Annotated in this window: 47 protein-coding genes and 1 pseudogene; 28 read left to right on the top strand and 20 right to left on the bottom strand. The window is 71.4% G+C overall.

Annotated features, from left to right (window positions below):
- From TSO221_RS24940 to TSO221_RS24980, 9 genes and pseudogenes are all read left to right on the top strand, one after another.
- Positions 1-215, top strand: a pseudogene (locus tag TSO221_RS24940) (type II and III secretion system protein family protein); the annotation flags it as partial.
- A gap of 8 nt (positions 216-223) precedes the next feature.
- Positions 224-619, top strand: a complete 396-nt coding sequence (locus TSO221_RS24945; RefSeq protein ID WP_109121224.1) for a CpaD family pilus assembly lipoprotein — start codon at positions 224-226, stop codon at positions 617-619.
- A gap of 1 nt (position 620) precedes the next feature.
- Complete coding sequence (locus TSO221_RS24950; protein ID WP_109121225.1) at positions 621-1,847, top strand: pilus assembly protein CpaE; 1,227 nt, start codon at positions 621-623, stop codon at positions 1,845-1,847.
- Positions 1,847-3,712, top strand: coding sequence for a CpaF family protein (locus TSO221_RS24955; protein ID WP_109121226.1), 1,866 nt, complete (start codon positions 1,847-1,849; stop codon positions 3,710-3,712). Before TSO221_RS24950 ends, TSO221_RS24955 begins: the two co-directional genes overlap by 1 nt.
- The gene (locus tag TSO221_RS24960) at positions 3,712-4,704 is read left to right on the top strand and encodes a type II secretion system F family protein (RefSeq protein WP_109121227.1); all 993 of its coding nucleotides are present in this window, start codon (positions 3,712-3,714) and stop codon (positions 4,702-4,704) included. Before TSO221_RS24955 ends, TSO221_RS24960 begins: the two co-directional genes overlap by 1 nt.
- Positions 4,701-5,672: a type II secretion system F family protein gene (locus tag TSO221_RS24965; protein ID WP_109121228.1), complete on the top strand. Its 972-nt coding sequence runs from the start codon at positions 4,701-4,703 to the stop codon at positions 5,670-5,672. The genes TSO221_RS24960 and TSO221_RS24965 overlap by 4 nt, the downstream gene beginning before the upstream one ends.
- A gap of 94 nt (positions 5,673-5,766) precedes the next feature.
- Complete coding sequence (locus TSO221_RS24970) at positions 5,767-7,011, top strand: PAS domain-containing protein (protein WP_109121229.1); 1,245 nt, start codon at positions 5,767-5,769, stop codon at positions 7,009-7,011.
- A gap of 69 nt (positions 7,012-7,080) precedes the next feature.
- A complete protein-coding gene (locus TSO221_RS24975) occupies positions 7,081-7,341 on the top strand; it encodes a type II toxin-antitoxin system ParD family antitoxin (RefSeq protein ID WP_109121264.1) in 261 nt (86 codons plus the stop codon).
- On the top strand, positions 7,338-7,649 hold the full coding sequence (locus TSO221_RS24980) for a type II toxin-antitoxin system RelE/ParE family toxin (protein ID WP_109121230.1): 312 nt from the start codon (positions 7,338-7,340) through the stop codon (positions 7,647-7,649). Before TSO221_RS24975 ends, TSO221_RS24980 begins: the two co-directional genes overlap by 4 nt.
- A 4-nt stretch (positions 7,650-7,653) precedes the next feature.
- On the opposite strand, the gene TSO221_RS24985 is transcribed toward TSO221_RS24980, so the two are convergent.
- Positions 7,654-8,118: a YaiI/YqxD family protein gene (locus tag TSO221_RS24985; protein ID WP_109121265.1), complete on the bottom strand. Its 465-nt coding sequence runs from the start codon at positions 8,116-8,118 to the stop codon at positions 7,654-7,656.
- 135 nt (positions 8,119-8,253) lie between these two features.
- Here TSO221_RS24985 and ettA point away from each other — a divergent pair, with 135 nt between their 5' ends.
- Together ettA and arfB are read left to right on the top strand one after the other, a co-directional pair.
- Entirely contained in the window at positions 8,254-9,930 is a 1,677-nt protein-coding gene (ettA, locus tag TSO221_RS24990) for an energy-dependent translational throttle protein EttA (protein WP_109121231.1), read from the top strand.
- Positions 9,931-9,994: 64 nt separating this feature from the next.
- Positions 9,995-10,411, top strand: coding sequence for an alternative ribosome rescue aminoacyl-tRNA hydrolase ArfB (gene arfB, locus TSO221_RS24995; RefSeq protein ID WP_109121232.1), 417 nt, complete (start codon positions 9,995-9,997; stop codon positions 10,409-10,411).
- A 417-nt stretch (positions 10,412-10,828) separates the two neighbouring features.
- Here the strand turns inward: arfB and TSO221_RS25000 are convergent, their stop codons facing one another.
- Positions 10,829-11,131: a hypothetical protein gene (locus TSO221_RS25000; RefSeq protein ID WP_109121233.1), complete on the bottom strand. Its 303-nt coding sequence runs from the start codon at positions 11,129-11,131 to the stop codon at positions 10,829-10,831.
- A gap of 546 nt (positions 11,132-11,677) precedes the next feature.
- Here TSO221_RS25000 and TSO221_RS36085 point away from each other — a divergent pair.
- Positions 11,678-12,274: a helix-turn-helix transcriptional regulator gene (locus TSO221_RS36085; RefSeq protein ID WP_199229616.1), complete on the top strand. Its 597-nt coding sequence runs from the start codon at positions 11,678-11,680 to the stop codon at positions 12,272-12,274.
- Positions 12,275-12,345: 71 nt separating this feature from the next.
- Here the strand turns inward: TSO221_RS36085 and TSO221_RS25010 are convergent, their stop codons facing one another.
- Entirely contained in the window at positions 12,346-12,933 is a 588-nt protein-coding gene (locus TSO221_RS25010) for a DUF882 domain-containing protein (protein ID WP_247878258.1), read from the bottom strand.
- A gap of 319 nt (positions 12,934-13,252) precedes the next feature.
- Here TSO221_RS25010 and TSO221_RS25015 point away from each other — a divergent pair, with 319 nt between their 5' ends.
- From TSO221_RS25015 to accC, 5 genes are all read left to right on the top strand, one after another.
- Positions 13,253-14,437 (top strand): L,D-transpeptidase family protein, encoded by a 1,185-nt coding sequence (locus tag TSO221_RS25015; protein ID WP_247878260.1) that lies wholly within the window; start codon positions 13,253-13,255, stop codon positions 14,435-14,437.
- 54 nt (positions 14,438-14,491) lie between these two features.
- Positions 14,492-15,571, top strand: coding sequence for a hypothetical protein (locus tag TSO221_RS25020; RefSeq protein ID WP_109121236.1), 1,080 nt, complete (start codon positions 14,492-14,494; stop codon positions 15,569-15,571).
- 96 nt (positions 15,572-15,667) lie between these two features.
- Positions 15,668-16,117: a type II 3-dehydroquinate dehydratase gene (gene aroQ, locus TSO221_RS25025; protein WP_109121237.1), complete on the top strand. Its 450-nt coding sequence runs from the start codon at positions 15,668-15,670 to the stop codon at positions 16,115-16,117.
- A 23-nt stretch (positions 16,118-16,140) separates the two neighbouring features.
- Positions 16,141-16,590, top strand: a complete 450-nt coding sequence (accB, locus tag TSO221_RS25030; protein WP_109121238.1) for an acetyl-CoA carboxylase biotin carboxyl carrier protein — start codon at positions 16,141-16,143, stop codon at positions 16,588-16,590.
- A 22-nt stretch (positions 16,591-16,612) separates the two neighbouring features.
- A complete protein-coding gene (accC, locus tag TSO221_RS25035) occupies positions 16,613-17,956 on the top strand; it encodes an acetyl-CoA carboxylase biotin carboxylase subunit (RefSeq protein ID WP_109121239.1) in 1,344 nt (447 codons plus the stop codon).
- Positions 17,957-18,030: 74 nt separating this feature from the next.
- Here the strand turns inward: accC and TSO221_RS25040 are convergent, their stop codons facing one another.
- Together TSO221_RS25040 and TSO221_RS25045 are read right to left on the bottom strand one after the other, a co-directional pair.
- Positions 18,031-18,381: a DUF559 domain-containing protein gene (locus tag TSO221_RS25040; protein ID WP_109121240.1), complete on the bottom strand. Its 351-nt coding sequence runs from the start codon at positions 18,379-18,381 to the stop codon at positions 18,031-18,033.
- Positions 18,382-18,456: 75 nt separating this feature from the next.
- Positions 18,457-19,101 carry a ribonuclease T gene (locus TSO221_RS25045; protein ID WP_109121241.1) on the bottom strand — a complete coding sequence of 215 codons (645 nt, stop codon included), beginning with the start codon at positions 19,099-19,101 and terminating at the stop codon, positions 18,457-18,459.
- Between the two features lie 137 nt (positions 19,102-19,238).
- Here TSO221_RS25045 and aat point away from each other — a divergent pair, with 137 nt between their 5' ends.
- Entirely contained in the window at positions 19,239-19,880 is a 642-nt protein-coding gene (gene aat / locus TSO221_RS25050; RefSeq protein WP_109121242.1) for a leucyl/phenylalanyl-tRNA--protein transferase, read from the top strand.
- On the opposite strand, the gene TSO221_RS25055 is transcribed toward aat, so the two are convergent.
- From TSO221_RS25055 to TSO221_RS25105, 11 genes are all read right to left on the bottom strand, one after another.
- On the bottom strand, positions 19,860-20,249 hold the full coding sequence (locus tag TSO221_RS25055; RefSeq protein ID WP_199229617.1) for a DUF2155 domain-containing protein: 390 nt from the start codon (positions 20,247-20,249) through the stop codon (positions 19,860-19,862). The two genes, aat and TSO221_RS25055, sit on opposite strands and share 21 nt — an antisense overlap.
- A gap of 133 nt (positions 20,250-20,382) precedes the next feature.
- Positions 20,383-20,613, bottom strand: coding sequence for a hypothetical protein (locus tag TSO221_RS35630; RefSeq protein ID WP_158284203.1), 231 nt, complete (start codon positions 20,611-20,613; stop codon positions 20,383-20,385).
- Positions 20,614-20,691: 78 nt separating this feature from the next.
- The gene (locus TSO221_RS25065) at positions 20,692-21,450 is read right to left on the bottom strand and encodes a methyltransferase domain-containing protein (protein ID WP_247878262.1); all 759 of its coding nucleotides are present in this window, start codon (positions 21,448-21,450) and stop codon (positions 20,692-20,694) included.
- Between the two features lie 20 nt (positions 21,451-21,470).
- Positions 21,471-21,737, bottom strand: coding sequence for a type II toxin-antitoxin system RelE/ParE family toxin (locus TSO221_RS25070; protein ID WP_247878267.1), 267 nt, complete (start codon positions 21,735-21,737; stop codon positions 21,471-21,473).
- The gene (locus tag TSO221_RS25075) at positions 21,734-21,904 is read right to left on the bottom strand and encodes an antitoxin (protein WP_109121245.1); all 171 of its coding nucleotides are present in this window, start codon (positions 21,902-21,904) and stop codon (positions 21,734-21,736) included. Before TSO221_RS25075 ends, TSO221_RS25070 begins: the two co-directional genes overlap by 4 nt.
- An 88-nt stretch (positions 21,905-21,992) precedes the next feature.
- Complete coding sequence (gene mlaD, locus TSO221_RS25080) at positions 21,993-22,484, bottom strand: outer membrane lipid asymmetry maintenance protein MlaD (RefSeq protein ID WP_109121246.1); 492 nt, start codon at positions 22,482-22,484, stop codon at positions 21,993-21,995.
- Positions 22,485-22,509: 25 nt separating this feature from the next.
- Positions 22,510-22,902, bottom strand: a complete 393-nt coding sequence (locus tag TSO221_RS25085; RefSeq protein ID WP_109121247.1) for an NADH:ubiquinone oxidoreductase subunit NDUFA12 — start codon at positions 22,900-22,902, stop codon at positions 22,510-22,512.
- 123 nt (positions 22,903-23,025) lie between these two features.
- Complete coding sequence (locus TSO221_RS25090) at positions 23,026-23,679, bottom strand: LysE family translocator (protein ID WP_109121267.1); 654 nt, start codon at positions 23,677-23,679, stop codon at positions 23,026-23,028.
- Positions 23,680-23,765: 86 nt separating this feature from the next.
- Entirely contained in the window at positions 23,766-24,662 is an 897-nt protein-coding gene (locus tag TSO221_RS25095; RefSeq protein WP_109121248.1) for a lauroyl acyltransferase, read from the bottom strand.
- A complete protein-coding gene (gene lpxK / locus TSO221_RS25100) occupies positions 24,646-25,635 on the bottom strand; it encodes a tetraacyldisaccharide 4'-kinase (protein WP_109121249.1) in 990 nt (329 codons plus the stop codon). Before lpxK ends, TSO221_RS25095 begins: the two co-directional genes overlap by 17 nt.
- The gene (locus tag TSO221_RS25105; protein ID WP_109121250.1) at positions 25,632-26,915 is read right to left on the bottom strand and encodes a 3-deoxy-D-manno-octulosonic acid transferase; all 1,284 of its coding nucleotides are present in this window, start codon (positions 26,913-26,915) and stop codon (positions 25,632-25,634) included. Before TSO221_RS25105 ends, lpxK begins: the two co-directional genes overlap by 4 nt.
- Before the next feature lie 168 nt (positions 26,916-27,083).
- Between TSO221_RS25105 and TSO221_RS25110 the strand changes: the two genes are divergently transcribed.
- Complete coding sequence (locus TSO221_RS25110) at positions 27,084-29,147, top strand: ATP-binding protein (protein ID WP_158284204.1); 2,064 nt, start codon at positions 27,084-27,086, stop codon at positions 29,145-29,147.
- 148 nt (positions 29,148-29,295) lie between these two features.
- Positions 29,296-29,469 (top strand): hypothetical protein, encoded by a 174-nt coding sequence (locus tag TSO221_RS35635; RefSeq protein ID WP_158284205.1) that lies wholly within the window; start codon positions 29,296-29,298, stop codon positions 29,467-29,469.
- Between the two features lie 191 nt (positions 29,470-29,660).
- Here the strand turns inward: TSO221_RS35635 and TSO221_RS25120 are convergent, their stop codons facing one another.
- Positions 29,661-30,356, bottom strand: a complete 696-nt coding sequence (locus TSO221_RS25120; RefSeq protein WP_247878264.1) for a CHAP domain-containing protein — start codon at positions 30,354-30,356, stop codon at positions 29,661-29,663.
- Between the two features lie 199 nt (positions 30,357-30,555).
- Here TSO221_RS25120 and TSO221_RS25125 point away from each other — a divergent pair, with 199 nt between their 5' ends.
- The 3 genes from TSO221_RS25125 to TSO221_RS25135 all read left to right on the top strand — a co-directional run bounded on the left by TSO221_RS25125 (position 30,556) and on the right by TSO221_RS25135 (position 33,327).
- Positions 30,556-31,212 (top strand): methyltransferase, encoded by a 657-nt coding sequence (locus TSO221_RS25125; protein ID WP_109121254.1) that lies wholly within the window; start codon positions 30,556-30,558, stop codon positions 31,210-31,212.
- A 46-nt stretch (positions 31,213-31,258) separates the two neighbouring features.
- On the top strand, positions 31,259-31,738 hold the full coding sequence (locus TSO221_RS25130) for a TerB family tellurite resistance protein (RefSeq protein WP_109121255.1): 480 nt from the start codon (positions 31,259-31,261) through the stop codon (positions 31,736-31,738).
- 77 nt (positions 31,739-31,815) lie between these two features.
- Complete coding sequence (locus TSO221_RS25135) at positions 31,816-33,327, top strand: UbiD family decarboxylase (RefSeq protein WP_109121256.1); 1,512 nt, start codon at positions 31,816-31,818, stop codon at positions 33,325-33,327.
- Positions 33,328-33,439: 112 nt separating this feature from the next.
- On the opposite strand, the gene TSO221_RS25140 is transcribed toward TSO221_RS25135, so the two are convergent.
- Positions 33,440-34,279: a hemerythrin domain-containing protein gene (locus TSO221_RS25140; RefSeq protein WP_199229618.1), complete on the bottom strand. Its 840-nt coding sequence runs from the start codon at positions 34,277-34,279 to the stop codon at positions 33,440-33,442.
- Positions 34,280-34,499: 220 nt separating this feature from the next.
- Between TSO221_RS25140 and TSO221_RS25145 the strand changes: the two genes are divergently transcribed.
- From TSO221_RS25145 to TSO221_RS25155, 3 genes are all read left to right on the top strand, one after another.
- Positions 34,500-34,925: a DoxX family protein gene (locus TSO221_RS25145; RefSeq protein ID WP_109121257.1), complete on the top strand. Its 426-nt coding sequence runs from the start codon at positions 34,500-34,502 to the stop codon at positions 34,923-34,925.
- 105 nt (positions 34,926-35,030) lie between these two features.
- Positions 35,031-36,257, top strand: coding sequence for a multidrug effflux MFS transporter (locus TSO221_RS25150; protein WP_109121258.1), 1,227 nt, complete (start codon positions 35,031-35,033; stop codon positions 36,255-36,257).
- A gap of 71 nt (positions 36,258-36,328) precedes the next feature.
- The gene (locus TSO221_RS25155) at positions 36,329-37,663 is read left to right on the top strand and encodes a metallopeptidase TldD-related protein (RefSeq protein WP_109121259.1); all 1,335 of its coding nucleotides are present in this window, start codon (positions 36,329-36,331) and stop codon (positions 37,661-37,663) included.
- 7 nt (positions 37,664-37,670) lie between these two features.
- Here TSO221_RS25155 and TSO221_RS25160 read toward each other — a convergent pair whose 3' ends face one another.
- The gene (locus tag TSO221_RS25160; RefSeq protein ID WP_109121260.1) at positions 37,671-38,168 is read right to left on the bottom strand and encodes an anti-virulence regulator CigR family protein; all 498 of its coding nucleotides are present in this window, start codon (positions 38,166-38,168) and stop codon (positions 37,671-37,673) included.
- A gap of 41 nt (positions 38,169-38,209) precedes the next feature.
- Positions 38,210-39,133, bottom strand: coding sequence for a 4-hydroxybenzoate octaprenyltransferase (ubiA, locus tag TSO221_RS25165; RefSeq protein WP_109121261.1), 924 nt, complete (start codon positions 39,131-39,133; stop codon positions 38,210-38,212).
- A gap of 115 nt (positions 39,134-39,248) precedes the next feature.
- Here ubiA and TSO221_RS25170 point away from each other — a divergent pair, with 115 nt between their 5' ends.
- Both TSO221_RS25170 and TSO221_RS25175 read left to right on the top strand, forming a co-directional pair.
- On the top strand, positions 39,249-42,131 hold the full coding sequence (locus TSO221_RS25170; protein WP_109121262.1) for an ATP-binding protein: 2,883 nt from the start codon (positions 39,249-39,251) through the stop codon (positions 42,129-42,131).
- Positions 42,132-42,140: 9 nt separating this feature from the next.
- On the top strand, positions 42,141-43,322 hold the full coding sequence (locus TSO221_RS25175) for an MFS transporter (RefSeq protein WP_247878266.1): 1,182 nt from the start codon (positions 42,141-42,143) through the stop codon (positions 43,320-43,322).
- The last annotated feature ends 55 nt before the right edge of the window (positions 43,323-43,377 follow it).

A 43,377-nucleotide genomic window follows, 5' to 3' on the forward strand; every position in this document is an offset into this window, starting at 1 on the left:
TCCAGCGCAACGAGACCGAGCTGGTCATCATCGTCACCCCCTACATCGTGCGGCCGGTGAACAACCCCGCCCAGCTCGCGGCGCCGACCGACGGCGTCTCGCCCACCCGGTTCATCGACCGCGTGCTGTTCGGCAAGCTGACCCGCCCCGGGCCCGGAACACCGCCGACGGCCCATCCCAGCCTGGCCGGCCCTGCCGGCTTCATCGTCGAGTGAGGCCCGGCATGCGCACGCTCATCGTTCTGTCTTCCGCGCTGGCGCTGGCCGGCTGTTCCGCCAACCCGACCGAGCGGGTCGACTGGCCGGTGACGGTCGCCCCCGCCGCGGGCAACCCGCAACGGCTCGTGGCGGTGCCGCCGGAGTGCGGCCCGGTGCCGGCCACCGTGCCCGACCTGCACGGCACCTCCTGGCACAACCCGCACCTCGGCCTCGGCTGCGCGCAGGCGCGCAACGCCGCGCTGCAGGTGGAGAACCCGCGCGACCTGCTGTCCGGGCGCCCCACCGGCGCGCCCGACGCCGAGCGCGAGGCGGCGGCCGTCGCGCGCTATCACAAGGGCGAAGAGAAGGACCTGATGCGCAGCGGCACCACCACCTCGGGCGCCGGCGCGGGGAGCAAATGAGATGGCCGGCGTGGTGACGCTCTTCAAAGGCTCCCCCGACGCCCCACTGCACGAGGCGTTCATGGCCTTCGTGTCGGACGAGGAATCCTATCAGGTCGTCCGCGCGGTGGCCGGCGAGATGGGCTGGTCGGGCGCGGTGGTGCAGCGCGGCGGGGCCGGCGACGTGCTGGAGATGCTGGGCGGCGGCATCCCGGCGCCGAAGCTGCTGCTGGTCGACCTGGACGGCACCGCCAACCCGTTCGCCACGGTGGCGCGGCTGGCCTCCATGGCCGGGGGCGACACGCGGCTGGTCGGCCTGGGCGCCGCCAACGACATCGACCTCTACCGCGACCTGATCTCGGCCGGGGCGGCCGACTATCTGGTCAAGCCGCTGCTGCCCGAATCGCTGCACCAGGTCATCCGCTCCGCCTCCCAGGCGCCGAAGCGCACCCAGCAGACGCAGGCCGAGCCGGGACGACTCGTCGTGGTGGTCGGCGTGCGCGGCGGGGTAGGGGCCAGCACGGTGGCGGTCAACACGGCGTGGCTGTCGGCGCACGAGTTCAAGCGCAAGACGGCGCTGCTCGACCTCGACCTGCATTTCGGTACCGACACGCTGGCCCTCGATCTCGAACCCGGTCGCGGCCTGCGCGAGGCGCTGGAGACGCCGAACCGCCTGGACAGCCTGCTGGTCGCCAGCTCGATGGTGAGCGAGAGCGAGCGCCTGTCCGTGCTCGGCGCCGAGGAGCCGGTGGAGGACACCGTGTCCTTCGGCCCGACCGCCGTCGGCGCGCTGCTGGAGGAATTGCGCGGCAACTACGAGCTGGTGGTGGTCGACCTGCCGCGCCACCTGCTGCCGGCCAACCGGGCGGTGCTCGGCTCGGCCGAACAGGTGATCCTGGTCTCCGAGCTGTCGCTGGCCGGCATCCGCGACACGGCGCGGCTGGCGGCGGCGATCAAGGTGCTGGGCGGCCCGGCCTGCGCGGTGGTGGCCAGCCGCGCCGGCGGCTCGCGCAAGCCGCAGGTCGACCGCGCCACCTTCGAGCGCGGCATCCAGGGCAAGATCGCCTTCCTGATCCCGGACGACGAGAAGACCGTTGGCGCCGCCGCCAACCAGGGCAAGGCGGTGGCCGCTCTGTCGCCCGGCTCGGCGGTGGTCAAGGCGTTGCGCGAGCTGACCCGGCAGGTCTCCGGCGCCCCGGCGCCGGCGAAGAAGGGCCTGCTGGGCTGGTTCAAGCGGGACGGCGAGTGATGATCGGCTTCCGCGGAGGCAGCGGCGGCCTGCCGCCCGACGACGCGGCCCTGGAGCGCAGCCTGCCGGCGCTGCGCGAACGCTACCTGCCGGAGCTGGCGAAGCGGCTCGACCCGGCGCGGGCGGCGACGCTGCCGCGCGGCGACGTGGCGCGCGAGGTGAAGACCGGGCTGGTCGAGTTGCTCGCCCGCGACCGCATCCAGCTCAATCTGCTCGACCAGCGCGATCTGGTGACGGTGTGCATCAACGGCCTGCTGGCGCTCCGCCCGGTCAACCAGAGTGAGGTGCTGGCCGCCGTCCGCTCCGTGGTGGTGCCGCTGCCGCTGCGCCGGCCGGAGGAGACCGAGCCGCCTCCCGCTGCGCCGGCCCCCGCCGTGGAGCCCGAGCCCGAGCCGTCGCCGGAACCGGCGGCGCCCGCCGTCACCGGCGGTCAGCCGGAGCTGGCGGCGGTGCTGCGCGCGGTGGGGATCACGCCGGGCGGGCCGAATCCGTTCGCCGCCTCGCCGCTGGGCACCACCTCCCTGTTCCCGCCGGACGCCGAGGAACCGCCGGAGCCTGAGCCCGAGAAGCCGGTGGAAACGCCCGCGGTGCGCATGGCCTCGTCCAACCGGGCGACGGTGGATCAGGCGAAGGACCGCATCCAGCCGCTGCTGCTGACCCGCATCGACACCTCCGCCGCCGCGGCGATGAGCCGGTCGGAGCTGGCCCGCGACGTCGGCGACATCGTCCATGACCTGCTGGTCGAACAGCGCCTCCAGCTCAACCTGACCGAACGGCAGGAACTGGTCGAGCGCACGCTCGACGACATGCTGGGCCTCGGGCCGCTGGAGCCGCTGCTGGTCGATGAGGCGGTCACCGACATCATGGTGAACGGCCCCAAGCAGGTCTACGTCGAGCGCAAGGGCAAGCTGACGCTGACCGACGTGCAGTTCCGCGACAACGCGCACGTCATGGCCATCGCCACGCGCATCGTCACCGCCATCGGCCGGCGCATCGACGAAAGCTCGCCGCTGTGCGACGCCCGCCTCGCCGACGGCAGCCGCGTCAACATCATCATCCCGCCGCTCGCCATCGACGGTCCCAGCATCTCGATCCGCAAGTTCTCCAAGAAGAAGATCACGCTCGACACCATGGCGCGGCAGGAGAACATCTCGGCCGCCATGTGCACGGTGATGAAGATCGCCGCGCGCTGCCGGCTCAACATCCTGATCTCCGGCGGCACCGGCTCGGGCAAGACGACGCTGCTCAACGCCATGTCGCAGCTGATCGACCACACCGAGCGCGTCGTCACCATCGAGGACGCGGCGGAGCTTCAGCTCCAGCAGCCGCACGTGGTGCGTCTGGAGACGCGGCCGCCCAACCTGGAAGGGCACGGCGAGATCACCATGCGCGACCTGGTGAAGAACGCGCTGCGCATGCGCCCCGACCGCATCATCCTGGGCGAGGTGCGCGGGTCCGAGGCGGTGGACATGCTGCAGGCCATGAACACCGGCCACGACGGTTCGCTCGGCACCATCCACGCCAACCGCCCGCGCGAGGCGCTGACCCGCCTGGAGAACATGTTCGGCATGGCCGGGCTGAACATGCCGTCCAAGGCGGTGCGCACGCAGGTCGCCTCGGCGCTCGACCTCATCGTGCAGGTCAGCCGCATGCGCGACGGCGTGCGCCGCGTCACCCACATCAGCGAGGTGGTCGGCATGGAGGGCGACGTCATCACCATGCAGGACCTCTTCACCTTCGAGTTCCAGGGCGAGCGCCCCGACGGCCGCCTGACCGGCGAGTTCAAGTCCACCGGCATCCGTCCGCACTTCCTACCCAAGGCGGCCTATTTCGGCCTCGACAAGGCTTTGCTGGAGGCCATCTGATGGCCGACATCCCCCTCCTGGCGTGGCTGGTCGGCGGCGGGGCGTTCCTGACGATCCTGCTGATCGGGCTGGCCTTCTCCGGCGACGGCGACCGCGACCTCAAGCGCCGAGTCGCCCGCGTCGGCGCGGAAGGGCAGGGGGCGCGCCGCGCCGGCACCGCCAAGGCCGCGTCGTCGCTGCGCCTCGACCAGCAGGACAGCGCCTTCCCGCTGCTGAACCGTCTCATCAAGGCCGCGGTCCCCAACCCGGAGCGCATCCGCGACCGCCTCGCCCGCACCGGGCGGCGGATCCCGCTGGGCCAGTACCTCGCTGCCAACGCGGTGGCCGGCGGTGTGGCGTGGCTGGCGCTGGGCGTCGTCGCCGGATTCCCGGCGGCGCTGTCGCTGGCCGGCGCGGTCATCGTCGGTGTCGGTGCGCCGCATCTCGTGGTCAAGCGGCTGGGCGACCGCCGGGTGGCGCTGTTCATCGGCCAGTTCCCGGACGCCATCGACCTGATCGTGCGCGGCCTGCGTTCCGGCCTGCCGGTGACCGAATCGATCAGCGCGGTGGCGCGCGAGGTGCCGGACCCGCTGGGCGCCGAGTTCCGCCGGATCGCCGACGGCGTGCGCGTCGGCCAGTCGCTGGACGCCGCCATGTGGGAGGTGGCGCGCCGCATCGACACGCCGGAGTTCCGCTTTTTGGTCATCGCCATGGCGATCCAGCGCGAGACCGGCGGCAACCTGGCCGAGACGCTGGGCAACCTGTCCGACCTGCTGCGCAAGCGCCGGCAGATGAAGCTGAAGATCAGCGCGCTGTCCGCCGAGGCGCGGGCCAGCGCCTACATCGTCGGCGCGCTGCCGTTCATCGCCTTCTTCGGCATGGCGGCGACGGTGCCCGGCTACACCGACACGTTCTTCCACGACCCGCGCGGCCTCCTGATGGGCGGCGCCGCGCTGGGCATGATCGCGATCGGCGGGCTGGTCATGTACAAGATGGTGAACTTCGACCTGTGAATCTCGACACCCTCATACCCGGCGTGGCGCCGGCCGACCTCGCCGCCTGGATCTCGGGCGTGGCGGCGTTCGTCGTCGTGCTGCTGGTGTGGAACGCCTTCGTCGAGCGCGACCCGCTGAGCGGCCGGCTCAAGGCGCTGGAGGCGCGGCGGGCGGCGCTGAAGGGCGACCTGTCGCGCACCGTGCGCCGCACCGACCGGCCGGCTGCCCGCATCGGCCTGATGCACGGCGTGGTCGAGCGCTTCCGGCTCTACGGCAGCAGCACCGCGGCCAAGGCGGCCGGCAAGCTGGCGCTGGCCGGTTACCGCTCCAGGGATTCGCTGACCGTCTACCTGTTCGCCAAGGCGATCCTGCCCTTCGCCGGCCTGGGCGCGGCGGCGCTGCTGCTCTTCGGCATGAAGGCGCTGCCGCTGCAGGGCATGCAGGCGATGGGGGTGTGCGTCGGCGCCGGCCTGTTCGGCTCGCTGCTGCCCGACCTCTACCTGAACCGGCTGACGGAGGCGCGCCAGCTCGCCATCCGCCGCGCGCTGCCCGACGCCTTCGACCTGCTGGTCATCTGCGCCGAGGCCGGCCTCAGCCTCGACGCCGCGTTCGAGCGGGTGGCGCGCGAACTCGGTGGGGGTTGCCCGGAGCTGGGCGAGGAGATCAGCCTGACCTCGATCGAGCTCGGCTTCCTGCCCGAGCGCGCCAAGGCGCTGCAGGGGCTGGCGGACCGCGTGCCGCTGCCCGGCGTCCGGGCGCTGGTGACCACGCTCGCGCAGACCGAGCGCTACGGCACCCCGCTGGCCCAGGCGCTCCGCGTGCTGGCGGCGGAGATGCGCAACGAGCGCATGCTGAAGGCCGAGGAGAAGGCCGCCCGGCTGCCGGCGATCATGACGGTGCCGCTGATGGTGTTCATCCTGCCGCCGCTGTTCATCGTCCTGGTCGGCCCGGCGATCCTCAAGACCGTCGACCAGTTCTCGAAGTAACCTTTCCAAGTGATCGGGCGGGTTTCTCCGGCCGCTCCCTTCCGGCGGCGGGCCGGGGGCGCTACAGTCGGCGCCTGTCAGGTCGGGGGCTGGAATGGGCGGCACGTGGCGCGCGGTGATGCTGGGGCTGGCGGTGGCGGGCATGGCGCTCGTCTGGCTTGCCAACGAGCTGGTGCGCCGTGCTGGCGACGACCGCGACACCGTCTTCCTCGCCGTGGCGGCGGCCGGGCTCGGCGTGCTGGCGCTGTGGTGGGTGTTCTCGCGCCTCGTGCGGCATTTCCGCGACCTGGAGCGGCTGGCCTCCGATCTGGCGGCGCTGCGCCATCGCAGCGATCTGCCCGCCGACTGGCAGGCACGCCCCGACGAGGTCGGCCGGGTGGCCGCGGCGCTGGCCGAGCTGTTGCATCGCGAGCGGCGCAGCGGCGGTGGCGGCGGGCGCCTCGCCACCGTGGCGGCGGCGCTGGAGGAACCGGTCCTCGTGCTCAGCGACCTCGGCCGGATCACGCTGCTCAACCCGGCGGCGGCGCGGCTGTTCGGCCCCGGCGTGGCGGTGGGCGTGGACGTCTACGACGTGCTCGACCGCCCGGAGCTGTTCCGCGCCATCGAGCGCGCCCGCGCCGCCGGCCAGCCGGTGTCCGCCACGCTGCACGGTCCCGGTGGGGCGGAACTGCCGTCGCAGGTCGTGGACTTCGGGCTGCAGGCCGGCGTGGCGCTGGTCTTCCCCTTCCATCCGGCGGCCCAGCCGCTGCTGCCCGCCCGCCTTTCGGCAGCCGCGCCCGCGGCGGCCCCGGTCATCGGCGCGGACGAGCCGCTCGCCGCCCTGCCCATGGTGGCGCTGTCGGTCGATCTGGCCGAGGGGCGGGTGGTCGGCGTCGGTACCGTGCGCCTGTCGGGCGCGCGGGTGTTCCGCACCGTCTCCCTCGACGTGCCGGTCAACCCCGGCGAGCCGGCGCCGGGCAGCGCGCGCCCCTTTGCCGCCGCGTGGCCGGTGATCGCCGAGGCGCTGCACCACGCCGTCGTGGTCGGGGTGGACGTGGACGCCGCGCTCGCCGCGCTGCGCATGGAGATGGAGCGGGCGGGCCTGCCGCCGATGGAGGAGCCGCCGGCCCTCGACCTGCGCCGCCTCGCCGTGGCCCTCGATGCGGCGAGCGCCGGCAAGGATCTGATGGCGCTGGCGGCGCATTTCGGCGTGGTGCCGCATCCCGACGGCCCGCACGCGCTGCTCACCGCCGAACTGGCCGCCGCGCTGCTGCGCCGACTGGACGAGCGGGGCGTGAGGACGCTGGGCGCGGCGCGGGTGCTGGCTGGTGGCGCGACACCGGCGCTGCCGTCGGGGTAGGGCGCTTGACCACGGACAGGGTGCACTCCACAATATGCCAATGCTTGACATATGGTGGAGTGCCGTGCCGTGGCGACCAACGTGCACCTGACGCCGGAACTGGAGCGCTTTGCCAGGCAATGCGTCGAAACTGGCCGCTACAACAACGTCAGCGAGGTGGTTCGGTCGGCCTTGCGCATGCTTCAGGACGCGGAACTCCAGCGTGAGCGCTTCATGGCGATGCTGGAGGAAGCCGAGACCGAGGGAGAGCGTGACGGCTTCTTCGAGATCGATGAGGTTGCCGAAGAACTCGACCGCATCATTGAGGATGCCGAGCGCTCCCGGAAATGAAGCCCGCGGTTCTGGCGCCGACCGCGCGACGTGATTTGGCGGATGCCATTGACTGGATTGCCAAAGACAACCCTGCCGCCGCACGCGCCCTGCGCGACGCCGTAATCGCCGCAGTGTCGAGAATCGGGGAGCACCCGCGGATCGGGACCGTTCGCCCGGACTTGGCGAAGGAGCGCATCCGGTTCGTCGTGCTGCGAGGCTTTCCCTACATCCTGGTCTATGCGGCAGACAAGATGCCGCCCCGTATTCTGCGTCTGCTGCACGGAGCCCGCGACCTTCAAGCCGTGCTGCGCGACCTCGACGCCTGACCCCTCACCCCCACTTCGGCCGCCGTCCCCGCTTCAGCGCCTGCACCGCCTCGTCCAGCACCTGCAGGAACTGTGACTTGTCGCGCTGGCTCATCGGCGCGTTGCCGCCCTGCACCTCGCCCATCGCCCGCAGGTCCGCCATCAGCGCCCGGCTGGCCAGCGCCGAGCCGATGGACGCGTTGGTGAACGGCCGCCCCGACGGCCCGATGACCACCGCGCCATTCTTCAGCGCCCGGTCGGCCAAGGGGATGTCCGCGGTGACGACGACGTCGTTCGCCCCCGCCTGTTCGGCGATCCAGTTGTCGGCGGCGTCGAACTCCGATCCCACCACCACCAACTCGGAGATGCACTCGGTGGGCAGGCGCAGTGGACCGTTGCTGACCAGCCAGACCTTCGATCCCGTCCGCCCGGCCACCTTGTAGATTTCCGCCTTGACGGGGCAGGCGTCAGCATCGACGTAGATGTTCAGCACCGCAAATCGTCCTTCCCAGTTATTAAGGGTGGGTTCCCAAGGATGGCCATCATGCGCTAAAACCCTGCGCGGATCGATTCGGCGCCGTGCGCGGCGCTTCGTTTTTTCTCGTGCGAGAGGTCGGAGAGGCGCATGGCGTCCTACCAATACGTCTATGTCATGAAGGGCCTGAGCAAGGTCTATCCCGGCGGCAAGAAGGTGCTGGACAATGTCTGGCTGAGCTTCCTGCCCGGGGCCAAGATCGGCGTCCTCGGCGTCAACGGCGCCGGCAAGTCGACGCTGATGAAGATCATGGCCGGCCTCGACAAGGACTTCTCGGGCGAGTCCTGGGCGGCGCAGGGCGCCAAGGTCGGCTACCTGTCGCAGGAGCCGCAGCTCGACCCCACCAAGACCGTCCAGGAGAACGTCCTGGAGGCGCTGGCCGAGACCAAGGCGCTGATCGACCGCTTCAACGCGGTGTCCGAGGCGATGGGCGACCCCGACGCCGACTTCGACACGCTGATGGCCGAGCAGGCCGAGCTGCAGGAGAAGATCGACCACGCCGACGCCTGGGACCTCGACCGCACGGTCGAGATCGCCATGGACGCGCTGCGCTGCCCGCCGGGCGACGCCGACGTGACCAAGCTGTCGGGCGGCGAGAGGCGCCGCGTGGCGCTGTGCAAGCTGCTGCTGGAAAAGCCCGACCTGCTGCTGCTCGACGAGCCGACCAACCACCTCGACGCCGAATCGGTGGCGTGGCTGGAGCGGCACCTGCAGGAGTACAAGGGCACCGTCGTGCTGGTCACCCACGACCGCTATTTCCTCGACAACGTCACCGGCTGGATCCTCGAGCTCGACCGCGGCTCGGGCATCCCGTGGGAGGGCAGCTACTCCTCCTGGCTGGAGCAGAAGCAGAAGCGCCTGGAGCAGGAAGGCCGCGCCGAGGAGGCCCGCCAGCGCAAGCTGGACGTCGAGCTGGAGTGGATCCGGCAGAGCCCGCGCGCCCGCCAGGCCAAGTCCAAGGCCCGCATCCAGGCCTATGAGACGCTGCTGGCCGAGAGCGGCAAGGAGCAGACCGGCGAGGCCAAGATCGTCATCCCGGTGCCGCCGCGCCTGGGCAACGTGGTGATCGAGGCGGAGACCATCGGCAAGGGCTTCGGCGACCGCCTGCTGATCGACGGCCTGTCGTTCCGCCTGCCGCCGGGCGGCATCGTCGGCGTCATCGGCCCGAACGGTGCCGGCAAGACCACGCTGTTCCGCATGATCACCGGGCAGGAGACGCCGGACAGCGGCACCTTCCGCGTCGGCGACACGGTGAAGCTCGGCTACGTCGACCAGAGCCGCGACACCCTCAACCCGAACAAGACGGTGTGGGAGGAGATCTCCGACGGCCTCGACATCATGGACCTGGGCAAGCGCACGATGCCGAGCCGGGCCTACGTGTCGTCCTTCAACTTCCGCGGCTCCGACCAGCAGAAGAAGGTCGGCCAGCTGTCGGGCGGCGAGCGCAACCGCGTGCACCTCGCCAAGATGCTGAAATCCGGCGCCAACGTGCTGCTGCTCGACGAGCCGACCAACGACCTCGACGTCGATACGCTGCGCGCGCTGGAGGAATCGCTGGAGAACTTTGCCGGCTGCGCCGTGGTGATCAGCCACGACCGCTGGTTCCTCGACCGCATCGCCACGCACATCCTGGCCTTCGAGGGCGACAGCCACGTCGAGTGGTTCGAAGGCAACTTCCAGGACTACGAGGAGGACAAGAAGCGCCGCCTCGGCGCCGACGCCGTCGAGCCGCACCGCATCAAGTACAAGCCGCTGGTGCGGGCCTGACCGGCAGGGCGGAGCGTTGCATCGGGGGGCTTCGGCCCCCCGAACTTTTTTCAGGGGCAGGAGCATGATCCGCGTCACGCACCGCATTTCGCTGGACGAGAGCGAACTGCACGAGGAATTCGTGCGCGCCTCCGGCCCCGGCGGACAGCACGTCAACAAGACGGAAACCGCCGTCCAGCTGCGCTTCGACGTGCGCAGCTCGCCCAACATCCCGGACGACGTGAAGGCGCGGCTGGCCAAGCTTGCCGGGTCGCGGATGACGCAGGACGGCGTGCTGATCATCCAGGCCGACGGCTACCGCTCGCAGCTGCGCAACCGTGAGGACGCGCTCGAGCGCCTGATCGACCTGATCCGCGACGCCAGCGTGCCGCCCAAGCCGCGCAGGCCCACCAAGCCGACGTTCGGGTCCCAGCAACGGCGCCTGGAAGGCAAGGCCGCCCGCTCGCAGGTGAAGAAGATGCGGGGCAAGCCCGTGGACTGATCACGAGCGTGGTGGGCGGCATCGACCCGCGCCAGCGGCAATTCGACCGGCCGGGTGGAATAGGTGGGGTGCCCCCGGCGTCCCAGTCGTGCCGGTGGATACTCTGCGGCGTCGCGGTCAGGCGATCACGACGATCCACCCTCTCCAACACGGGAGGAACGACGATGATGATCCGAATCCTGCTTGTGGCGGCTCTCCTCGGCTTGGCCGCGTGCAACGGCACAGGTACGGGGGGAGCGGACTCCACGCCGAGCCACGCCGGCGGTGTTGGCGGCGGTGGCGGCGGTGGTGGCGGCGGCGGCGGTGGTGGCGGATACTGAGCGCCCCGCCACGCGGCCGACCGGCTGATTGCGGAGCCGTGCGGAGAGGGCTCTCTTCGGGGCCTCTTCGCACGGCGAACTGGCGGGTCGGCCCGGCCTACAGGTTCGTCGCCCCGCCCGGCGGCGTGTCCGGGCTTGGCGGTCCCAGCGGAGGCGAGCCCGGCGGCACGGCGCGGTTGCGGTCGAGGCGGCGGATGACGATGTCGCCCTCCGGGGTCACCTCCGGCGGGGCGTAGGAGGGAAGCTGGCGAATCCAGCCCTCCAGCGCCTTCAGCAGCAGCTCGACTCCCTGCTTGGCTTGCTCTCCGGGCGCCGGCGCCACCGGGGCGGGCGGGTCGGCGGCGAACGCCGGGGCGGCCAGCAACGACGCCGCGGCGAGCAGAATGAACATCCTGCGCATGGTTTTGCCTCCACGCGGCGGCGGGCCGGCGCCGGCCACCGCTCTCATGAACGCCGGGAGGGTCCGGTTCCATCCCTTGGGCCCGGGGTTCCCCCGGCCGGGGTCCGGCAAAAGTCGTATATACAGCCCTCGGTTATTAAAACGATCCGGACTGCTGATTGCGCCGCGCGGCCGGCTTGGTAAGTCCAATCCTCCCGCACTTCAAATTCTTCTAAAGCAGAGCGCGGACGCGACCGTTTCCCGCGAACCGCCGAGCGCCCACCCGAACGCGCGTTAACCAAGGATTAACTTTGCTGGGATGTCGCTGCATCTTGTCGTATTCGTGTAGACACGTACTAATTGTGTCCGCATCCGCGAGTATGCATTTCTCTCAATAAAGACGATATCCTTCGCCGGTGCTCCGTGCGCAAGACATCGGCGGCGGATCGCCTTGATCGCATTAGAGTATTCCACGATTTCCCTTGATCGGGAAGGGGACCCGTGCCAAGAATTACGTATATTACAAGAGTGAAACGCGTTCATGGCGAAGCTTTAGGGTGTCGACCAATGACCGAAAAGAACGCACGCAAGAGGGGCAGGCGCGGGTCGCCCGAGTCCTGGTCGGTCGATGCACACGTGGGGCAGCGGGTGCGCATGCGCCGCACGCTCCTCGGCTACAGCCAGGAACGGCTTGGGGAGGCCATCGGCCTGACGTTCCAGCAGGTGCAGAAGTACGAGCGCGGTTCGAACCGCATCTCGGCCGGCACGCTGTACCGGTTGAGCCAAGTGCTCGACGTGCCGGTGAATTTCTTCTTCGACGCCTACGACGACCCGCACGCCAAGCCGGGCATGCCCCGTGGCGAGCCGCGGGCGGACGATGACGGCGAGGGCGTGATCAGCCGGCGCGAGGCGCGTCTGCTGCGTCTGTGGCGTGCGGCACCGCCGGCCATCGCCGACGAGATGCTGTCATTGCTGGCCGCGCTGTCGCCGGCGCTGGGCGAGGTGCGCGAGGGCGGCGAGGAGGATCAGGCGGTTTCGGCCAAGCCGGCGCCGTTGCGCATCGTCGACCGCGGCGACAGCGCCGCGTCGCGCCGCAACCGCCGCCGTCACGGCGCCGTGTGGGATCCGGCCGACATCTACCGCGCCAGCAAGACCGAGGCGTAACGCTTCCGGAAAACGAAAAACGCCGGCGGGGCGCTTGCCCGGCCGGCGTTTTTCGTTGAAGAAGCGGCCCCTTACCAGTGGCGGACCGGCCCGACGTCCATGTGCACGAAGCCCGAGCGCGGGTAATAGCCGACGCCCCCGGCCTCCAGCGCCATCGCCTGCTGGGCGACGGCCTTCAGGTTGCGGTCGGGCAGCACCACGTCCACCGCCATGCCGCGGGTGTGATAGCTTTCCTTGGCCACGCCGCGCGACCGGCGGCGCGCCAGCGCGTTGGTCTTGCGCGAGCGGTAGCCGCAGACGACCTTGAACGTCTCGCCGCTGTCCAGCTTCTGGCGCACCTGCCACAGCACGTCGAACAGGCGCGGGTCGGTGCGGCAGACCTGGTGCGCGCGGTGGTCGCGCAGCAGCATGTCCAGCTTGCGCAGCGCTTCCGGCCGGTAGGAACCGTTGGCCCAGTACACGTCGTCGAAATGGTCGCCGGTGTTGACGTTGTGCAGCGCCAGCCGGCGGACCGAGGCGCCCATCAGCGTCGCCGCCTCGGCGGCGGTCGGCGTCAGCAGAACCGGGGGAACCGTGGCCGCCGTCAGGGCGGCGAGACCGAAGCCCAGAAATCCGCGGCGCCCCATGACCGGGGCGGAATCGTCCTCGTCTCTGTGCATGCCCACCCTCATCAATCCCTAGGCGATGAAAAGACGTCCAAGCGATGGCGGACCCAGGCGGATCCCATTTGGATCAATGCCCGTAGCCTAAGAATGCTGGCTCGGGTTAGACCAAAATATTGTGGTCATCCAGGCCGCCTATCCGTATAGGCGAGGGCGGGATTGTTATCAATCAAATTTTGACCAATTCGTCTAGGAAGGCGTAGGCCGGGAGTCATGACGGTTGAGCGCACAGTCCGAACAGCGGATTTGACGCGCGGCGCATCGCATTGTGCACCGCGGCGGTATAGAGTGGACGAATGAAGGGCCGCAGGGCGGCGTGGGTGAGGGTGACGGCATGACGGTAACGGGGGCGATTTCGAGGCTGCTGGTGGCGGCGCTGGTGGTGCCGATGCTGCTGGTTGCGGGCCCGACCCGGGCGCAGGCGCCGCTTCCCGCGACCAGTGTGACGCCGTTCCACGCCCAGCTGGCCGCCTGGGCCGACCGTCTGGACGCCCGCGCCGCCGAACTGGAGGGGCAGCCGGTGCCGCCGGCCACCCGCATCGGCTCCGGTCCGCTGCTGAAGAAGGGCGCCGAGGGCGAACGGGTGGAGCGGCTGGTGCAGCGCCTGATCGAACTGGGCCATCTGCCGCCGGACCTTCGCACCGGCCGGTTCGACGACGCGATCGATGCGGCGGTGCGCGCCTTCCAGGTCGGGCTGGGGCTGAAGGCGGACGGGAAGGTCGGCGGCGGCACGCGGATCGCCCTCGACCGCACGCCGCAGGAGGCGGCCCGCCTGATGCGGCAGAGCGCCCAGGCGATGCGCGCCTTCCGCGAGGCGGCGCCGGAGTCGGTGCTGATCGTCAACCTGCCGAGCCAGGAGACGACGCTGGTCCGCGGCGACCGGCTGGAACTGACCATGCGCTCCATCGTCGGCCGGCCGGAGCGCGAGACGCCGCTGCTCGAGGACCGCATCACCCACATCATCGTCAACCCGACCTGGACGGTGCCGCCGACGGTCCTGAAGAAGGACAAGCTGCCGAACCTGCGCGAGCGCGGCACCACCGGCATCGAGAACGCCATCGTCTACCTGGACGGCGAGCCGGTGCTGCCGGAGACGGTGGACTGGAAGACGGTGACGCCGGGCCGCGTGCGCATCGTGCAGCAGCCGGGTGACTGGAACGCGCTGGGCCGCTTCCGATTCAACCTGACCAACCCGCACAACATCTACCTGCACAGCACCAACGAGCCGCGGCTGTTCGACCGCGACGTCCGCACCATCAGCTCCGGCTGCGTGCGCCTGCAGGACGCGCGCGGGCTGGCCGAGCTTCTGCTGGCCGAGGTCGGCGTCACCCCGCAGAAGATCGACGACCTGCTGGCCAAGGGCGAGCCGCAGTGGATCAAGGTGCGCTCGCTGCCGGTGCGCTTCGTCTACTGGACGGCGACGGTGGCGCCGGATGGCGTCATCCGCCTGCACCCCGACGTCTACGATCTGGGCGAGGAGCGCGCGCCGACCGGCGCCTGACCCGCGCGTCGCGTGTTGCATGACCGTTTCCCCGACACGCGGCCTGGAAGCGGCATGACACCCGGTCCGTTCCTGCGCGCCCTCGATTCGCGTCTGGCGGCGGAGAAGCCGGAACTGGCGCCGATGCTCCGCGCCTACCGCGACGCCGACCGCCTGCTCCGGCGCATGGGCCTGCTGCCGCGCGGCGAGTCGCTGGCGACCCGCGCCCGCTGGTGGCCGCTGATCGTCGTGCTCGGCGCCGAAACGCCGGCCCGGGTGGCCTTCCTCGAGGGCATCCGTCCCGCCGGCGCCGGGCCGTCCGCCGCGCTGTACGTCCACGGCGCGGCGCCCGCCGGCGACCTGCGGATCCCCGCCGGGCTCCCCGACGGCCTCCGCGCCGTGGCGTCCGACAGCCCGCGCCTGCGCGGCCGGCTCCTGCTGGATGTCGCGGGGGACGCCGCGCCGCCCGCCGGGGCGGTGATCGAGCAGGCGGACCTCGTGCTGCTGTTCGCCGACGCGGACCAGCCCGACTCCGAAGCGCTGGTCGAGGCGCTGGCCGCGGCCTCGCGGCGCGCCGACGCCGGCAAGCTGCTCACCGTCCGCTCGGAGGCCGGCCTTGCCGACATCGACGCCCGGCTGGCCGAGGCCGCCGCGGCGTGCGACCGCCGCACCGCCGGCCTGCTCGACGCGGTGGCGGAGGAGGTGGAGGACGAACTGGTGCCCTACCTGCAGGCGGCGCTCGCCCGCTGGCGGCGCGGCGTGCGGCGCGGGGCGCTCGTCTGGACCGCGCTGCTGGCGCTGGTGCTGGGCAGCGCCGTCGCCCTGGCCGGCACCGGCAACGTGCCGGCCTTCGCCGCCTGGCTGGGCGAGGCCGCCGCGGCGGCCGGCGGGGCGCCGGTGCGGCTGCTGGTGCTGGCAGCCGGCGTCGGCGGCCTGTGGCTGGCCGGGCACCAGTGGGTGCGCCGGGTCGTAGCTCAGCGCGTCGCCGCCGAGCTGCCGGCGCGCATGGGAGAGGCCGACCTGAGCCCGCGCCGCGCCTTCCTGCGCGGCACCGGGCCGTTCCGCCGGGGCGTCGCCGGCTGGGGCCGCGGCGCCCGCCGGCGCCTCACCGCCATCCGGGCCGCCATCCACGCCGCGGCGCGGGCCAATCCCTGATCCCCACCCGTTCGTACGCAGACCGCCCATGCGCCATTGCCCTTGCGGTGGGGCGTGCTATAAACGCGCCACTTGGACGTGGAGAAGGACAGTCCTGTGGCGATCGACGCGTCGGTCCTGGTGCTGAACGGGCCGAACCTCAACATGCTGGGCGTGCGCGAACCGCACATCTACGGCTCGCTGACGCTCGACGACCTGGAAGCCGCGTGCCAGGAGCGCGCGGAGCAGCTCGGGCTGACCATCGACTTCCGGCAGTCGAACCACGAGGGCGAGCTGGTCACCTGGATCCAACAGGCCCGCACCGAGCATGACGGCATCGTCATCAACGCCGGCGCCTACACGCACACCTCGGTCGCCATCATGGACGCGCTGATCCTGGCGGAGCTGCCGGTGGTCGAGGTGCACCTCTCCAACATCTTCAAGCGGGAGCCCGTCCGCCACCACTCGTACATCACCGGGGTGGCCAAGGGCATGATCTGCGGCTTCGGGCCGCACGGCTACCTGCTGGCGCTGGACGCCATGCAGCGCATCCTCGGCCGCGACTGAAAAGCACGGGATTTCAAGAGACTATGGCGAACTTCGACATCGACGGCGACCTCATCCGCAAGCTTGCGGACCTGCTGCGCGAGACCGGGCTGAACGAGATCGAGTTCGCCGAGGGCGACAAGAGCCTGCGCGTCTCGCGCGGCGCCCCCGCCGCCTCGGCGCACGTGGTGCACGCGGCCGTCCCGGCGGCGGTCGTGGCGGCGGCTCCGGCCGCCACCCCGGTCAAGGGCGCCGCCCATCCCGGCGCGCTCACCTCGCCGATGGTGGGCACCGCCTATCTGGCGCCGGAGCCGGGTGCCGGCCCCTTCGTCAAGGTCGGCGACACGGTGAAGGCCGGCCAGACCGTCCTCATCATCGAGGCGATGAAGGTGATGAACCCGATCAAGGCGCCGCGCGGCGGCACCGTGACCGAGGTGGCGATCACCGACGGCCAGCCGGTGGAATTCGGCGAAGTCCTCCTGGTCATCGAGTAAGGGAAGGACGCGTCCCTTGGCGATGTTCGAAAAGATCCTGATCGCCAACCGCGGTGAGATTGCGCTTCGCATCCACCGCGCGTGCCGCGAGATGGGCATCCACACGGTGGCGGTGCACTCCACCGCCGACGCTGACGCCATGCACGTGCGCCTCGCCGACGAGAGCGTCTGCATCGGCCCGGCCCCGGCGCGCGAGAGCTACCTCAACATCCCGGCGATCCTGTCGGCGGCGACGATCACCGGCGCGGATGCCATCCACCCGGGCATCGGCTTCCTGTCGGAGAACGCGCAGTTCGCCGAGATGGTGGAGGAGCACGGCTTCACCTTCATCGGCCCGACCGCCGACCACATCCGCATCATGGGCGACAAGGTCACCGCCAAGAAGACGGTGAGCGACCTCGGCCTGCCGGTGGTGCCGGGCTCCGACGGCCCGGTGCCGACCGTCGAGGAGGCGGAGAAGGTCGCCCGCGACATCGGCTATCCGGTGCTGATCAAGGCGGCGGCCGGCGGCGGCGGCAAGGGCATGAAGGTCGCCCGCAACCCCGAGCATCTGCGCGAGGCCTACCAGCTCGCCCGCGGCGAGGCGCGCGCCGCCTTCGGCAACGACGAGGTCTACATCGAGAAGTACCTCGGCCGTCCGCGCCACATCGAGATCCAGCTGCTGGCCGATCTGCACGGCAACGTGGTGCACTTCGGCGAGCGCGACTGCTCGGTGCAGCGGCGCCACCAGAAGGTCATCGAGGAGGCGCCGAGCCCGGCGCTGAACGCCGCCCAGCGTGACTTCATCGGCGAACTGGCGGCGCGCACCACGCGCGGCTTCGGCTACCGCGGCGTCGGCACGATGGAGTTCCTGTTCGAGGACGGGCAGTTCTACTTCATCGAGATGAACACCCGCCTGCAGGTCGAGCACACGATCAGCGAGATGATCACCGGCGTCGATCTGGTGCGCGAGCAGATCCGCGTCGCGGCGGGCGCGCCGCTCGGCTACACCCAGGCGGACATCCGCTTCCAGGGCCACGCCATCGAGTGCCGCGTCAACGCCGAGAACCCGGAGACCTTCGTGCCGTCGCCGGGCAAGATCGACGGCTACCACGCGCCGGGCGGCCTGGGCGTGCGCGTCGATTCGGCGCTGTACGACGGCTACCGGGTGCCGCCGCACTACGACAGCCTGATCTCCAAGCTGGTGGTACACGGCACGACCCGCAACGAGTGCCTGATGCGCCTGCGCCGCGCCATCGAGGAGTACGTGATCGGCGGCGTCGACACGACCCTGCCGCTGCACGAGCGCATCATCGCCGAGCCGGACTTCATCAACGGCGCCTACGACATCCACTGGCTGGAACAGCTGATGGGGATGAGGAAGTAGCCGCCGAAGAACAGGTTTGCGTTCAAAGCCCTCCCCCACCTCCGGTGGGGGAGGGTTGGGTGGGGGCAGCGGCTCTACCGAGACTCCAGAACCACCAGGATCGTCTCCGCCACGCCCATCGGGTTCTCCAGAACCTCGTGATTCCAGAAGCGCAGGATCCGCCAGCCCTGGGCGGTCAGGTACTCCGCCCGTTGGCTGTCGCGCCGAACTGTGTTGGCGTGTCCTTCGCCATCGCATTCGACGGCGGCATGCGCTTCCAAGCAGGCGAAATCCAGCACATAGGGTGGGCCCGGGTGCTGCCGCCGGAACTTCCAGCCACCGACTTGGCGGGCGCGCAATAGATGCCACAGCGCGCGTTCCGCTGGCGTCGGGTCGCGCCGCAGCGTGCGCGCCTTCTCAAGCGTGCTGTCGGGAATTCGTCCCATGCGGATCCTCGGGCAGGCCGCTGCCCCCACCCAACCCTCCCCCGCCGGAGGCGGGGGAGGGCTCGTCTGCTTCACCTACTTCAACACCGCCGTCTTCCCGCAGCGGTCCGCCACGCCCTTGCCGCAGGCGCGCGGGGTGAGATCCTTGTCGAGGCAGACGCGCACCTCGCTGACCTGCCGGCGCTGGCAGACCAGGGCGATCATGTCGGGCTTCAGCCCCGGGTTGGCCTCGACGAACTGCGACTCGACCTGGTCGGCGGGCATCGACAGGCCGTCCTTCGGCGCCGACAGCGCGGCCGGCACCTTCACCTTGCCGGACGCGGCCCGCACTTTGGCGAAATAGTCCGTCGCCGGCAGGCCGGAGCAGGTGCCGTGCGTCTTCCACTCGTGCAGAATCAAACCGACGTCCGGCATGGTGCCGATCATGTCGTCCACCACCGCCTTCGGCACGGTGCGGCCCGAGGCGCAGGAGCGCGGGTAGCCGCCACCGGCGAACTGCGGCCACAGGCCGTGCACCACCCAGCCGAAGCGCTTGCCGGTCGCGCACTGTTCGGTGTCGGCGGCGCGCGATTCCCGCGCGCAGTAGGCCGGCGACCAGGACAGGCTGAGCACGTAGTAGTCGAAGGCGCCGGGCTCTGCCTTGCGCTGCGCCGACGCCGCGCCGGGCGTCAGGGTGATTGCAACCAGGAATAGGGAAAAAGCGGAAGCTGATATCCGCATCGTCGTCTCCGCGATGGAAAGAGCACGCAGTGTTTGAACACCATTGTGCGCCAAAGCCCGCTTCGTGTCACGCCGCCGCGCGCGGCGTTTGGACGGTGGCTTTCGACGGCGCCGCGCGGACCCGGTATACTGCGCGCATGATCGAGCTGAACGCCGAGCTTCTCCTGCGTGCCTACGCGTCGGGCATCTTTCCGATGGCGGAGAGCGCCGACTCGCCGGACCTCTACTGGTTCGACCCGGAACAGCGCGGCATCCTGCCGCTGGACACGTTCCACGTGCCCAAGCGCCTGAGGCGCACGGTGCGCGCCGGTACGTTCGAGCTGCGCTTCGACCACGACTTCCGCGCGGTGATCGAGGCGTGCGCCGAGCCTACCGCGGAGCGGCCGAAGACCTGGATCAACGCCGACATCGTCCGGCTCTACGGCGACCTGCACGACCAGGGCTTCGCCCACTGCGTCGAGACGTGGCGGGACGGGCGGCTGGTCGGTGGGCTGTACGGGGTGTCGCTGGGCACCGCGTTCTTCGGCGAGAGCATGTTCAGCCGCGAGACGGACGCCAGCAAGGTGGCGCTGGTGCATCTGGTGGCGCGGCTGCGGGCCGGCGGCTTCACGCTGCTCGACACCCAGTTCGTGACCGAGCACCTGAACCGCTTCGGCGCCGTCGAGATTCCGCGCGCCGAGTACCGCCGCCGTCTGGCGCGCGCGCTGGGCGGCCGCGGCGTGTTTGGGGGGATCGACCAGGAGCGGGCGGTGGAGGCCCTACTTGGCCAGGCAGGATAGCACCCAGAGATCGTAGATCGGGTGCTCCATGGCCGACAGCGCCGGGCTGGAGGCGAACATCCAGCCGCTGAACACGGATTCCGCCTTGGCGTCCGGCTTGGCCTCGACCACCTCGAAGAAGGCGGCCGACTCCGGCGCCTCGATCGGCGGATTCTCCTTGCAGGCGCGCAGCGTGATCCGCAGGTTGCCGAACGACTTCGTCTCGCCAACGGCGATCTCGAAGGTCGAGGTGCGCGCGGTGACCTTGTCGAGGGTCTGCACGCGGGCGGCCGGGCGGTCCACCATCTGCGATGGCACCGGTGCGGCCGCGGCCGTGCCGGCAAAGGCGAGAAGCGCAACCGCGCAGGCCGCGCGCAGACCGGAAGGCATCGTCACGTCCGTTCGCTGTCGGAAACCGTCCGCGCCTTTATAGCGGAAGCCCGACGCGCGTCCAGACGGACGTTCGCCCGTCCGGGGCTGGCCTGCGTTGCGCTGCCCTGGGTTGGTTTGCCTGGGCGTCGGGTCAGTAGGCGCTGCCGGTGCGTTGCTGCTCCTGGTGCTCTTCCACCTTCTCGACACCGGCGCCGCCCGCGGCGCCCACGCCGGCGCCGACCACCGCGCCCACTGGGCCGCCGACCATAGCGCCGGCCGCCGCGCCACCCAGGCCGCCGGTCGCGGCCTTTTCCTCCATGTTGGCGCCGCACGCCGTCAGCGCCAGGCCGAGCGCCAGGATCGGCAGAGTACGGATCAGCATCGTCTTGACTCCCCATTGTCGTGCGCTCATGCGCGTCGGCGGGGAAACGGCCTGGGATGGTGAGGGTTCCGCCGTGCGTCAGGCCGGCTTGTCGGCGGCGAAGCGCAGGCGGACGTAGTCGGCGGTCCACCGGCCGTCCTCGGCGCGCAGTTCGGGCTCCAGTTCCGCCAGCACCTCGCCGAGGAAGCTCGGACGCTCGGCCGGCGGCAGCGCCTGGGTGAAGCTCTGCGCGAAGGTGGCGAGCCAGCCCGCCATGTCGGTCGGCAGCGGGGTGGGGCGGGGGAAGCGCTCGATGCGGCGGACGTGGAGGCCGGCCGATTCCAGCCGCGCGCGGTAGTCCTCCGGCGTCGGGAAGTACCAGGGATCGACGCGCCGCGCGTCGATGCCGCGGCGTTGCAGCGCGCGGCCCAGCGCGGCGTGGATGGCGCCGACGTTGCCGGCCGCGCCGCACTCGCCGACGAAGCGCCCGCCGGGCTTGAGCGCGCGGCACACCCCGGCGATCACCGCGTCGGGATGCTTCATCCAGTGCAGCGCCGCGTTGGAGAACACCGCGTCGAACTCCTGGCGGAAGGGCAGGGCGTGCGCATCGACGACCCGCGCGTCGAGCCCACGGAGGCGCGCCGCCTCGACCTGTTCGGCGCTGGAGTCGATGCCGACCACGGTGCAGCCGGCGGCCACCAGCGCTTCGGTCAGGCTGCCCTCGCCGCAGCCGATGTCGAGGACGCGCTCGCCCGGTCTTGGCGCCAGCCACTCCACCACGCCCAGCCCCAGCTTCGGCACGAAGCCGGCGTGCTGCATGTAGTGATCGGATTCCCAGCGCTGAACCGTGACGGACACGTTACCCTCTAAAACTATAGTCAAGGCAGGGGCATGCGTCGGCCGTGCCGGACGCGCATGATTCTGACCTCATCGCCATCGATGCGGTAACGAATAATGTATGGCCACACGATCAGCAACTCCCGTCGATCTCCGCTGATCGGCCGTCCGCGTTCGGGGAGTTCGCCAAGGCTCTCACCCGTGACGAGCAGACGTTCAGCCAAGTGCACGGCTGCGTCTGGGTTGAACGCCATGACGTAGGTGTAGATGAGATCGATGTCGCGCAGGGCGGCGGGCGCCCAGATCACCCGCAAGGCGGCGGCTCGTACTGACCTGCAGTCAGCTTCTTGAGCCAGACGCGGACCTTCTCGTGCGGGATTCCCTTGCCGGCCGCCAACTCGGCCTCCGCCTCGAGGAGCGCCTGCTCTTCAAGGTCATGATTTTCGATGTCGAAGATGCTGGCCGGTTCGCCCATGGGGGGAATCTACGCGTGAACGGTGCCGTCGGCAAGGGCACGCGGAGTGGCTCATGCGGATGGGGGCGGGGCAAGGCCCGCCCGTTCCTCACATCTTCGCCGCGCCCGGATCCTTCGGCGCGTCGCCGCCCTTGTTGGTGTTCTGCAGGCTGAAGATGACCTGGCCCAGCAGCTGTTCCAGGCCCGGCACGCTCTGCGTGTACTCGATGCGGCCGCCGGCGGCGATCGTCTGCTCCTCGCCGCCGGGCTCCAGCGACATGTACTTGCCGCCCAGCAGGCTCTCGGACGCCACCACGGCGGCGGTGTCCTTGGGCAGCTTGATGCCGTTGTCGATCTGCATGTGGACAACGGCCTGGAACGACTTGGGGTCGAGCGACAGGCTCTCGACCGAACCAACCTTCACGCCGCTGATGCGCACGTCCGCCCCCGCCGCCAGCCCGTTGATGCTGGAGAAGTTGGCGGACACGGCGTAGCCCTGGACCTTGCGCAGGTCGGCGCTGCGGTAGGCGAAGACCAGGAAGAAGGCGGCGACCACGAGGACGACGCCGCCCAGCACGGTCTCGATGACGTTCCGGCGCATGATGGTTCCTAGCTCGGCCGGCGGCTCAGTTCGGCGTCCACGGCTCGTAGTCGCCGGTGGCGCCCGCCCGCTTGCCGCCCTGCAGCACGTGGCCGGGCGGACGGTAGGCCTGCGCCGAGCCCGACGGGTTCGGCTTCCACTCCTGCTGCCACGCCTTGTGGTACGGGCTCTGGCCCTCGGGCAGCGGCTCCTTGGCCGAGTGGTGCAGCCACGCGTGCCACTCCGGCGGCACCTTGGACGCCTCGGGCTCGCCGTTGTACAGCACCCAGCGGCGCTCGCGCATGCCGGCGCGCGCGTTCTTGGCGCGGTAGTACGTGTTGCCGAAGCGGTCGGTGCCGACCAGCTCGCCCCGGCGCCACGTCAGGAAGCGGATCTGGATGTTGGCCATCCAGGTAATGAGGGAGACTTTTTCGCTCATCGTCGCGGTCGGTGTCGTTTTGCAGGGAGGGCGTAGGCCCAAAGGGAGGGCCCCGGCGAACGGCGCGCACTATGACACCCCGATTGCCGCCCGTCCACTGCCATGCTCCGGTTTTTCAAGCACTCAGGCGAAGCGGCGCTCGGTCAGCAGAAGGCGCAGCGCGAATCCCAGGAACAGCACGCCCGCCACGCCGTCCAGCGCGGTGCGCAGAGCCCGGCTGGTCAGCACCCGGCGCGCCGCCCCGGCGCTCAGCACCGCCACGCCGGCGAGGTAGACGCAGCCCATGCCCCCCAAAATCAGGCCGAGCAGGAAGATCTGCACCCCCACCATGCCGCGCTCCGGCGCCACGAACTGCGGCACGAAGGCGAGGTAGAACAGGATGATCTTCGGATTCAGCAGGTTGGTCAGCAGCGCGTTGGCGAACACCCGCCGCGCGGACGCGGGCGGCGGCGGGTCGACGGGCGCGGCACCTTGCCGGTGCGCCACGGCGACGCTCCACAGCGCCTTGCCGCCGATCCACGCCAGATAGGCGGCGCCGGCGTAGCGCAGCAGGTCGAACAGCGTCGGCGAGGCGGCGATCAGCGCCGACACCCCGGCCGCCGCCAGCACGGCCTGGACCACGTTCCCGGCGGTGATGCCGGCGGTCGCCACCAGCCCGGCGCGCCGCCCCTCGGTCAGCCCGCGCGCCAGCACCAGCAGCGAGTCGGGGCCGGGCGCCAGCACCAGCACGGTGGCGGCGACGAGATAGAGCTGCAGCAGATGCGGGTCGAGCGGCATGGCCGATACCTCGGGAAGGGCGGTGTGGCAGCGACTATAGTTCGCCGCGCCAACCGACACACCCGCGTTGCGCGCAGGGCCGGTCTTCAGTCCGGCCACCTCCGGTGCGTCCACAGCCACTGCTCCGGCCGCTCGCGGATCCAGCTTTCCAGCAGGGCGGTCAGCCGTTCGGTCAGGATCCGGGCGTCGGCGGCGCGGTCGCCGGTGTTCGGCGGGTCCAGCGGCGGGAAGACGGTGATGCGGAAGCGGGCGCCGCCCAGCCGTTCCATGCGGGCCGGCGCGATGGGGATGCCCAGGCGCAGCGCGAACGTCGCCGCCGCCGGCGCGGTCATGGCGTCGCGGCCGAAGAAGCGGACGGGAATGCCGTCGTTCAGCTTCTGGTCGATCAGGATGGCGACGTGCCCGCCCTCCGACAGGAGGCGGACCAGCGTGCGCGCGCCGGCCGGCCCCTTGGGGATGTGCGTCGAGCTGCCGGCGCCGCGCAGCGCGACCAGCAGGTCGCCCACATCCGGGTTGTTCGGCGCCCGGTAGACCAGCGCCAGTTCCAGCCCGTGCTTGCGCGAGGCCACCGGCGGCACCTCCCAGTTGGCGAGGTGGCCGGACACCAGGATGCCGCCGCGGCCGTCGCTGCGCATCGCCTCGAGGATCTCGCCGCCGACCACCTCCGTGTTGCGCTCGGCCAGCGCGTCGAGGTGCGCGTACTCGCCGATGGTGCGGCCGAGGTTGTCCCACATGCCGGTCAGGATCGCGTCGATCCCGGCGGCGGACTTCTCGGGGAAGGCGCGCTCCAGGTTGCGCCGGGCGGTGCGGTGGCTGGGCAGCCGCGGCCCCAGCGTCCGGCCGATGCGGGCGCCGAGGTCGGAGGCGCGCTCCGGCGTCCGTGCGCGGAACATCGCCACGGCGAGGCGCACCAGCGCCGTCTCCAGCGGATGGGCGACGTGGCGGGTCAGCCACTTGACGAGCGGGCTACGCGGCTTCGCCACGGCGTCCTCCCTTGGCGACGAGGCGGTCGAGCAGGGTGTCGAGCGCCGCCGGGTCATCCCATGCCGCCCGCACCGGCAGCACCCGCACGCGGTCGCGCAGCGCCGTCGGCAGGCGGACGGCGTCCTTGGCGGTGGTGACGGGCTCCGCCGCCAGCGCCTCGGCGCGGGCCAGCAGGCGGCGCACCTCGTCCTCGCGGTAGGGGTGGTGGTCGGCGAAGGGGTGCGCCTCGGCCACCCCGGCGCCCAGCGCCCGCAGCGTGTCGAAGAACTTCTCCGGCCGGCCGATGCCGGCGAAGGCAAGCACGCGGCGGCCGGCGAGTTCCGCCTCGTCCGCCTCGATGCGGGCGCGCAGCACGGGCAGCGGCGCCACCCGCGCGGCGACTCCGGCGCGGTCGTCGCCCATCACCACAACGGCGTCGGCGCGGGCGAGGCCGCGCGCCACCGGCTCGCGCAGCGGCCCGGCGGGGACGAGGCGGCCGTTGCCGAACCCGGTGGCGCCGTCCACCACCAGCAGCGACAGGTCCTTGGCGAGGGCGGGGTTCTGGAAACCGTCGTCCATCACGATGGCCTGCGCCCCGGCCGCGGCCGCTGCCCGCGCCCCGGCGGCGCGGTCGCGCGCCACCCAGGTGGGGGCGTGTTCGGCCAGCAGCAGCGCTTCGTCGCCGACGTCGGCGGCGCCGTGCCGGGCCGGATCGACGGCGAGCGGCCCGCGCTCCGCCCCGCCGTGCCCGCGGGTCAGCGCGTGCGCCGCGACGCCGCGCGCCGTGAGCGCCTGCAGGATCGAGACCGCCACCGGCGTCTTCCCGGCGCCGCCGGCCACCAGGTTGCCGATGCACAGCACCGGCACGCCCGCGCGGCGCGGCGTCGTCAACCACATCCGCAGCGCGCCGCCCAGCCCGTACAGCGATCCTGCAGGGGCGAGCAGTCCCGCCAGCGCGCCGGCGGGCCGGTACCAGAAGGCAGGCGTTTTCATGCCGCGGCCTTCACGCCGGCCTGGGCGAGCAGCGGCGCCAGCGCGTCGAGCGCCCGGTCGACGACCCGCCGGTTGTGCTCGGTCACCCGGCGCGCGCCGGTGACCACGGCGGCGCGGGCCTCGCCGTCGGTCAGCAGGCGGGCGACGGTGGCGCGCAACGCCTCCGGATCGGCGACGGCGACGGCGCCGCCCGTAGCCTCCAGCTGGTGGGTGATCTCGGCGAAGTTCCACATGTGCGGGCCGTACACCACCGCGCAGCCGAGCTGCGCCGGCTCCACCGGGTTCTGCCCGCCGTGCGGGATGAAGGAGCCGCCCATGCACACCACCGGCGCCAGCCGGTACAGCAGGCCCAGTTCGCCCATCGTGTCGGCGACGTAGACGGCGTGCCCGGCCTGCGGCAGCGCGCCCTCGGCGCGGCGGGCGGCGCTCAGGCCGCGCGCCTGCATGAGGGCGGCGATGTCCGGGCCGCGGTGCGGGTGGCGCGGCGCCACGATGGTCAGCAGGTCGGGCAGGCGGGCGGTGAGGGCCGCGTGCACCTCGGCGGCGACGGCGTCCTCGCCGGGGTGGGAACTGGCGAACAGCCAGACCGGCCGCTCCTCGCAGGCCTCGCGCAGGGCGGCGAGGTGCGCCGGGTCGGCCGGCGGCGGCTCGGCGGAGAATTTCAGGTTGCCGACGCAGGCGACCCCGGCGGCGCCCAGGGCGCGCAGCCGCTCGGCGTCGCCCTCGGTCTGTGCCAGCACGACGCGGAAGGTCGCCAGCAGGCCGCGCACCAGCCCCGGCGCGTAGCGCCAGCGTGCGAAGGAGCGCGCCGACATCCGCGCGTTGACCAGCGCCGCCGGAATCCCGCGCCGGCGCACGCCGGCCAGCAGGTTCGGCCAGATCTCGGACTCGATCCACAGCACGAGGTCGGGCCGCCAATGATCGAGGAAACGGCCGACGGCATCCGGAAGGTCCACCGGCACGTATTGGTGTATGGCGCGTGCCGGCAGGCGGTGGGCCATCAGCGCCGCCGAGGTGACGGTGCCGGTGGTCAGCAGCACGGTGGCGTCGGGGGTGAGGGCCAGGATGCGGTCGATCAGCACGAGCACCGAGTTCGCCTCGCCCACGCTGGCGGCGTGCACCCACACCAGCGGCCCGGCCGGGCGCGGGCGCACGGCGTGGCCCAGCCGCTCGCCGCCGCGCAGCGGGTCTTCCTTGCCGGCCGCGCGCCGGCGGTCGAGGTAGAGGCGCACCGCCGGCCCGCCGATGTAGGTCAGGCCGCGGTAGAGGGAATGAAGCATGCGGGTATGAGCGACGACGAAAACCACCACCACGGCCGCGGCGGGGTCGCGCGCGGCGGCGGCACCTTAGCACGGGCGCGGCCGGGAATCGAACGGAGGAAAACACAACCGTTCGGCCGTGGGGAAATGCTACCGTATGTGCGTATCGGTTGGCGCGGGGGAGGCTTGATGATCCGGAGGATTGCGACGTACGCGATCGCCGCTGTTCTGACGGCGGCGGCCGGCGCCGGATTCCTCGTCGCCGAACGGACCGAGCACCAGCGCCGCGAGGAGGTGGCGCGGCACGAGGTGCTGCACGACCTGGGTGTCGTCCGCTCGCGGCTCGAGGGGCAGCTCAACGACTCGCTGCTCACCGCCCGCAGCTTCGAGGCGCTGCTGCGTGCTCAGAGCAAGCTGGACGCCGAGACCTTCGACCGCGTCGCCCAGCAGATCCTCACCCCCGACCGCAGCGAGATCCTCAACATCGCCGCCTCGTCGCTCACGGTCATCGAGTTCGCCTACCCCGACAAGCGCGTCATCGGCACCGACTACCGCAATGTTCCCGACCAGTGGGAAGGCGTGCGCAACGCCATCATCCAGCACAAGGGCATCGTCGCCGGGCCGGTGCGGCTGGTGCAGGGCGGTCTGGGCATCGTCAGCCGCACCCCGGTCTTCATCGCCGACGGCCGCAGCGGCGAGAGCTTCGCCGGTCTGGTCAGCGTGGTGATCGACGCGCCGGAGCTGTTCTTCAAGGCCGGGCTGGGCCGCATCCCCAACTACATCGAGGTGGCGATCCGCAACACCGAGGGTGGCGGCGCCGGGCGGGTGTTCTTCGGTCGGCCGGAGCTGTTCGGCCTCGATCCGGTCCGCCTCGACGTGTTCTTCCCCGGCGGGCGCTGGGAGATCGCCGCGGTGCCTATCAACGGCTGGGCGGCGGCGGCGTGGCAGGAGTCCGTGCCCTTCCGCACGCTGGGCGTGGCGTTCCTGGTGCTGGCGGCGGCGGCGCTGTTCGGCGCCGCGTGGTACGCCGACCATCAGTTCCACAGCGCCCGCACCGCCATGGAGAGCGAGCAGCGCTTCCGCCGGCTGGTCGAGACGGTGCCGGTCGCCATCCTGATCCACCGCGACGGCACCATCCTCTACGCCAACGCCGAGGCGGCGCTGCTGCTGGAGGCGGAGAGCCCGGCGGCGCTGCACGGCCTGCCGGTGCTGACCGTGATCGACCCGGCCTTCCACGACGCCGTGCTGCGCCGCATCGCCGTCGCGCACCGCTTCGGCGGCAACCCGATCATGGAGCAGGTCTACCGCACGCTGCGCGGCCAGCCGTTGACCGTCGACGTCTCCAGCACGCTGACCATCCACGACGGCGCGCCCGCGGTGCTGACCGCCGTGCGCGATGTCACCGCGCGCAAGCGGGCGGAGGAGGACCTGCGCGCGCTCAACCAGACGCTGGAAGCCAAGGTGCTCGAGCGCACCTGCGCGCTGGCCGAAGCCGGCGAGCAGCTGCGCCGCGCCAAGGAGCAGGCGGAGGATGCGAACGCCGCCAAATCGCGCTTCCTGGCGCACATGAGCCACGAGCTGCGCACGCCGCTCAACAGCGTCATCGGCTTTTCCGAGGGCATGCGCAGCGGGTTGCTCGGCACGCACTGCTCGGTGCGCTGCACCGGCTATCTCGACCACATCCATCGCGCCGGCTCGCTGCTGCTGGAGCTGATCGACGAGGTGCTCGACATGGCCAAGGTCGAGGCCGGCACCATCGACCTGCAGGAGGACGAGGTGGAGGTGCGCGAACTGGTCGAGGAGAGCCTCGAACTGGTCCGCCGGCGCGCCGGGAGCAGTGGCGTCCACCTCGAACTGGCCATTGCCGACGACCTGCCGTCGATATGCGGCGACTACCGCCGGCTGCGGCAGGTGCTGCTGAACCTGCTGTCCAACGCCGTCAAGTTCACGCCGGAGGACGGCACGGTGTCGCTGAAGGCCGAGCGGCGCTCCGACGGCGGCGTCACGCTGACGGTGGCCGACACCGGCATCGGCATTGCGCCGGAGGACTTGGCCACCGTCTTCGCCCCCTTCGGCCGGGTGGAGAGCGTCCTGCACCGCAACGCCGACGGCACCGGCCTGGGGCTGCCGCTGGCCCGCCAGTTCACCGAACTGCACGGCGGCACGCTGACGCTGGCCAGCGCGCTGGGCGAGGGCACGCGGGTCACCGTGGATCTCCCGGTGGAACGGTCGATCGGCGTCTCCGCGTCCTAGCAAAAATCGTTAAATTCTAGGGAAAACCCGCAAGTCTGCGACCATCTAGCCAATTCCTCCGCCGCGGAGGATTTGGCATAGGGAGTCGTGCGCCGGAGAGCGCGAGAAAAAATACAAAGAAACCGAAGCATTGATTTGGGGGTTCGCGATGGACACCGAGACCGCCGTCACCGTTATTGCCTCTTTGGACCGGGCCGAGCACGTGTTGTCGGAAATCCGGGTGCATCAGCACGATGAGCACGGCTGGAACAGCATCGCCCGCCAGCGCGCCCTGCTCGACGAGGCGCGCTGCCTGCTCGACCGGGCGCACGAGTGCTTGTGAGGGGGGCTTGGATCGGCCTGTCCGTACCCGCCGTGTCCGCCTGAGAGCATGACGTCGGACGCTGCTGTCTACGCCCCTCTCAAATCCGGACAATCTTCTCTTCCGTCATGGCCGGGACAAGCCCGGCCATGACGGTTCGGGAGGAAAAGCTGAAAGTGTGGGGCGAAAGCCCAGGAACGGCTTTCGCCGGCTCACTCGCTCTTCGCGGCGACCTGGACCAGCGCGCCGGGCTTGCGGCCGGGCAGGGGGCAGGGCTTGCCATCGGCGGAGGCGACCATCACGCCGCGCGACGGCTTGCGCGCCGGCAGCACCGTGTCGGGCACCATCTGCAACGCGAAGATGGTCTGGGCCACCGCCTGCTTCGGCTTGTGGCCGGGTCGCACCGTCGGGGCGGCCGCGGGCGCCTGGGCGGTCACCAGACGGATCGCGTCGTGGCCGCCGCGGCCACGCGGAGAGATCGTGAAGCGGGGCTCCGGATCCAGGCGCTTCGCTGCGGCGCCTTCGGGCAGGATGAAGCCGTAGGTCGGGTAGACGCGCTGGCCGAGCTGGCCGGTCGGCTCGTGCCAGACGCGGACCATGGACCAGTCGTTGTTGGCCGATACGTCGATGACGCGCATGCCGCGGCGCAGGCCGCGGGTGTTCAGCCAGGAATGGTCGACCTCGATGGTGCGGCGGTCGATGACGTTGCTGACCAGGGAGACGTGGCCGCGGTTCATGCGGCCGGCGCGCTTGAACACCAGGACCGAGCCGTCGGCCGGCGCGTGGTCGCGGGCGTAGCGGCCCTCGGCACGGTTCCACCACATCCAGGCGTCGCCCTGGATCGTGAAGTCGGAAATGGATCGGACGACGCGGACACAATCCTCCGCATGCGCGGCCGGAGATGCCATGGGGCTCAGGACAAGAAACGCCGCGAGCGAAAGGCGGATTCCCAATCCGTTCGGCCGCATGTTACCCCCTTCCCTTTGTATCCCCTGTTTGGCTGGGTAACACGAGGTGCGGCGAGAGTCTACCCCGATTGATTTATCTGACCAACCAAGCCGGACATAGGCGGTCAAGCCGACCACACCCTTTCTAAGGTTATGCATCATGACTCACGCCGACCCCGCGACCTTCGTCCGCGCCAACACGGCGGTCGCCCCCCCATCGCTGTTGCCGGAGCTGCGCCTGCACCTCGCCACCGAGGTGACGCCGCTGTGGGAGGCGACGGAGGCGACGCTGGCCCGCAACAACCTGCCGCCGCCCTACTGGGCGTTCGCTTGGCCGGGCGGGCAGGCGGTGGCGCGCCATATCCTTGATAACCCTGAAACTGTCCGGGGAAAGCGGGTGCTGGACTTCGCCGCCGGCACCGGCCTGGTGGGCATCGCCTGCGCGCTGGCGGGGGCGGCGTATGTGCGCGCGGCGGAGATCGACGCCTTCGCGCTGGCGGCCATGGAGCTGAATGCGGGGCTCAACGGCGTCGCCCTGGAGGGGGTGAGCGACGACCTCGTCGGCCGCGATCTGCCGGACATCGACGTCGTGCTGGCGGGCGATGTCTGCTACGAGCGCCCGATGGCGGAGCGGGTCACCGCGTGGCTGCGGCGCATCGCCGCGGCGGGCACGCTGGTGGTGCTGGGCGACCCCGGCCGCGCCTACGTGCCCTCCACGGGACTCGAGCTTCTGGGGCGCTACGCCGTGCCGACCTCGCTGGAACTGGAGGACCGCACGCTGCGCGAGACCAACGTCTGGCGCCTGCTGCCGGGCTGATCAGCGGGTCTACGCGTTATTCCCCCGACACGCTGGAGGAGGAGACATGCTGGACCGCATCAAGGCCATGTTCGAGGCCTGGGAGAAGCGCCCGCCCGGGCCGGAACACCGCGACACGCTGCACCTCGCCGCCGCCGTGCTGCTGGTCGAGGCGGCGCGGATGGACGACCGCATCGCGCCGGAGGAGCGCGCCCGCATCGCCGCCCTGGTGCGCGAGCGCTTCGGGCTGGGCGCCGAGGAGGCCGCCGACCTGCTGGCCGCCGCCGAGTCGCAGGCGCGCGGCGTGGCGCCGCACTTCAACTACGTCAGCGTGGTGGTCGAGCGCTGCCCGCCCGAGCAGCGGATGTGGCTCATCGAGATGCTGTGGGAGGTCGCCTACGCCGACGGCGAGTTGCACGCGCTGGAATCGAACCTGCTGCGCCGCATCGGCGGCCTGCTGCACGTCAGCGACGTCGAGGTCGGCGCAGCGCGCAAGCGCGTGCTGAAGCGCATGGGCCTGCCGGAGGGCACGGGGGTGTGGGAGTAGGCGCGTCATTTCCTTGACGCCGCGTCCGCTTCGCCGATGTTAGGGGCCTTCGCATCACCCGGATCGGCGGACGCCCCATGCCCTACACCTCGTTGCGCGACTTCATCGACCGGCTGGAGGCTGCCGGACGGCTCGTCGTCGTCAAGGAGCCGGTCTCCACCATGCTCGAGATGACGGAGATCCAGACCCGCCTGCTGGCCGAGGGCGGGCCGGCGGTGCTGTTCGAGAACGTCATCAAGGCGGACGGCACGCGCTCCGAGATGCCGGTGCTGGTCAACCTGTTCGGCACGGTGGAGCGCGTCGCCTGGGGCATGGACCGCGAGCCGCACGAGCTGCGCGCGGTCGGCGAGACGCTCGCCTTCCTCAAGCAGCCGGAGCCGCCCGGCGGCTTCCGCGAGGCGCTGGAGCTGATCCCGCTGGCCAAGACCGTGCTGTCGATGAAGCCGAAGACCGTCGGCTCGGCGCCCTGCCAGGAGGTGGTGCTGACCGGCGACCAGATCGACCTCGGCCGCCTGCCGGTGCAGAGCTGCTGGCCGGGCGAGCCGGCGCCGCTCATCACCTGGCCGCTGGTGGTCACCAAGGGCCCGACCGGCAAACGCGAGGACGACTTCAACCTCGGCATCTACCGCATGCAGGTGCTGGGGCGGAACAAGACCATCATGCGCTGGCTGAAGCACCGCGGCGGCGCGCAGCACCACCGGCGCTGGGCCGCCTCCGGAAAGACCGAGCCGCTGCCCTGCGCGGTCGTGCTCGGCGCCGATCCCGGCACCATCCTGGCGGCCGTCACGCCGGTTCCGGACACCCTGTCGGAGTACCAGTTCGCCGGCCTGCTGCGCGGCAAGAAGGTGGAACTGGTCGACTGCAAGACCGTCCCCCTCAAGGTCCCGGCGCAGGCGGAGATCGTGCTGGAAGGCCACGTCAGCCTGGACGAGACCGCCGACGAGGGGCCGTACGGCGACCACACCGGCTACTACAACTCGGTCGAGCCGTTCCCGGTGTTCACGGTGACGGCGATGACCATGCGGCGCAACCCGATCTACCTGTCCACCTTCACCGGCCGCCCGCCGGACGAGCCGTCGGTGCTGGGCGAGGCGCTGAACGAGGTGTTCATCCCGCTGCTGACCCAGCAATTCCCGGAGATTGTCGACTTCTGGCTGCCGCCCGAGGGCTGCTCCTACCGCATCGCCGTGGTCAGCATGAGGAAGGCCTACCCCGGCCACGCCAAGCGCGTGATGATGGGCGTGTGGTCGTTCCTGCGGCAGTTCATGTACACGAAGTGGGTGATCGTCGTGGACGACGACATCAACGCCCGCGACTGGAAGGACGTGATGTGGGCGATGTCCACCCGCATGGACCCGGCGCGCGACATCACGGTGATCGAGGGCACGCCCATCGACTACCTGGACTTCGCCAGCCCGGAATCGGGCCTGGGCGGCAAGGTCGGCCTGGACGCCACCAACAAGTGGCCGCCGGAGACCAAGCGCGAATGGGGCGAGAAGATCCGCATGGACCAGGGCGTGGTCGACGAGGTCTCGCGGAAGTGGGCGAGCTACGGGCTGCCGGGAAGCGGGACGCCGATCTGGAAGTGATGAACGGGGGGGCTTGCCCCCACCCCTGCCCCCTCCCCCGCTGACGCAGGGGAGGGGAAATCTCCTCCCCCTGCTAAGCGGGGGGAGGTTGGGAGGGGGGCAAGTGTCGGCGTCACCGCCGCCCGCCCCGCATCATCTCCTCCGACGCGCGCAGTGAGACCTGCGTCAGCCGGGCGCTGACGTCGAACCACGCGCGCACCGCCTCGCCGACCACGCGGCCCTGAAGCTGCGCCAGGTGCAGCGGCGTGTTCATCCGGGCGAACTCCAGCGCCGCGTCGGCGGTGGCCAGCGTCGTCCGGTTCGCCCACTGCGCCCAGGCGACACCGGCCTCGTTGACCGCGCGGGCGGCCACGGAGGGGGCGGCGGAGCCGAACGATTCCATCCGCTCCAGAGCCGGCTGCGCGGTGCGGGTGACGGCGTCGGCGGCGCGGGCGCCGGTCTCCACCAGGGCCTTCGCCGGGCGGGTCACCGCCTCGGCGGTCTCGCGCACGCGGCGGGCCTCCTCGCGCTTGGCCTCCTCGACCTCGGTGCGTCCGGCCTCGACCTTGTCGGCGATGGCCTGCGCCTCCTCGTCGCTCAGCGCCTTCCTCACCGCCGGCAGCAGGTCCTTGCGCTCGTCGCGGACGTGCTGCTGGAACACCCGCTTCAGCTCGGCGAGCTTCTTCGGGAACTCCTCGCCGTCCTTGGGCAGGCGCTCCAGTTCGGCCAGCAGGGCGCGGGCCTGCCTGTTGTCGTTGACCGCGTCGGCGACGAGGTCCCTGGTCTCCTTGTGCTTGCGCAGCACCGGGAAGAGGTGCTGCTCCTCCAGCCGGGCGTGCAGTTCCAGCTCCTCCTTCAGTTTTGCGAACAGCGTCTCGCGGGTCTTCACCGCGCCGTCGCCGGTCTCGGCCAGCTTGCCGAACAGATCGTTGGCCCTGGCCGGGCCGGCCTGGATCATCTGCGTGATGGTCATCGTCACTCCCCATGCGGTTGGCAGTGCGGCGCAACGCGTTCTTGCTGCGCCGCAGCATCGGGAGAACTGATTGTCGGCGAAACAGTTCCGCGTCGGATCATAGTTTCCGTATTGAGAACAATGAGTGGCAAAGAGCGGCGTTTATCGCGATGTGGAAAACCGCTTCAATGCCTTCAACGCCACACGGCACCGATCCACCGCGAACCGAAGGAATTCCACCATGACCGACTCCCGCACCGCCCCGTACGCCGCCCTCCTGCTGCGCGTCTCCCTGGGCGTCCTGTTCCTCGCGCACGGCCTGATGAAGGTCTTCGTCTTCACCGTTCCCGGCACCGTCGCCTTCTTCGAGCAGATCGGCTACCCGGGCTTCTTCGCCTACCTCGTGATTCTCGCCGAGATCGGCGGCGGCCTGCTGCTGGCGCTGGGCGTGCAGACCCGGCTGGTCGCGCTGGCCCTGGCGCCGGTGATGGTCGGCGCCACGCTGCAGCACGCCGGCAACGGCTGGGTGTTCTCCGCGCCGGGCGGCGGCTGGGAGTTCCCGGCGTTCTGGACCGTGCTGCTCGGCGTGCAGGCCCTGCTGGGCGACGGCGCGCTGGCGCTGAAGCTGCCGGTGGTCGAGCGCCTGACCGCCCGTACGGCCGCCTGACCGCAGCCTGGGGTTTCGGAAAATCGTCTTCTGATTGCGGCGGCGTGCGGGTAGGCTCTCGGGCCTTCCGCGCGCCGCGGCGCGTTTCCGCTTCCGAAAAGCCCCATGACCCGGTACCCGAAGCCCTCCGTGCCGCTGCTGGTCGCCGCCACTGCGACCGGGCCGCTGGCGCTCAACATCTTCGTGCCGTCGATGCCCGGCATGGAGCGGGTGTTCGACGCCAGCCACGCGACGGTGCAGCTCACGCTGTCGCTCTACCTGATCGGCGTGGCGCTGGGGCAGCTGCTGTACGGGCCGCTGTCGGACCGCTGGGGGCGGCGGCCGGTGCTGCTCGCCGGGCTCGGCCTCTACGTGGCGGCCAGCCTCGCCTGCGCGCTGGCGCCCTCCATCGGGCTGCTGGTCCTCGGCCGGGCGGCGCAGGCGGTGGGCGGCTGCGCCGGCATGGTCATCGCCCGCGCCATCGTCCGCGACGCCTGGAGCCGCGAGGAGGCCACCCGGGTTCTGGCGCTGGTCATCGCCGGCATGGCGATCGCGCCGATGGTGGCGCCGGCGCTGGGCGGGTTCCTCGACGAGTGGTTCGGCTGGCGCGCCGGCTTCCTGCTGCTGGTCGGCTTCGGCGGGCTGGTGTGGGCGGCGGCGCTGCGCGGCCTGCCCGAGACGCACCGCGACCTCACCCCGCTGCCCGGCCCGACGGCGCTGTGGCAGGCCTACCGCGCGCTGCTCGGGCGGCGGCTGTTCCTCGGCTACTCGCTGGTGGTCGGCTGGATGACCGGCGGCTTCTTCGTGTTCTTGGCGGGCGCGGCGCACGCCATGAGCGTCACGCTGCACCGCCCGCCCAGCGAGTACGGGCTGTACTTCGTCCTGCTGTCGGCCGGCTACATGGGCGGCAACATGGCGGTGTCGCGGCTGGCCGGGCGGGTGCGGCTGGAGGCGCTGGCGTTCGCCGGGCTGCTGCTGTCGGTCGCCGGGCCGCTGGTCATCGGCGGCTTCCTGGCGGCCGGGCACTTCTCGCCGGCGAGCCTGTTCCTGCCGACGGTGCTGCTGTGCGTCGGCAACGGCCTGACCATCCCGGTCGCCATGACCGCCGCCGTCGGCGTCGACCTGCGGCTGGCCGGCACGGCGTCGGGCCTGGTGGGGTTCGTGCAGATGGGGATCGGCGCCGCGGCGTCGGCGGCGACCGGCCTGTTCGAGCCGGGTGACCCCGTGGTGATGGCGGCCGGCATGCTGCTGACCAATCTCGCCGCGCTGGCGGCCTGGGCCTACGCCCGCGGCGGCGGCAGAAGAAAAGGAGGACCGGCGGGGGAGGGGGAATCGGCCGTCCGGCCGGCATAAACCTCTGTCCTCTTCAGCCGGCGGTCCCCATCTGCTAGACACGCTCATGTGACCCACCGGAGACGCTTTTGATGGCCGACGTGCTGAATCTGCTGGAAGACCTCATCCGCAAGGCGCGCGCCGCCGGTGCCGACGCCGCCGACGCGGTGCTGTTCGACAGCGCCTCCCTCTCGCTCAGCCAGCGCCTCGGCAAGCCGGAGAAGCTGGAGCGCTCGGAATCCGGCGACCTCGGCCTGCGGGTGTTCGTCGGCAGGCGGCAGGCCATCGTCTCCTCCACCGACCGCAGCGCCCGCGCGCTGGACGAGTTGGTGGAGCGCGCCGTCGCCATGGCCCGCGTGGTGCCCGAGGATCCGTTCGCCGGCCTCGCCGATCCCGACCAACTGGCGCGCGAGTGGCCGGACCTCGACATCTGCGATCCCGAGGAGCCCGCCCCCGACTCGATGATCGAGCAGGCCCGCATCGCCGAGGAGGCGGCGCGGGCGGTGCCCGGCGTCACCAACTCGGAGGGCGCCGACGCGGGCTGGAGCCGCTCCACCGTCGCCATCGCCGCCTCCAACGGCTTCGCCGGCTCGTACAGCGTGTCGCGCCGCTCGCTGTCGGCGTCGGTGCTGGCCGGCGAGGGCACGGCGATGGAGCGCGACTACGAGTACGACTCCAAGGTCTACGGCGCCGACCTGCGCTCGGCCGCCGACATCGGCCGGGAGGCTGGCGAGAAGGCGGTGCGCCGCCTGAACCCGCGCAAGGTGAAGAGCCAGAAGGTGCCGGTGGTGCTGGACCCGCGCGTGTCGCGCGGCCTGCTCGGCCACCTGACCGGCGCCATCAGCGGCCCGGCGGTGGCGCGCGGCACCAGCTTCCTGAAGGACAGGCTGGGCCAGCAGATCTTCCCGGCCGGCGTCATGGTGGTGGACGACCCGTGGGTCCGCCGCGGCATGCGCTCCCGCCCCTTCGACGCCGAGGGCGTGGCGGTGCGGAAGCGCACCATCATCGAGGACGGCCGGCTGACCACGTGGCTGCTCGACCTGCGCTCGGCCCGGCAGCTCGGGTTGGCCACCACCGGCCACGCGTCGCGCGGCACCTCCGGCCCGCCGGGCCCGTCGCCGTCCAACATCTATCTGGCGGCCGGCGCCCGCTCGCGCGACGCCATCCTCGGCGAGATCAAGGACGGCCTGTACATCACCGAGATGATGGGCATGGGCGTCAACGGCGTCACCGGCGACTACAGCCGCGGCGCCAGCGGCTTCTGGATCGAGAACGGCCGGCTGGCCTACCCGGTCAGCGAGCTGACGGTCGCCAGCAACCTCAAGGAGATGTTCCTCAACCTGGAGGTCGCCAGCGACCTGGAGCTGCGCTACGGCATGGACGCGCCCACCGTGCGCATCGACGGCATGACCGTCGCCGGCATGTAGGCGGCGCTCAGCGCACCACGTTCCGCACGATGTCGCGCACCACGCCGTGCACGGCGTCGAGGATCAGCAGGTCGGCGCCCAGCAGGATGCACTCCAGCCCGCTGCGGCAGGCGGGGACCTGCTGGATCAGCGCGGGCGGTGCCTGCTTCTTGGCGATGCCCGGCGGCAGCGGCTTGCCGCGCGCGACGTTCTTGGCGATGCCGGGCGGCAGCGGGCTGACGCCCACCGGGTTGGCGATGAAGTAGTTCTGAATCACCGTGCGGTCGCCGGTGGTGACGACCACGCTGCCGCCAGGGCCGCCGGCCTCGTCCTTGCCCGGCTTGTTGGCCTTGCCCGGCGGGCCGCCCTGATCCGCGCCCTCCGCCCAGGGCGGGCCGCCGCCCGGACCCGCCTCGTGCGGGTTGCCGTGGCCCTTGCCTTGCCCGCCCTTCTCGGCGAGCGCCGGCCCGGCGGCCAGCGCCACCGCCAGACCCAGTGCCGCGGCGCGGTGTGCGTATCCCGTCATGTCCCTCATCCTCGAACGAGAACCCTCTCCCGTACCTGGGGCTAGAGCGTGCGTCCCGCAACGACGGCGGCCAGCACCACCCAGCCGAACCAGCGGTTCGACTTGAACTTCGCCAGACAGTCGCCCTGGTCGTCGGGATTCCACACCGCGACCTGCCACGCCAGCTGCAGGATGGCCAGCGTCAGCACGGCGCGGAACCCCCAGCCCAGCCCGGCCAGCTGCCCGGCCAGCCCGATGCCCAGCAGCGCCAGCGTGTAGAAGCCGTAGATCCAGATCTTGCTCTGGTCGCCCAGGCGCAGCGCGGTGGATTTGACGCCGATGCGGGCGTCGTCCTCCTTGTCCTGGTGGGCGTAGATGGTGTCGTAGCCGAGCGTCCAGGCGATGCCGCCGGCGTACAGCGCCAGCGCCGGCCATTCCAGCTCGCCGCGCACCGCCGTCCAGCCGACCAGCGCCCCCCAGTTGAAGGCGAGGCCGAGGAACGCCTGCGGCCACCACGTGATGCGCTTCATCAGCGGGTAGGTGAACACCAGCACCAGCGACAGCACGCCCAGCGCGATGGTCGTGGCGTTGAACTGCAGCAGCACCGCCAGCCCGATCAGCAGCTGCAGCACCAGGAAGGCCAGCGCCTGCCGCACGCTGACCCGGCCGGAGGGGATCGGCCGCGCGCGGGTGCGCTCCACCCGGGCGTCGAAGTCGCGGTCGAGGATGTCGTTGACCGTGCAGCCGGCCCCCCGCATCGTCACCGCGCCGACGGCGAACAGCACGAACAGCCACGGGTCCGGCAGTCCCGGCGAGGCCAGCGCCGCGCTCCACCAGCAGGGGAACAGCAGCAGCCACGTGCCGATCGGCCGGTCGAGCCGGGCCAGCAGCAGGTACGGCCGCACGGACGGCGGCGCCCAGCGGTCGATCCAGCCCTGGCGGATGTCGGTGAAGCCGGAGTCCGGCGGCGAGGATGAGGTGCTCATGGGACGGCCAAGGTAGCCAGCCCTGCTCCTGTGAGCAAGGCGGGGGAAAACCCTTGCCGGTTCTTCGAGCGCCCTCGTAAGCTTTTCACCGCCTCGACGCGCAGTCAGGGACGGCATGCTCAATCCACGCCAGCTCGTCTTCCTCGTCGCTGCGGCGCTGCTGCCCGTCGTGCTGTTCACGGCGCTGGTCGTCGCGCACTACAGCGGGGTCGAGCGCACGCTCATCGAGGAGCGGTTGCGCGCCACCGCCGCGACCGCCGCAGCCACCGTGGACCGTCAGCTCGCCCGCGAGGTTGCGGCGGTGCAGACGCTCGCCACCGCGGAGTCGCTGCAGTCCGGCGACTTCGCCGCCTTCGACCACGTGGCGCGCCGCGCGCTGGGCGTCAGCGGCTACTGGCTGTCGGTGATCCTCACCGACGACGCGCACCAGTTGGTGAACACCCGGCTGCCCTTCGGCGCGCCACTGCCGCTGCCGGCCTTCCCCGAGCAGCTGCGGGAGGTCATGCGCAGCAGCCGCACCATCGTCAGCGGCCTGGTGCGGCTGCCGGAGCGGATCGCGGAGCCGGTGGTCAACATCCGCGTGCCGGTCAGCGTCGGCGGGCAGCTCCGCTACACGCTGGTGGTGGCGTTGCCGGCCTGGACGTTCCACACGGTGCTGGGCGAGCACCCGACCATGCCCGGCGGCGGGCTGCTGCTGCTCGACCGCGACAACCGGGTGATCGCCCACACGCTGTCGCGCGACCAGTACGACCCCTTCATCGGCAGCCTTCCCACGCCGTTGCAGCTCGCCGGGATCACCCAGGGCCACGCGGGCAGCTTCGAGGCGGAGGCGCTCGACGGCACGCCGGTGTTCGGCGTCTACGCCACCGCGCCGCTGTCCGGCTGGAAGGTGCTGGTCGGCACGCCCCGCGCCACCATCCAGGAGATCCTGCGGCAGGCCCGGTGGGCGCTGTACGGCGGCGGCGCGCTGGCGCTGGGGCTCGCCGCGCTCCTCGCGCAGGTGATGATCCGCTCCTTTACCCGCCGCCAGCTGGCCGAGCGGCGGCTCGCCGACCTCCAGGCCGAGAAGGCGGCCGAGCGGCGGCTGGGCGACATCGCCGCCAACTTCCCCGGCGTGATCTTCCGCCGCGTCCTGCGCCCCGACGGCACCGTCGCCTACCCGTACCTCAGCGACGCGTCCGAGTGGGCGCTGGGGCTGGAGCCGGGCGTGGCGCGGCGCGGGCCCGCCGACACCGACGCCGTGACGGCCCGGATGACGCCGGAGACCGCGGAGGCCTGGGCCGAGGCGATGGCCCGCACCGCCCGCACGCTGGAGTCCATGCGCCTGGAGGGCGAGCTGCGCACCACCGACGGCGTCCTGCGCCGGCTGCGCACGCACGCCACCACCACCCGGCTGGCGGACGGGACCGTGGTGTGGGACGGCGTGGTGCTCGACGTCACCGACCTGCACGAGGCGGAGCGCGCCCGGCGCGAGCACGCCGAGCGGCTGGACTTCGCGCTCGACTGCGCCAACGCCGGGCTGTGGGACTGGGACGTGGCCACCGACCGCATCACCTGGTCGAACAGCGAGTGGCGGCTGTTCGGCTATCCCGTCCCCGAAGGGGAGCCGACGCGCGAGCATCTCGAGCGTCGCCTGCACCCCGACGACCGCGAGCGCTTCTGGACCGAGACGAACGCCTCGGTGGCGGCGGTGACGTCCTTCGCCAGCGAGTTCCGCGTCGTCGATCCCGACGGGCGGGTGCGCTGGTTGGCGGCCATCGGCCGGACCTTCGCCGACGCCTCGGGCCGGACGGTGCGGATGACCGGCCTCAACCTCGACGTCACCGACCGCCACGCCATCGAGGACGCGCTGCGCGACGCCAAGGACGAGGCGGAGCGCGCCAACGTCAGCAAGTCCAAGTTCCTCGCCGCCGCCAGCCACGACCTGCGCCAGCCGGTGCAGTCGCTGCTGTTCTTCATCCATGTCCTGGGCGAGCGTCTGGCCGGGCACGAGGCGCAGCCGCTGGTCGGCACCATGCACCAGGCGCTGGACGCGCTGAAGGGCCTGCTCGACGGCATCCTCGACCTGTCGAAGCTGGACGCCGGAGTGATCGCGCCGCAGGTGGCGCCGTTCGCGCTCGGCCCGCTGCTAGAGCGGCTGGAGGCGGAATATGCACCACGCTTCGCCGCCAAGCGGCTCGACCTGACGGTGGTGCCTTGCGCGCTGAGCACCGACAGCGACCCGACGCTGCTCGGCCGCATCCTCGGCAACCTGATCGAGAACGCGTTGAAGTACACCGAGCGCGGCGGCGTCCTGGTCGGTTGCCGGCAGCGCGGCGGCGTGCTGCGGGTGGAGGTGTGGGACACCGGCATCGGCATTCCGCCGGAACGGCTGGAGGACATCTTCGACGAGTTCGTGCAGGTGGACAACCCGGCGCGCGACCGCGCGCAGGGACTCGGCCTCGGCCTCGCTATCGTCAAGCGGCTGGCCCGGCTGCTCGGCCACCGGCTGGACGTGCGCTCGCGGCCCGGCCACGGCTCGGTCTTCGCGGTGGAGGTGCCGCTCAGCGCCGCCGTGCTGCGCACCGATCCGCCGGCACCGCCGTCCTCCACCGGGACCGCCTCAGGCGCGTTGACGGTGATCATCGACGACGACGCGATCGTCCTCCAGGGCCTGCGCGCGATGCTGGAGACCTGGGGCTGCGTGGTGATCGACGCGCCCGACGCCGCCACCGCGCTGCGCCGCGCCGAGGCGTACGGCAGCGGCCCGGACGTGGTGATCGCCGATTTCCGCCTGCGCGAGGGCCACACCGGCGTGGAGGCCATCGCCGCGCTGCGCCGGGTGTACGGGGCGGAGCTGCCGGGCATCCTGCTGACCGGCGACACCGCCCCGGCGCTCCAGGCGGAGGCCACCGGCCGCGGCCTCGTCACGCTGCACAAGCCGGTCCCGCCGGCCGATCTGCGCCGCCTGCTCTGCGAACTCCTCAGAACGCCACCGGTATCGACCGGGCACGAATAGGACATGCGAATGACGGAACGGAAGCCGCTGCCCCGCGGCGTGTGGGCGCTCGGCCTGGTCAGCCTGCTGATGGACCTCTCGTCGGAGATGATCCACAGCCTGCTGCCGGTCTTTCTGGTGAGCGTGCTGGGGGCCAGCGCGCTGTCGGTGGGCATCATCGAGGGCATCGCCGAGGCGACCTCATCCATAGTCAAGCTGTTCTCCGGCACGCTCAGCGACCGCATCGGCCGGCGCAAGCCGCTGGCGTTGCTCGGCTATGGCATGGCGGCGGTCACCAAGCCGCTGTTCCCGCTGGCCTCCTCCGTCTCGATGGTGCTGGCGGCGCGCTTCGTCGACCGGGTGGGCAAGGGCATCCGCGGCGCCCCGCGCGACGCCCTGGTCGCCGACCTCACCCCGCCGGAGCAGCGCGGCGCCGCCTACGGCCTGCGGCAGGCCCTCGACACGGTGGGGGCGGTGCTGGGGCCGCTGGCGGCGATGGCGCTGATGGCGCTGTCGTCGGACGACGTGCGGCTGGTGTTCTGGGTGGCGGCGCTGCCCGCCGTGCTGTGCGTCGCGGTTCTGGCGCTGGGCGTGCGCGAGCCGCCGGGCATCCCCAAGGCGCGCGCCCTCCACCCGATCTGGACGCGCGCCGGGCTGGCCGGGCTGGGCCGGCCGTTCTGGGCGCTGGTCGCGGTGGCCGTGGTGATGACGCTGGCGCGCTTTTCCGAGGCGTTCCTGGTGCTGCGCGCGCAGGACGCGGGCTTGGCGTTGGCGTTGGTGCCGGCGGTGATGGTGGCGATGAACGTCACCTACACGCTGACCGCCTATCCGGTGGGGGCGCTGTCCGACCGCATTGGCCGGCACGGGCTGCTGCTCGCCGGATTCGCCGTGCTGATCCTCAGCGACGCGGCGCTGGCGCTGGCCGACGGGCCGCTGCTGGTGCTCCTGGGGGCGGCACTGTGGGGCGTGCACATGGGAATGACGCAGGGCCTGCTGTCCGCTCTGGTCGCCGACGGCGCCCCGGCCGACCGCCGCGGCACGGCGTTCGGCGTGTTCAATCTGGTGACCGGGGTGGCGCTGCTGGCCGCCAGCGTGCTGGCCGGCGCCTTGTGGAGCGCGATCGGCCCGGCGGCGACGTTCTGGGCGGGCGCGGGATTCTCGGCCGCCGCGCTGTTGGGGCTGTTGCTGGTGCGGCGGGGTTTTCCCCTATAATCCGGCACCCGCTGCCCGAGGACCCACGATGACCGACGCCCCCCGCACCCGCCTG

Source organism: Azospirillum sp. TSO22-1, from assembly GCF_003116015.1.
Classification (GTDB): Bacteria; Pseudomonadota; Alphaproteobacteria; order Azospirillales; family Azospirillaceae; genus Azospirillum.

What these genes read in the sequence shown, in the direction of transcription:
- TSO221_RS24945 (WP_109121224.1), top strand. Translation starts at nt 224, where the DNA reads ATGCGCACGCTCATCGTTCTGTCTTCCGCGCTGGCGCTGGCCGGCTGT.
- TSO221_RS24950 (WP_109121225.1), top strand. Translation starts at nt 621, where the DNA reads ATGGCCGGCGTGGTGACGCTCTTCAAAGGCTCCCCCGACGCCCCACTG.
- TSO221_RS24955 (WP_109121226.1), top strand. Translation starts at nt 1,847, where the DNA reads ATGATCGGCTTCCGCGGAGGCAGCGGCGGCCTGCCGCCCGACGACGCG.
- TSO221_RS24960 (WP_109121227.1), top strand. Translation starts at nt 3,712, where the DNA reads ATGGCCGACATCCCCCTCCTGGCGTGGCTGGTCGGCGGCGGGGCGTTC.
- TSO221_RS24970 (WP_109121229.1), top strand. Translation starts at nt 5,767, where the DNA reads ATGGGCGGCACGTGGCGCGCGGTGATGCTGGGGCTGGCGGTGGCGGGC.
- TSO221_RS24980 (WP_109121230.1), top strand. Translation starts at nt 7,338, where the DNA reads ATGAAGCCCGCGGTTCTGGCGCCGACCGCGCGACGTGATTTGGCGGAT.
- ettA (WP_109121231.1), top strand. Translation starts at nt 8,254, where the DNA reads ATGGCGTCCTACCAATACGTCTATGTCATGAAGGGCCTGAGCAAGGTC.
- arfB (WP_109121232.1), top strand. Translation starts at nt 9,995, where the DNA reads ATGATCCGCGTCACGCACCGCATTTCGCTGGACGAGAGCGAACTGCAC.
- TSO221_RS25000 (WP_109121233.1), bottom strand. Translation starts at nt 11,131, where the DNA reads ATGCGCAGGATGTTCATTCTGCTCGCCGCGGCGTCGTTGCTGGCCGCC.
- TSO221_RS36085 (WP_199229616.1), top strand. Translation starts at nt 11,678, where the DNA reads ATGACCGAAAAGAACGCACGCAAGAGGGGCAGGCGCGGGTCGCCCGAG.
- TSO221_RS25010 (WP_247878258.1), bottom strand. Translation starts at nt 12,933, where the DNA reads ATGCACAGAGACGAGGACGATTCCGCCCCGGTCATGGGGCGCCGCGGA.
- TSO221_RS25020 (WP_109121236.1), top strand. Translation starts at nt 14,492, where the DNA reads ATGACACCCGGTCCGTTCCTGCGCGCCCTCGATTCGCGTCTGGCGGCG.
- accB (WP_109121238.1), top strand. Translation starts at nt 16,141, where the DNA reads ATGGCGAACTTCGACATCGACGGCGACCTCATCCGCAAGCTTGCGGAC.
- accC (WP_109121239.1), top strand. Translation starts at nt 16,613, where the DNA reads ATGTTCGAAAAGATCCTGATCGCCAACCGCGGTGAGATTGCGCTTCGC.
- TSO221_RS25040 (WP_109121240.1), bottom strand. Translation starts at nt 18,381, where the DNA reads ATGGGACGAATTCCCGACAGCACGCTTGAGAAGGCGCGCACGCTGCGG.
- TSO221_RS25045 (WP_109121241.1), bottom strand. Translation starts at nt 19,101, where the DNA reads ATGCGGATATCAGCTTCCGCTTTTTCCCTATTCCTGGTTGCAATCACC.
- aat (WP_109121242.1), top strand. Translation starts at nt 19,239, where the DNA reads ATGATCGAGCTGAACGCCGAGCTTCTCCTGCGTGCCTACGCGTCGGGC.
- TSO221_RS25055 (WP_199229617.1), bottom strand. Translation starts at nt 20,249, where the DNA reads ATGCCTTCCGGTCTGCGCGCGGCCTGCGCGGTTGCGCTTCTCGCCTTT.
- TSO221_RS35630 (WP_158284203.1), bottom strand. Translation starts at nt 20,613, where the DNA reads ATGCTGATCCGTACTCTGCCGATCCTGGCGCTCGGCCTGGCGCTGACG.
- TSO221_RS25075 (WP_109121245.1), bottom strand. Translation starts at nt 21,904, where the DNA reads ATGGGCGAACCGGCCAGCATCTTCGACATCGAAAATCATGACCTTGAA.
- mlaD (WP_109121246.1), bottom strand. Translation starts at nt 22,484, where the DNA reads ATGCGCCGGAACGTCATCGAGACCGTGCTGGGCGGCGTCGTCCTCGTG.
- TSO221_RS25085 (WP_109121247.1), bottom strand. Translation starts at nt 22,902, where the DNA reads ATGAGCGAAAAAGTCTCCCTCATTACCTGGATGGCCAACATCCAGATC.
- TSO221_RS25090 (WP_109121267.1), bottom strand. Translation starts at nt 23,679, where the DNA reads ATGCCGCTCGACCCGCATCTGCTGCAGCTCTATCTCGTCGCCGCCACC.
- lpxK (WP_109121249.1), bottom strand. Translation starts at nt 25,635, where the DNA reads ATGAAAACGCCTGCCTTCTGGTACCGGCCCGCCGGCGCGCTGGCGGGA.
- TSO221_RS25105 (WP_109121250.1), bottom strand. Translation starts at nt 26,915, where the DNA reads ATGCTTCATTCCCTCTACCGCGGCCTGACCTACATCGGCGGGCCGGCG.
- TSO221_RS25110 (WP_158284204.1), top strand. Translation starts at nt 27,084, where the DNA reads ATGATCCGGAGGATTGCGACGTACGCGATCGCCGCTGTTCTGACGGCG.
- TSO221_RS35635 (WP_158284205.1), top strand. Translation starts at nt 29,296, where the DNA reads ATGGACACCGAGACCGCCGTCACCGTTATTGCCTCTTTGGACCGGGCC.
- TSO221_RS25120 (WP_247878264.1), bottom strand. Translation starts at nt 30,356, where the DNA reads ATGGCATCTCCGGCCGCGCATGCGGAGGATTGTGTCCGCGTCGTCCGA.
- TSO221_RS25125 (WP_109121254.1), top strand. Translation starts at nt 30,556, where the DNA reads ATGACTCACGCCGACCCCGCGACCTTCGTCCGCGCCAACACGGCGGTC.
- TSO221_RS25130 (WP_109121255.1), top strand. Translation starts at nt 31,259, where the DNA reads ATGCTGGACCGCATCAAGGCCATGTTCGAGGCCTGGGAGAAGCGCCCG.
- TSO221_RS25135 (WP_109121256.1), top strand. Translation starts at nt 31,816, where the DNA reads ATGCCCTACACCTCGTTGCGCGACTTCATCGACCGGCTGGAGGCTGCC.
- TSO221_RS25140 (WP_199229618.1), bottom strand. Translation starts at nt 34,279, where the DNA reads ATGACCATCACGCAGATGATCCAGGCCGGCCCGGCCAGGGCCAACGAT.
- TSO221_RS25145 (WP_109121257.1), top strand. Translation starts at nt 34,500, where the DNA reads ATGACCGACTCCCGCACCGCCCCGTACGCCGCCCTCCTGCTGCGCGTC.
- TSO221_RS25150 (WP_109121258.1), top strand. Translation starts at nt 35,031, where the DNA reads ATGACCCGGTACCCGAAGCCCTCCGTGCCGCTGCTGGTCGCCGCCACT.
- TSO221_RS25155 (WP_109121259.1), top strand. Translation starts at nt 36,329, where the DNA reads ATGGCCGACGTGCTGAATCTGCTGGAAGACCTCATCCGCAAGGCGCGC.
- TSO221_RS25160 (WP_109121260.1), bottom strand. Translation starts at nt 38,168, where the DNA reads ATGACGGGATACGCACACCGCGCCGCGGCACTGGGTCTGGCGGTGGCG.
- ubiA (WP_109121261.1), bottom strand. Translation starts at nt 39,133, where the DNA reads ATGAGCACCTCATCCTCGCCGCCGGACTCCGGCTTCACCGACATCCGC.
- TSO221_RS25170 (WP_109121262.1), top strand. Translation starts at nt 39,249, where the DNA reads ATGCTCAATCCACGCCAGCTCGTCTTCCTCGTCGCTGCGGCGCTGCTG.
- TSO221_RS25175 (WP_247878266.1), top strand. Translation starts at nt 42,141, where the DNA reads ATGACGGAACGGAAGCCGCTGCCCCGCGGCGTGTGGGCGCTCGGCCTG.